This window comes from Nocardiopsis sp. ATB16-24 (genome assembly GCF_030271535.1).
GTDB lineage: Bacteria > Actinomycetota > Actinomycetes > Streptosporangiales > Streptosporangiaceae > Nocardiopsis.
On sequence record NZ_JASCXJ010000021.1, the window covers coordinates 55,163 to 99,273 of the forward strand.

At 67.3% G+C, this 44,111-nt stretch carries 41 protein-coding genes (1 of these 41 cut by a window edge); 21 read left to right on the forward strand and 20 right to left on the reverse strand.

Annotated elements, in window-relative coordinates:
• The 5 genes from PFX91_RS19660 to PFX91_RS19680 all read left to right on the forward strand — a co-directional run.
• A protein-coding gene (locus PFX91_RS19660; RefSeq protein WP_285734023.1) for a helix-turn-helix domain-containing protein crosses the window boundary here: on the forward strand, window positions 1-118 show its 3' portion. It extends 86 nt beyond the left edge of the window; the window shows 118 of its 204 coding nt (coding positions 87-204); the start codon falls outside the window, past its left edge; the stop codon is at window positions 116-118.
• Window positions 119-350: 232 nt separating this feature from the next.
• Entirely contained in the window at window positions 351-551 is a 201-nt protein-coding gene (locus PFX91_RS19665; protein WP_285734025.1) for a hypothetical protein, read from the forward strand.
• Window positions 548-2,404 carry an AICE element replication initiation protein gene (locus PFX91_RS19670; RefSeq protein ID WP_285734026.1) on the forward strand — a complete coding sequence of 619 codons (1,857 nt, stop codon included), beginning with the start codon at window positions 548-550 and terminating at the stop codon, window positions 2,402-2,404. Before PFX91_RS19665 ends, PFX91_RS19670 begins: the two co-directional genes overlap by 4 nt.
• A 624-nt stretch (window positions 2,405-3,028) precedes the next feature.
• Window positions 3,029-3,823, forward strand: coding sequence for a hypothetical protein (locus tag PFX91_RS19675; RefSeq protein WP_285734028.1), 795 nt, complete (start codon window positions 3,029-3,031; stop codon window positions 3,821-3,823).
• Entirely contained in the window at window positions 3,777-5,924 is a 2,148-nt protein-coding gene (locus PFX91_RS19680; RefSeq protein WP_285734029.1) for an SAM-dependent methyltransferase, read from the forward strand. The genes PFX91_RS19675 and PFX91_RS19680 overlap by 47 nt, the downstream gene beginning before the upstream one ends.
• Before the next feature lie 55 nt (window positions 5,925-5,979).
• Here PFX91_RS19680 and PFX91_RS19685 read toward each other — a convergent pair whose 3' ends face one another.
• Window positions 5,980-6,360, reverse strand: coding sequence for a hypothetical protein (locus PFX91_RS19685; RefSeq protein WP_285734031.1), 381 nt, complete (start codon window positions 6,358-6,360; stop codon window positions 5,980-5,982).
• Between the two features lie 531 nt (window positions 6,361-6,891).
• Here PFX91_RS19685 and PFX91_RS19690 point away from each other — a divergent pair.
• From PFX91_RS19690 to PFX91_RS19700, 3 genes are all read left to right on the forward strand, one after another.
• A complete protein-coding gene (locus PFX91_RS19690) occupies window positions 6,892-7,131 on the forward strand; it encodes a GntR family transcriptional regulator (protein WP_285734033.1) in 240 nt (79 codons plus the stop codon).
• 396 nt (window positions 7,132-7,527) lie between these two features.
• Window positions 7,528-8,415: a helix-turn-helix domain-containing protein gene (locus PFX91_RS19695; protein ID WP_285734096.1), complete on the forward strand. Its 888-nt coding sequence runs from the start codon at window positions 7,528-7,530 to the stop codon at window positions 8,413-8,415.
• Window positions 8,416-9,203: 788 nt separating this feature from the next.
• Window positions 9,204-9,971, forward strand: coding sequence for an alpha/beta fold hydrolase (locus PFX91_RS19700; protein ID WP_285734035.1), 768 nt, complete (start codon window positions 9,204-9,206; stop codon window positions 9,969-9,971).
• A 22-nt stretch (window positions 9,972-9,993) separates the two neighbouring features.
• Here the strand turns inward: PFX91_RS19700 and PFX91_RS19705 are convergent, their stop codons facing one another.
• On the reverse strand, window positions 9,994-10,401 hold the full coding sequence (locus PFX91_RS19705) for a VOC family protein (RefSeq protein WP_285734037.1): 408 nt from the start codon (window positions 10,399-10,401) through the stop codon (window positions 9,994-9,996).
• A gap of 675 nt (window positions 10,402-11,076) precedes the next feature.
• Here PFX91_RS19705 and PFX91_RS19710 point away from each other — a divergent pair.
• Window positions 11,077-11,355: a helix-turn-helix transcriptional regulator gene (locus PFX91_RS19710; RefSeq protein ID WP_502888339.1), complete on the forward strand. Its 279-nt coding sequence runs from the start codon at window positions 11,077-11,079 to the stop codon at window positions 11,353-11,355.
• Window positions 11,356-11,381: 26 nt separating this feature from the next.
• Entirely contained in the window at window positions 11,382-11,930 is a 549-nt protein-coding gene (locus PFX91_RS19715) for a hypothetical protein (RefSeq protein ID WP_285734039.1), read from the forward strand.
• Window positions 11,931-11,950: 20 nt separating this feature from the next.
• Here the strand turns inward: PFX91_RS19715 and PFX91_RS19720 are convergent, their stop codons facing one another.
• Window positions 11,951-12,613 (reverse strand): class II aldolase/adducin family protein, encoded by a 663-nt coding sequence (locus PFX91_RS19720; protein WP_285734041.1) that lies wholly within the window; start codon window positions 12,611-12,613, stop codon window positions 11,951-11,953.
• Window positions 12,614-12,953: 340 nt separating this feature from the next.
• On the opposite strand from PFX91_RS19720, the gene PFX91_RS19725 reads away from it, so the two are divergent.
• The 6 genes from PFX91_RS19725 to PFX91_RS19750 all read left to right on the forward strand — a co-directional run bounded on the left by PFX91_RS19725 (window position 12,954) and on the right by PFX91_RS19750 (window position 22,409).
• Window positions 12,954-14,480 carry an aldehyde dehydrogenase family protein gene (locus tag PFX91_RS19725; RefSeq protein ID WP_285734043.1) on the forward strand — a complete coding sequence of 509 codons (1,527 nt, stop codon included), beginning with the start codon at window positions 12,954-12,956 and terminating at the stop codon, window positions 14,478-14,480.
• Window positions 14,481-14,638: 158 nt separating this feature from the next.
• The gene (locus PFX91_RS19730; RefSeq protein ID WP_285734044.1) at window positions 14,639-16,213 is read left to right on the forward strand and encodes a GMC family oxidoreductase; all 1,575 of its coding nucleotides are present in this window, start codon (window positions 14,639-14,641) and stop codon (window positions 16,211-16,213) included.
• Complete coding sequence (locus PFX91_RS19735) at window positions 16,210-17,379, forward strand: quaternary amine ABC transporter ATP-binding protein (protein ID WP_285734046.1); 1,170 nt, start codon at window positions 16,210-16,212, stop codon at window positions 17,377-17,379. Before PFX91_RS19730 ends, PFX91_RS19735 begins: the two co-directional genes overlap by 4 nt.
• 1 nt (window position 17,380) lies before the next feature.
• Window positions 17,381-19,348, forward strand: a complete 1,968-nt coding sequence (locus tag PFX91_RS19740) for an ABC transporter permease (RefSeq protein WP_502888340.1) — start codon at window positions 17,381-17,383, stop codon at window positions 19,346-19,348.
• Window positions 19,349-19,376: 28 nt separating this feature from the next.
• Window positions 19,377-20,306: an ABC transporter substrate-binding protein gene (locus PFX91_RS19745; protein ID WP_285734101.1), complete on the forward strand. Its 930-nt coding sequence runs from the start codon at window positions 19,377-19,379 to the stop codon at window positions 20,304-20,306.
• Between the two features lie 192 nt (window positions 20,307-20,498).
• Window positions 20,499-22,409: an endonuclease/exonuclease/phosphatase family protein gene (locus PFX91_RS19750; RefSeq protein ID WP_285734048.1), complete on the forward strand. Its 1,911-nt coding sequence runs from the start codon at window positions 20,499-20,501 to the stop codon at window positions 22,407-22,409.
• On the opposite strand, the gene PFX91_RS19755 is transcribed toward PFX91_RS19750, so the two are convergent.
• The 6 genes from PFX91_RS19755 to purS all read right to left on the reverse strand — a co-directional run bounded on the left by PFX91_RS19755 (window position 22,388) and on the right by purS (window position 27,963).
• Window positions 22,388-22,627, reverse strand: coding sequence for a hypothetical protein (locus PFX91_RS19755; RefSeq protein ID WP_285734050.1), 240 nt, complete (start codon window positions 22,625-22,627; stop codon window positions 22,388-22,390). The two genes, PFX91_RS19750 and PFX91_RS19755, sit on opposite strands and share 22 nt — an antisense overlap.
• Before the next feature lie 268 nt (window positions 22,628-22,895).
• Window positions 22,896-25,190: a phosphoribosylformylglycinamidine synthase subunit PurL gene (gene purL / locus PFX91_RS19760; RefSeq protein WP_285734053.1), complete on the reverse strand. Its 2,295-nt coding sequence runs from the start codon at window positions 25,188-25,190 to the stop codon at window positions 22,896-22,898.
• 71 nt (window positions 25,191-25,261) lie between these two features.
• Entirely contained in the window at window positions 25,262-25,783 is a 522-nt protein-coding gene (locus PFX91_RS19765; RefSeq protein WP_285734054.1) for a hypothetical protein, read from the reverse strand.
• Between the two features lie 27 nt (window positions 25,784-25,810).
• A complete protein-coding gene (gene purQ, locus PFX91_RS19770; protein WP_285734056.1) occupies window positions 25,811-26,506 on the reverse strand; it encodes a phosphoribosylformylglycinamidine synthase subunit PurQ in 696 nt (231 codons plus the stop codon).
• A 410-nt stretch (window positions 26,507-26,916) separates the two neighbouring features.
• Entirely contained in the window at window positions 26,917-27,396 is a 480-nt protein-coding gene (locus PFX91_RS19775) for an ATP-binding protein (RefSeq protein ID WP_285734058.1), read from the reverse strand.
• 321 nt (window positions 27,397-27,717) lie between these two features.
• A complete protein-coding gene (gene purS / locus PFX91_RS19780) occupies window positions 27,718-27,963 on the reverse strand; it encodes a phosphoribosylformylglycinamidine synthase subunit PurS (RefSeq protein ID WP_285734060.1) in 246 nt (81 codons plus the stop codon).
• Window positions 27,964-28,245: 282 nt separating this feature from the next.
• On the opposite strand from purS, the gene PFX91_RS19785 reads away from it, so the two are divergent.
• From PFX91_RS19785 to PFX91_RS19805, 5 genes are all read left to right on the forward strand, one after another.
• A complete protein-coding gene (locus PFX91_RS19785) occupies window positions 28,246-28,854 on the forward strand; it encodes a sigma-70 family RNA polymerase sigma factor (protein WP_285734062.1) in 609 nt (202 codons plus the stop codon).
• 526 nt (window positions 28,855-29,380) lie between these two features.
• Window positions 29,381-30,499, forward strand: a complete 1,119-nt coding sequence (gene pdhA / locus PFX91_RS19790) for a pyruvate dehydrogenase (acetyl-transferring) E1 component subunit alpha (RefSeq protein ID WP_285734064.1) — start codon at window positions 29,381-29,383, stop codon at window positions 30,497-30,499.
• A 3-nt stretch (window positions 30,500-30,502) separates the two neighbouring features.
• Complete coding sequence (locus tag PFX91_RS19795; RefSeq protein WP_285734066.1) at window positions 30,503-31,483, forward strand: alpha-ketoacid dehydrogenase subunit beta; 981 nt, start codon at window positions 30,503-30,505, stop codon at window positions 31,481-31,483.
• Window positions 31,484-31,505: 22 nt separating this feature from the next.
• Window positions 31,506-32,894, forward strand: a complete 1,389-nt coding sequence (locus tag PFX91_RS19800; protein WP_285734067.1) for a dihydrolipoamide acetyltransferase family protein — start codon at window positions 31,506-31,508, stop codon at window positions 32,892-32,894.
• A gap of 311 nt (window positions 32,895-33,205) precedes the next feature.
• Window positions 33,206-34,849, forward strand: coding sequence for an OmpA family protein (locus PFX91_RS19805; protein ID WP_285734069.1), 1,644 nt, complete (start codon window positions 33,206-33,208; stop codon window positions 34,847-34,849).
• A 145-nt stretch (window positions 34,850-34,994) separates the two neighbouring features.
• Here the strand turns inward: PFX91_RS19805 and PFX91_RS19810 are convergent, their stop codons facing one another.
• The 11 genes from PFX91_RS19810 to PFX91_RS19860 form a co-directional block, all read right to left on the reverse strand.
• On the reverse strand, window positions 34,995-35,516 hold the full coding sequence (locus tag PFX91_RS19810; RefSeq protein ID WP_285734071.1) for a hypothetical protein: 522 nt from the start codon (window positions 35,514-35,516) through the stop codon (window positions 34,995-34,997).
• A 257-nt stretch (window positions 35,517-35,773) separates the two neighbouring features.
• A complete protein-coding gene (locus PFX91_RS19815) occupies window positions 35,774-36,280 on the reverse strand; it encodes a hypothetical protein (RefSeq protein WP_285734073.1) in 507 nt (168 codons plus the stop codon).
• Between the two features lie 65 nt (window positions 36,281-36,345).
• Complete coding sequence (locus tag PFX91_RS19820; protein ID WP_285734075.1) at window positions 36,346-36,498, reverse strand: hypothetical protein; 153 nt, start codon at window positions 36,496-36,498, stop codon at window positions 36,346-36,348.
• A gap of 30 nt (window positions 36,499-36,528) precedes the next feature.
• Window positions 36,529-37,458, reverse strand: coding sequence for an AEC family transporter (locus tag PFX91_RS19825; RefSeq protein WP_285734077.1), 930 nt, complete (start codon window positions 37,456-37,458; stop codon window positions 36,529-36,531).
• Window positions 37,459-37,593: 135 nt separating this feature from the next.
• Complete coding sequence (locus tag PFX91_RS19830; protein WP_285734078.1) at window positions 37,594-39,747, reverse strand: serine/threonine protein kinase; 2,154 nt, start codon at window positions 39,745-39,747, stop codon at window positions 37,594-37,596.
• Window positions 39,748-39,819: 72 nt separating this feature from the next.
• On the reverse strand, window positions 39,820-40,164 hold the full coding sequence (locus PFX91_RS19835; RefSeq protein WP_285734079.1) for a hypothetical protein: 345 nt from the start codon (window positions 40,162-40,164) through the stop codon (window positions 39,820-39,822).
• A 14-nt stretch (window positions 40,165-40,178) separates the two neighbouring features.
• Entirely contained in the window at window positions 40,179-40,472 is a 294-nt protein-coding gene (locus tag PFX91_RS19840) for a WXG100 family type VII secretion target (protein ID WP_285734081.1), read from the reverse strand.
• A 43-nt stretch (window positions 40,473-40,515) separates the two neighbouring features.
• Entirely contained in the window at window positions 40,516-40,851 is a 336-nt protein-coding gene (locus PFX91_RS19845) for a hypothetical protein (protein WP_285734083.1), read from the reverse strand.
• 266 nt (window positions 40,852-41,117) lie between these two features.
• Window positions 41,118-41,474 (reverse strand): hypothetical protein, encoded by a 357-nt coding sequence (locus tag PFX91_RS19850; protein ID WP_285734085.1) that lies wholly within the window; start codon window positions 41,472-41,474, stop codon window positions 41,118-41,120.
• 264 nt (window positions 41,475-41,738) lie between these two features.
• Complete coding sequence (locus PFX91_RS19855) at window positions 41,739-42,263, reverse strand: hypothetical protein (protein ID WP_285734087.1); 525 nt, start codon at window positions 42,261-42,263, stop codon at window positions 41,739-41,741.
• A 76-nt stretch (window positions 42,264-42,339) separates the two neighbouring features.
• Window positions 42,340-44,111: TPR repeat domain-containing protein (locus PFX91_RS19860; RefSeq protein WP_285734088.1), on the reverse strand; the 1,772-nt coding region annotated here is incomplete at its 5' end.

The window sequence follows — 44,111 nt, forward strand, 5'->3', positions numbered from 1 at the left end:
GCGCGCGATCGAGGCCGGTCACATCCCGGCGGTCAAGGTCAGCAACAAGACGCTGATCCCGGTCCGTGCTCTTCTCCAGCTCGCCGGGGTCGACGCCGACCAGGACGCCGACACCTGACCCTCACCATTCACACCATGAAAGGGGAACCGTGGCCAGTACCCGGCGCCCTGACGAGACGGAACCGAACACGACCGAGTCTTTCCCACCGATGACGGGAACCGTCGTCATCACGTGCCCCTTCCACCAGAGCGACCCCCGATACATCCTCCGCTGGTTCGACGGCGCAACCGCTCCCGCTGCACCGAAAGACCCGGAGAGAGGCGCACTGTCCGCGTCTGCACTCGACGGCATGCATGTCATCCTCGACATCGGTGACGCTCCCGGCTTTTTCGATCCTGGCTGGAACGCCCCCATCACGGCCCGGCTCATCTGCCGGGCCGCGTCGATCGAGGTGCGGGGCACCAACCCCGTCGGAGTGGCACGCGTTCGAGCCGACCTGGTCGGCCTTCTCCCAGACGCACGGGAGTATCTGGCGGTGCGGGAGTGGTGAACAGCGAACGCAGTGCGTTCTGTACTCGCTGCGGCAACATGGAGCGCGCACATGACCAGGGTGCGATGGGGCACACCTTCGAGGCCGAGAGGGTCGAGTCCCCGGAACCTGAAGGTGGCAAGGGCCGAGGACCGTCGCAGGCGGCGAAGCTGGTGGAGTTGGCGGAGCGGCACTACCGCGTGTTCACGGGAACGGACGGTCGTCCCTACGCCGTCGCACTCAACGGCCCCAACGTCGCGCTGCCGCTGCGTGGCCGCTCCGGAGTGCGTACTGCGCTCGCGCGACGCTACGCCGACGTGTACCGGGGGCAAGTGCCATCCCAAACGGCTCTGGCGGACGCTCTCACCGTGCTCGAAGGACACGCCAACGACACGGTGCCCGAGCCCGTGCACCTCCGCGTCGCGCGGTTCGGTGACGCCCTGGTCCTCGACCTGGGGACCGTAGGCGGTGACTGCGTGGTCGCCGGTCCCGAGGGATGGGAGCACCGGGCTGTGTCCCCGGTGCTCTTCCGAAGAACGGGACTCACCTCGCCCATGCCAGTGCCATCCCGGGAGGCTGACGGACTCGGAGAGCTCCGAGGTTTGGTCAACGCTGATGAGAACGCCTTCCGTCTGCTGGTAGGATGGCTGGTCGCCGCGCTCATCCCCGACATCCCGCATCCGGTGTTGGCCTTCAAGGGAGAGCAGGGCACAGGCAAGTCCACTGCGGCCACGATGGTGGTCGATCTGGTCGATCCATCCCCGGCGCCGCTGCGGTCCATGCCGCGCGACGTCAAACAGTGGGCGGTCACCGCGTCCGCGTCGTGGGTGGTCTGTCTGGACAACGTCTCGACCATCGCGCCGTGGCTCTCCGACACCCTGTGTAAGGCGGTCACCGGTGACGGGTTGGTCGACGGGGCACTGTACAGCGACGACGACGTGACGGTGATCAGCTTCCGACGGGTGCTCGCCATGACCAGTATCGACACGGGGACGCTCTCAGGTGACCTGTCCGAACGCCTGTTGACGGTGGAACTCCAGCCGATCACCCGGGACCGTCGACGCCCCGACGCCGACGTGGCCCGCGCCTACGAAGAGGTACGACCGATCGTCCTGGGCGCGCTGCTCGACCTACTGTGCGAGGTGTTGGCCGCGCTGCCGACACTGAGCTTGTCCGAGCTTCCTCGCATGGCCGACTTCGCCCGGGTGCTCGGAGCGGTCGACCAGGTGCGCGGGTGGTCGACCTTGGCCACGTACACCAACGCGGCCGACACGGTCGCTGCTGACCTGCTCGACGGGGAGCCGTTCGGACGCGCGGTGGTTGACTACGTGGAGAGGCACGGCCAGTGGCACGGCACGGTCGGCGACCTGCTGGCGGTGCTTCCGGTGCCGGAACCGCGTCTTGGGCGCTGGCCGAAGGGCAATCCGCAGGCGGGAAGCCAGCTCAAGCGCCTCGCCCCGGTCTTCCGCACGCTGGGGATCAGTTTCGACGATACCCAACGCGGCAGCGATCGCAAGCGCGCGCGGCTGTATGTACTGACGGCAGAGAACGGGGGCGGCCCGTTGTCCGCGCTGTCCGTTACTGATGATGACCTGTGGCGACAGCCGGACGAAGCCGGACCGCCGAGAGCCGCCCGTTTGGATGGCGGTACTGGACAGGCGGACGAACGCGACGTGGTGCTGTCCGCTGCGCGCGGCACCGTTGACCAGGATCGACGCACTATCGGAAATGGCGCGGACAGTGCGGACGGTGCTATGCATGGTGTCTCTGGCGAGATAGATACCAAACGACCCAAGACCCCTTGCCGCTCATGTGGTCGACCGCACTGGTCGTTGACCGGTTCGCCCGATTGCTACTCGTGCCGTGACCAGTGATGACCGGTGGTCGCCGTCTAAGGTCGACCGGTCGACCATCCCCCTCGCGCGCGCACGCGCGCGAGGGGGATGGTCGGTCGCCCTGGTGCTACGCGCATATGTGACCGTCTCTGCTTTACGAGTTGGTACGTGACGGTCGACGAAGACCAGGCGGTACCGGGCACTGGCTCCGGCAGCTTGTCTTCTCGCCCTGCCCCGGACCCGATACCAGTGGTCTTCAACGACCACCTTCCAGGGACGGCCAGAGACTCCATGAGCGTGACCAGGTGGTGGAGATATCAGTGAGCCAGGGGCAGGTCAGGACGGCACGGTTGACTTTGATCGCCACGGCCAGGGCATGCCGCGCTCCTTCAACGAAGCCCCACCCGCTATCACGCATCAACTCGTAAGACCGTTGGGTTGTTTGGGGTTCAGAGCTGTAGTCCGGGTCGACCTCGACATCATCAAGAGCAGCAAGGAAGTCAGGAGTTTCAGGATGTTTTCGCCACGAGTGGTGGAGTGGGCGCCTGCCGGTTTGGTGCGCAACCGGTGCCTGACCTGGAACTAAGGCGCTGAGTGAATCGCGCTGGGCATCACTGTGCGTACGGTAACCTGCCCTGAGTACGAGGCAAGTGAGGGTAGCGAGTGAGCACAGTCGAGCAGGTCTTCCGTGAGTGCGAGCGAGCTCGTGCTGAGGGTGTTCTTATCCAGAAGGTGAGCGAAAGTGATAAGGAGTTCCACTTCCAGAATTGGGTCCAAGATCGACTGGATGCATGCCAGCTAAACTACGACGATCACGGTCGTAATACCTATCCGGACTTCCGTCTCGTCAACTTTCCGGAAGGCTACGAGGTCAAAGGACTCGCTTGGCCTGGCCGGGATGCGAACTACGATTCCAACTCGCAGGTGCCGAGTGGTCAGCACAACGGTCGGGAGATCTACTACGTCTTCGGTCGATACCCGAAGGACGTTAAGGGCATGGACGCCTACCCGGTCACGGACCTCGTGGTCTGCCATGGGAGTTTCCTAAATGCTGACTCCGAATATGTGCACAAAAATAAGTCGTTTCGCGGATTCGGGTCGTATGGGGACATCCTCGTTCGGGACCGTAAAATGTATGTGGTTCCGACGCCGTTCTATTTGGCGAGTGGGACGGTTGGGCTCTCGACATTGATCGTGCCCGATGCGCTTGAGTTGAAGAGTCCTGACTTGGTTAAAGTCGGCGAGATTGAGCGCGTGGAAGTCGATAAGATCGTATCTTCTTATGAGTTCAACCTACAGAACAACGAGATGATTCGCCATTTTGTGCCCAATCCCAGGGCAGGACAGGTTCACCGTTTCCATGCTTATCGGACACGCGGACTTGGGGAGCAGAAAAAGGTCCGACTTAGCGATGAAGCGATCCGCTATGCAAATGGTGACGGGTTGGACAATGGGTGAGTCAGTGGTGAAGCCCGGTGCTGGAGCACGGGCAGCCATCCCAGCCATCACGGCTCTGGAGGCTGCCTTCCCTGCAGCCATACTGAGCGAGGTAGGAACGAAAGAGTCGTGGCGAAAAGAAGTTCACCGCCCTGCGACCAGCACGCATAAATGGTGGGCGAAGCGGCTTGGAACTGTCTTCCGAGGAATTATCACGTCTGCGACTACGGCAATTGGTGAGGACGCTGAATCTGCCTACTCGGCGCCTACTGATTTGTCCGGGCTGGTGATTCTTGACCCATTCTCAGGTTCTGGCGTGACCGGAGTAGAAGCCGCGAAGCTTGGTGCTAGACCCGTATGCTTTGATATCAACCCGGTAGCAACACTTGTTCAGCGGCAAGCGCTTCAGCAATGGGATATGCAAGCTCTCGCGACGGCCTTCGGTCAGGTGGAGCGCGAATGCCGCCGCGAGGTCGACCGTGTGCATAAGACAGAAGACGGTCGTACTGTCCTCTATTATTTCTGGGTGGCGACGGTTCCATGCCCGGATTGTGATGACACGATTCGACTCTTCAGTTCGACAGTGTTCTCCAAACATGCCTACCCTAAGCGGGTTCCGCAAGCCCAGATTGTCTGTCCTGTATGCCTGGACATCCAGGAAGAGCGATACGATTTTGACGTTGCACGGTGCACCAACGGCCATGCGATCACGCCCCAGGGTTCGGTGGTGCGCTCGATGGCGACCTGCCGAAATGGGCACACCAACAAGGTCATGGCGGCATTGAATGGTAGCCTTCCTGGCTATGAGATGTACGCCAAGATGGTCGTAGATGCTAGAGGTCGAAAGACTTACGAGCCCATCACGGACTGGGACCGTGCACTGTACGCGGAATGTGAAGAGCTCCTGGGTAAATTGCCACCCTCATCCGTGCTTCCTTCTGGTGAGCTGGCTTCGGGCAACAACACTAACCAGGCGATCAAGTGGAACTTTAAGCAGTGGAGAAACTTCTTCAACGCTCGCCAGTTGTACTCATTGTCCCTGATTGCGACTGCGGTCCGAGACCTTCCTGGTCGTGCCCCAGAGCGTGAAGCACTGTGCGCGCTCTTCTCTGGAACGCTGGAGTTCAATAACCTTTTCACCTCGTTCAAGGGTGAGGGCACCGGAGCCGTACGACACATGTTCTCCCATCACATATTGAAGCCGGAGCGTACACCTCTGGAAGCTCACCCGTGGGGTACCCCGTATTCATCTGGATCATTTTCAACACTGTTGAAGAGTCGCCTGCATCGCGCTCACGAATACAAGATGAATCCTGCGGACCTTGTGCCGGAAGACGGCGAAGTCCAACGTATTACTGGAATTTCGGCTCCTCTGGAGGCTCAGCTCTGTCAAGATTGGTCTTCATTCTCTAAGGTCGAAGGTCCGGCTGCCTATATTGCTACGCGCAACTCTGCCATTACGGATCTCCCGGATGGATCCGTCGATCTTGTTGTGACTGATCCGCCTTACATGGACAATGTTCACTACGCGGAACTAGCTGACTTTTTTCATTCCTGGTTGCGTGCGATGCATCCGTTCGATGGATATCCCTCTGACGACACAACAAGGCAGAGGGGTGAAGTGCAGAACGCGGATCCCGCAGAGTTCGGTAAAGCCATCGAGTCGGTGTGGTCTGAGTGCGGGCGCGTTCTGAAGCCGGGCGGCATGCTTGCCTTTACGTTTCATCAGGCACGTATCGCCGGATGGGTGCGTGTTGTTGAATCTCTTGAGCAGGCGGGCTTTTGCGTCACAGCGGTCCAACCCGTGAAGGGTGAGATGACGACCAGCGTCGTCAAGAGCGGTTCTCGTGAACCCTCGAACTTGGACAGCATCGTAGTCTGCCGACGAAAGGTGGATGGTGCAGAGAACCCGCACAACTCGCTAGAGGAGGCGCTGGCCACTGCGTCGAGGGAACTAGTCCTGTTGCAGAAGGCAGGGGTGGAGGTCGGCCCTGGGGACGTCCGTTCTGTGGTCCGGGGCTCACTCTTGGCTTACCTAGCTTCAGTTGGTGCAGACCTGGACGAGATGGTCGACGATGTTGACAGGCACGCAACAGCGGCCATTCAAGGTTTGTTCGGTTAAATGCCCCGGACACGGGAACGGCCCCGCCGAAGGGCGGGGCCGTCGCGATGGAGAGCTACGGCTTCCGTCGAGCGTCCCACGGTTCGGGCATCGGTGCCCCTTCGCGTAGGGCTGCGTCCAACGCCGACCAGGCCACTTCCGCCGCGTTGGCCGTGGCACGGAGCGTCGGCCGCGAGTTCGGGTCGCGAAGGGTCTCCGACAGCGCGTCGAACCACGCGGTCGTGTACCGCCGGCCGTTCGTCCCCCTGCCCCGAAGCCAACCGCGCGGAAGCTCGCCGCCGGTACGCATGAACCAGTGAAGGTCATCAAAGACGCGGTCCGCTTCTTGGAGCGCACGGCGGATCTCGTCATCAGTACCCCGGACCGCGAGCAGGACGGTGAGCCGCTGTGCGAGCTGGGTGGTGCTCGTCGCGTTGCCCTCAGCGGAAGCAGACACGGAGCCCTCCTTGGTGGGGTTGGATGTTGGCGAGCATGTCCCAGGTCGGCTCAGGGGTGAACCTGCGCATCACGCGGCCACCTTTCCTGTGATGACGGCAGTTCGGGCGGCTTCTTGAGACACGTGATAGCGACGGATGACGACGGTCGGAAGAAGAGCTGTGACAGGGGCTACCGGGGGAACGAGAGGCAGCAGCGGGCTGTATCCGGGGCCGGACGGACGGGCCGGGAGGGGGTTCGCGTACCGACGCACGCGTGTTGCGCGCGCTTCCTCGCGGACGTCGCGGCGCACAGCGAGCGGTGCCGCGTGGATGCCGCGCGAGGGGCGGAACAGCCGTACGAGAGTCGCCAGGGCAGCGATAACGTAGGTCATGGCAAGTGGTTCCTTCACTTGTCCGGGCCCGGAACGTGTGGAGCGTTGCCGGGCCGTCTCATGTTCAGTGGAAGTTCACACCATACACCTACCATGGCTACCACGCCATAGCATGCTGCACCTTGGCTGATCAAGCGTGGTATGCGTACCTTCGCGGGCATGGTTTATGAGTTCGAGGACGATAGGCCGCGATGGGAACAGGTCGCGGAGATCATGCGTGCCCGCATCGCGGACGGCACGTACCCGCCTGGGAGCCGCGTTCCCTCTGTCCTCCAGCTACAAGCCGAGTTCGGTATCAGTACGTCCACGGGGCAGAAGGTGCACCGCGCGCTACGCGCTGACGGGCTGATACGAACTCAGTCGGGGATGGGTTCGTACGTGCGACGCATGGACGGGTGACGGCGGAAGCCTCTTGCTCCGAACGGCCCTGCCAACACCTCCGCCATCGTGCGGGCGACGCTCCATTCCATGCCGCGCGGGTGAATCGGAGTGAGGTCTCTGCCTCCGCTCGCCGTAGCCGCTTCCTGGCACCAGCGGCCCCCACCAACAGCACGACGACCGTGTGGCCGTTCTTCGTGGCCACGACGCGGCCCGGTTCCGGCCCGGGGATCGCGGGAACGCCGTGCGCAGTCCGGAGGAAGCCCACGAGGTCTGACAGCGGCCGGGACGGTGTTCGGGTTCGGTCCATACGTCCAGCGTTTCGCGTCCGCATGTCTGGCGGAGTAGCCCAACTGTGGGCCCCGCTGTGGGCCCCTGGGTCACAATGACGACATGACCCCCGAACCGCTCCCTACAATGCTCCGCCGTCTGCGCACGGGACGCGGCTGGTCGCAAGCCCGACTAGCGGACGCGCTGTGTGTGGCCTCCGGGCGTTCGACCGTGACGCGGCACGACGTGTCCCGGTGGGAACGGGGGAAGCGTGTCCCGCGCGTGTGGCTCCCGTACCTCGCCGAGGTCCTGGACGTGCCCCGGGAAGAACTGGAACACGCCACGATCGCGGAGGTGGAGCCCGTACCGGTCACGGAGACTCTGGCGTCCCTGCTGCCTCCCGGGAGCGCTGTCGCGCCGTTGGCGGCCCGTACAGGCCGGAGGGTGGGCCGGACAACGGCCGTTGATCTCGCGGCCCGTGCGCATGGTCTACGGCTCGCTGACGACGTTCTAGCTGGAGGGGACCTCATCGGCCCCGTCTTCCGGGAGTTGGACGGAGCTGTTCGGATCCTCCGGGGATCCACGCACAGCGACGCGGTACGGCGGGAACTGCTCCGGGCCGTTGGTGAACTCGCCCAGATCGCCGGATGGGTCGCCGGCGACGCGGCGGACCCTCGCACGGAGCAGACCTACCGTCTTGGACTGGACGCGGCCCGCGAAGCCGGAGACAAGCCACTGGCGGCGCAACTCGCGGGATCGCTCGGCTACCACCTGGTGAACAACGGCCGCGTTGCCGATGGCGTCGCGCTGTCTGTCGCGGCCGTGGCGGAAGCGGGCCCGGACGCTCCGGGGAAGACGCGGGCACTGTTCCATGACCGGGCCGCGTGGGCGCAGACGCAAGCCGGGGACGCACAAGCCGCTATGCGGTCGTTGGGGGCCGCGCACGAGGCCATGGCGGACGACAGCGGGGACGCTCCGGAATGGGCTTACTGGGTGAACGAGGCGGAGTTGGAGGTGTTGGACGCCACCCGGTAGGGGCGCGGACGACGGCGAGGCGCCAGAGTCGTTCCCGACTCAGACGCCCCGCCGCCGATACTCCGCTTGATACCGCCGCCCGGGTATCGGAGTGTCCCGGGACGCTTCCGGATGTACCGGGGACGGTCCCCTACCTGCCTCCACCTGCGTCTGGTGGTATCCGGATGCTCCTGCTTCCGCTGCCGACACGGGATGCGGAAGCGACCCTCGCCACCTTTTTCGGGGTGCTTCCTCCACGGCGGGGTCTCCCCCGTGCTCTGCCGCCGGGATCGACCACCGGTTCTCCTCGGTCCATGGTCTTCCGGCCGTCCAGGGACTCGCGCGGGGTGTCGGTGTGGCCGCCGTGCCGCGCGGCCTTCGGGAGCAGGCGCAACGGGGCGTCACGGGGCCGGCCACGAAAGACCCTCGTGGTCCACGCTCCACGATGCGCCCTCCCGGAGGAACCCGATCCGGTTGCCTTCGACCCGTGTCAGGTGTTTGACCGGGCCCCCGAGGGGTCAGTTCGCTCATTGTGGTGCGTGCGACGGCCCGCTCCTCCTCCAGGCCCTTGGGAGGAAGCACGGGAAGTCCCGTTGTTCCGCCGGCGTCCCAGGAGGAAGGCGCGCTCGGCGTCCAGGGTCGTTCCGTCGTCGCCACCACGACCACCGCTTTCTCGGCGTTCTCGGCTCCGTGTCGAAGACTCCGGAAGGCATGGTGGTCGGTTTCCGTCCTCCGCCCGACGGGAAATCGACGCATCTTCGGGGGCCCGGAAAGGGCTCGGCCGATAGCCTGACGGCCGGGAGGTCTCAATGGCGACAACCGCACTCCAGTACCGGTTCGACGGACCAAGACACGCGCCCGTCGTGCTGCTCGTGCCGCCTTTCGGGACGAGGATGTCGGTCTGGGATCCACAGATGCCGGAGCTGACCCGCCACCGGCGGGTACTGCGTGTGGAACACCGTGGGCACGGCTCCTCCCCGGCTCCCGAGGGCCCCTACACCATCGAGGACCTCGCCCTGGACGTGCTCGGCCTCTTGGAGGCACAGGGTCTGACCAGGGTCTCCGCCGTCGGTGCGGGACTCTGTGGCTCGCTGTTGATGTGGATCACGGCCAATTCGCCGCGCACGCTGGACCGACTCGTGTTGCTCGCCGCGGGAGCCCGTACGCCCCGCACCCACGGCTGGCGCAAGATCGCCTCACGGGTACGTGAGACCGGTCTGGACTCGGTGGCCACCGAGGTGACGATGCCCTGGTTCACCCCGGCCATGGGCGAGGAACACCCGGAGGTGGTGGCCCGGTTCACCGAGGAGTTCGAGGAGTTGGACGCACGGGGGTTCGCCTCGATATGCGAGGCGGTCGCCCTGATGGACCAGCGTCACCTGGTCGCGGCGGTACGTGTGCCGACCCTGGTGGTGTCGGCCGCCCACGATCCGCTGTTGCCGCCGGGGCACGGGCGTAGGTTGGCCGATGGGATCGCCGACTCACGGTTCGAGGTGGTCTCCGGTGCCGCGCACCTCGTCGGTGTCGAGCGCGCGGACAAGGTGAACGAACTCCTGGTGGGGCACGTGGTCCGGTGAGGGTGGACGGGCTCGGAAGGACTCAGAGTCCGGACAGGGGGATCAGGGGGCGGTTGATCTCCAGCAGGTAGCCGTCGGGGTCACGGAAGTGGGCCGCGCGGATGCCCCACGCCGTCCAGTCACGTGGCTCCATCACCTGGCGGGCGCCGCTGGCGACGAGCCGTGCGGCGGTGACGTCCACGTCGTCGACCTCGAAGATCACCGCGAGTCGGTCCTGGTGGGGGAGTTCGGGGTCGGCCATGTCGGTCCCCAGGGCCTCGGCCATCACCTCGCGCTGGCTGATGGCCAGCCGTGTCGTGGACTCGACGTCGAACTCGGCGTAGCGGCTGTTCTCGTCCCCCCGCAGCAGGGGGAGCTTGAGCACCTGTGAGTAGAAGTGGAAGCAGGCCTCGTAGTCGTTGACGAGGAGCCTGATGTTGCTACAGCGCATGGGGCCTCCTGCCGGTCTGGATGGTCCTCGCCCATTGTCCCGCTCCGGGCGTGGGGTGGCGTGAGTATTCCTACCTGGTTGTCATCTGTCCGCCGGAACGTGCCCGAAACCCCCGCCTCCGTCGCGGCGACCCCGAACGCAACCGTCGGTACGGCCGGTGGCGGCCGTCCGTCCGCGCGTGCTCCCTGACCTGCGCTCCCCCTCGTCGGCGATCGCTCCGCTGTGCCCGTGGTGAAGATCCCTATTCATGTACACCCTATGCTCTTGAATGTAGTACATGTACTATCAATGGCAGTAGAGATCAGATGAGGAGGTTCGATGGATCCAAGAGCCACAGCGGTGTCCAGGGCACGAGCACAGGTGTCAGGTGCGGCGGGGGAGACCGTGATCGGCGCCCGCGGTCCGTGGACGGACCACGGCGCCACCGGAGTGCTGAGAGGGGCGGACATCACCGTCAGGAGAGGCGAGGTCGTCGCCCCTCCAGGACCCGGCGGTGCGGGTGGGACCACCACCGTCGGGTCCTGGAGGGCTTTCGCGGACGCTTCGCGGGTGGGGCGGAGGCCCTGGTCCTGCGGTCCGCCGTCGGATTCGCCGTCGCGCGGTGGGTGCCGTGGCGGACGGCCCCGAACGCGTCGGGTTCGAGGGTCCGGACCGCTTGAGAGAAGGCGATGAACCGTGTCCACTGAGAACGGTGGGACGACCGGTCGTCGTACGCGTGCGACGACCGGGGGCGCCGAGACCATCCACAACCGGATCGCGATGCTGCGGGCCGAGCGGAACGTGTCCCGTCGCCGGCTGGCCGAGGCCCTGGGCGTGCACTACCAGACGGTCGGCTACCTGGAGCGGGGCGAGTACAGCCCCAGTCTCCATCTGGCGCTGCGCATCGCGCGCTATTTCGAGGTTCCGGTGGAGGTCGTCTTCTCCATCGAACCCTTCCCCCGTATCGGCCAGTAGGCGTTCTCGACCCGAGGAAGGACACCATGTTCGTCAACGCACCCGACACGAGGAAGCAGGAGAGACTCCGCGCCCTCGTCGAAGATCCGCGCCGACGCCGGTTCTGGGCCGCGCGCTCCCGTCGCCGTCAGGCGGTGGTCGCGCTCGCGCTCGTCACCATCGTGGCCTCGGCCGCCTTCGCGGTCTCGATCGGGGTCGAGCCCCCGTACACGCCCCTTCTGATGGGCGTCTTCGTCGTCTTCCTGCTCGGGACCATGGTCCTCGGCACGCAGCTCAACGTGGCGGCGCGCTGGGTGGTCGGCTATGAGGGGGTGGACGAGTTCCAGAGGTCGGAGATGGATCGGGCCACGCTCCTGGGACACCATGTGACGGCGGCACTGCTGGCACTGCTGGTCGCGGTGACCTGTGGATTCGGTGGCTGGTCGGTGGGCGGGGGCCTGCCCACGGACGTCGCCTTCATGGTCCTGGTGCCGCTGGTGCTCGTCACGGCCATGTGTCACGCGGTCTTTCCCGCCTGCTACCTGGCCTGGACCCGCCCCGACGAGATCCTCCAGGAGGAGGACGAGAAGGAGTGAGCGGCCGGGGCCGGGACGGATCAGAAGATGTCCGGCCCGGCCCAGCCGTAGGCGTCGCGTTCGCGGACCCGGGCCAACTCGTCCTCGGACAATACACGGGGTTCGCCGAAGCGACGGGCGTTCAGATAGGTCGCGCTGAGCCAGTTCAGCAGGCGCAGGTTCTCCAGCGCGTGCGTCAGGTTCCGGCCCACGGCCAGACCTCCGTGGCCGCCGAGCAGCGCGGCGTCGCGGCCCTTGAGGGCCTTGACCGCGTGGTCGGCGATCTCGCCCGTGCCGTAGGTGGTGTACGGGGTGACGGCGATCGCCCCGCCCAGGGCGACGGCCCGATGGTGGATCGGGGGCAACTCGACCAGGACCGAGGCCGCCGCGACCGTGTCGGCGGTGAAGGCGTTCACCACGGCGGTGACGTCGCGACCGTGCTCGTCGGCCAGGCGGTGCACCGCCATGTGCAGGGTGGCCTCGGCGGCCGGATCGCGCCGCCCTTCGAGGACACGGTCGTCGAGCGACATCACGGGACAGTCGGCGGGCTGGATCTGGTCGAGGGCCACCCCGTGAGGGGTGACGACCACCAGGTCACCGTTGCGAACGCTGACCGTGCCGGCCTCGCCGGGAGCGATGCCCGCATGCGCGGCGAGGGCCCGGGCGGTCAGACAGACGTCCCGGCGTTCTTGTTCCAGCAGCATGGCTTCCTCGAGGATGTGCGCGGAAGGACACGGTCCCGGGGCGGGTCCGGCGCGCGGGGGTCCGGACAAGGGCACTGAGGTATGCCTCAGCTAAGAAGGCTCCTCCCAATGTACGTCAAACTCTCGTCCTCCGTCTGCCCTCCGCGGAGTGTCGATGTCGACCCCGATCGTCACGGAGAGTAGTCGTTGATGTCCGGGTGTGGTGTCGGGTGTGCCGAAGGAGTCCTTCTCGCCCACCAGGTTCTCCCGCGGTTCATGGGGAACCAAAGGAAAAGTGTGATTTGTGCGGCTTGGGAGGGTGGAGTCGTTTGTGAGTACCAACCTTGGGCACGTCGCAGGCGTGAGCGAACCCTACGTGACCCTGCCGTCCGTGCCGTACCTGGCCCCACCGGGGTCGGCCACCGCCGGCAGTCTGTACATCGACGGGCGGTGGAGGGAGGCCCGGAACGGTCGGGTGCGGGAGATCCTGAACCCGGCCGACGGCTCCGTCCTGACCATCGTCAGCGAGGGTGGAAGAGCGGACACCGAGGACGCCATCGCCGCCGCCAGGCGGGCCTTCGACTCCGGAGAGTGGCGCCGGGTCTCCGAGGACGAGCGCGGACGACTCCTCGATCGCATCGCCGACCTCCTCCAACGCGACCGCGAGGAGATCGCGGTCATGGAGTCCCTCGACACCGGCAAGACCATCGAAGAGGGCAGGATCGACGTCGACGACGTCACCGACGTCTTCCGCTACTACGCGGGCCTGGCGGGGAAGGACGCGGGGCGCCTGGTGTCCGCGCCCGAGGGCGTGCACAGCAAGGTGGTCTACGAGCCCGTGGGCGTCTGCGGCATGATCACGCCCTGGAACTACCCCTTGCTCCAGCTCTCCTGGAAGATGGCCCCCGCCCTCGCGGCGGGCAACACCATGGTGGTCAAACCCAGCGAGATCACCCCGGTCACCACCGCCAAACTGGTCGAGCTCACCACGGAGGCGGGCGTCCCGGCGGGCGTGGTCAACCTGGTGACGGGCAGCGGACCCGACGCGGGCGCGCCGCTGTCCGAGCACCCCGACGTGGACCTGATCTCCTTCACCGGCGGCCTGGCCACCGGACGGAGGATCATGGCGGCGGCCTCCGAGACGGTCAAGAAGATCGCCCTGGAGCTCGGCGGCAAGAACCCCAACATCATCTTCCCGGACGTGGACCTGGACACCGCGGTGGACTACGCGCTCGCCGCCGCCTTCTTCCACTCCGGCCAGGTGTGCTCGGCCGGTGCCCGCCTGATCGTGCACAACGACATCCACGACGCCTTCACCACCGAGCTCGCCCGCCGCGCCGAGGCCATCCGCGTGGGCCGTGGCCAGGACCAGGACGTGCGCTGCGGACCGCTGGTGTCCGCCGAGCACCGGGCCAAGGTCGAGGCCGCCGTCGCGCGGGGGGTGGAGGAGGGCGCCCGGATCATCGCCGGGGGAAGACGGCCCGACGACCCGGACCTGGCACAGGGCTACTTCTACAGGCCCACCGTGTTCGTCGACTGCGAGCGCTCCATGGACATCGTCCAGGACGAGGTGTTCGGACCCGTGGTGACGGTGGAGCGCTTCGAGACCGAGCGGCAGGCCATCGAGCTGGGCAACGACACCGACTACGGACTCTCCGGCGGTGTGTGGACCAACGACACGGCCCGGGGCGAGCGGGTGGCCGCGGCATTGCGCCACGGCACGATCTGGATCAACGACTTCGGCCCCTACTTCCCGGGTGCCGAGTGGGGCGGTTACGGACGCAGCGGCATCGGCCGCGAGCTGGGACCCGCCGGCCTGGACGAGTACCGCGAGGCCAAGCACGTCTACCGCAACCTGGCCCCCGAACCACAGCGCTGGTTCGGCTGACGACACCGCCCCGGGCCCTCTCACGGTCCGGGGCGAGACCTCCCCGACGGGCGGGGGCCTTCTCCACGACACCGGGCGCCCCGGGCGGTGGCCCGAGGAGACCGTCGACACGGCCCCGCACCGGTATCCCCCCGTGATGGACGACGAGAGGAACAGCGATGGCTCCCACCGAGACCGCCTATGACTACGTGATCGTCGGAGGCGGTACAGCCGGGTCGGTGATCGCCGACAGGCTCACCGAGGACCCCGACACCACCGTGTGCCTGATCGAGGGAGGTCCCGACGACCGCGACCTGGAGCACGTGCTGCGTCTGCGCGACTGGTTGAGCGTTCTGGAGGGCGAACTCGACTACGCCTACACCACCGTCGAACAGCCGCGTGGCAACTCCCACATCCTGCACTCCCGGGCCCGTGTACTCGGCGGTTGCTCCTCGCACAACACGCTGATCAGCTTCCGCCCCTTCGCCGAGGACCTCGACGACTGGGTCGCGGCGGGCGCCGAGGGCTGGGACAACGCCACCGTGCAGGGCTACGCCGACCGGATCAAGTGCAACGTCGTCCCGGTCGCGGAGAAGGACCGCAACACGATGGTCAAGGACTGGGTGTCCTCGGCCTCCCAGGCGGCGAGGGTACCGGTGGTGGAGGACTTCAACGCCCTGATCTCCCACGGCGGCGGCTTCTCCGAGGCAACGGGCTTCCTGTCCATCGCCTACGACCCCTACACCGGATACCGCTCCTCGGCGTCGGTGGCCTACCTGCACCCGATCATGGACGTGCGCGAGAACCTCACCGTCCTGGTGGAGACCTGGGTCGACCAGGTGATCCTCGACGGCGACCGCGCCACCGGGGTCGCCGCCAGGGCCAAGGACGGTACGCGCGTCACGGTCAACGCGCGCCGGGAGGTGATCCTGGCCGCGGGCGCGGTGGACACGCCCCGGCTGCTCATGCTCTCGGGGATCGGCGATGCCGAGGAGCTGCGCGAGGTGGGGATCGAGCCCCGCCACGACCTGCCCGGAGTGGGAGAGAACCTCCTCGACCATCCCGAGTCGATCATCATGTGGGAGACCACGAGGCCGGTCCCGACGAACACGGTGATGCATTCCGACGCGGCCCTGTTCGTCCGGCGTGACGACGGCGACCCCCGCCCGGACCTGATGTTCCACATCTACCAGGTCTCCTTCGACACCAACACGAGGCGCCTGGGCTACGAATCCCCGCCCGACGGACACGCGGTGTGCATGACACCGAACGTCCCCCGCGCACGCTCACGCGGCAGGCTCTACCTCACCAGCAGCGACCCGCGGGTCGAACCGGCCCTGGACTTCCGGTACTTCACCGACCCGGACGGCTATGACGAGAAGACCATCGTGGACGGTCTGAAGATCGCCCGGCGGGTCGCCGCCACCGAACCCTTCGCGTCGTGGATCAAGCGCGAGGTCGCCCCCGGCCCCGAAGTCCAAAGCGACGAGGAGCTGTCGGAGTACGGACGCAGGGCCGCCCACACCGTCTACCACCCGGCGGGGACCTGCCGCATGGGCGCCGTCGACGACGACACCGCGGTCGTCGACCCCCGGTTGCGTGTACGGGGCCTGCGGGGTCTGCGCGTGGCCGACGCGTCGGTGTTCCCGACCCTGCCCACCCCCAACCCCATGATCATGGTCCTGGCCCTCGGAGAGCGCGCCGCGGACCTCATCCGCGAGGACGCCCTGAACGAGAGGGAAGAGGTCCGATGAGCACACCGCTGAGCGGAACGGTCGATCCGAGCGGGAGCGCCACCGACGTCATGTTCTCCGTGCGCGGCCTGTGGAAGATCTTCGGCCGTGACTCCGACAAGGTCATCGGTACGGAGTTGGAGAAGGCGGACCGGGACCGGGTGCGGGAGGAGACGGGATGCACCGTGGCGGTGCGCGACGTGTCCTTCGACGTGCGCCCCGGTGAGGTCTTCGTGGTCATGGGCCTGTCCGGCTCCGGCAAGTCCACGCTGATCCGGTGCCTGACCCGTCTGGTCGAGCCGACCGCCGGGCGCGTCCTGCTCGACGGAGAGGACATCGGCGAGGCCACACCGCAGCGGCTGCGCGAGCTGCGTCGCCACAAGATGGCCATGGTCTTCCAGCACTTCGGTCTGCTGCCCAACCGGAAGATCATCGACAACGTGGCCTACGGGCTGGAGGTACGAGGGACGCCTCGACCCGAGCGCTACGAACGGGCGCGCGAGATGATCGAGATGGTGGGTCTGGGAGGGTACGAGGACTCCCGACCCGGCGAACTGTCCGGTGGTATGCAGCAGCGTGTCGGCCTGGCCCGCGCACTCGCCGTGGACCCGCAGGTGCTGCTGTTCGACGAGCCGTTCAGCGCACTGGATCCACTGATCCGCCGCGAGATGCAGAACGAGGTGATCCGTCTACAGCACGAGCTGGACAAGACCTCGGTGTTCATCACCCACGACCTCCAGGAGGCACTGAGGCTGGGCGACCGTATCGCCATCATGCGCGACGGCGAACTCGTACAGGTCGGTACGCCGGAGGAGGTGGTGGGGCGGCCGGCCGACGCCTACGTCGCCGACTTCACCGCCGACGTGGCCCGCACCACCGTGCTCACCGCCCGATGGCTGGTACGCGACGCGCGCCCGGGCGAACGCACGGACGGACCGATCACCGAGCCCGGCACCGTACTGGCGCAGGTCCTGCCGATGCTCGCGGCGAGCACCGCCCCCGTACGCGTGATGGAGGGTGACACCCTCCTGGGGTACGTGGGGCGCGACGACGTCCTGCGCGCCATCGCGGAGGACCAACTGGAGAGCCCGGCCACCGCCGCCGCCATCGAGGAGGAGGCGGTCGAGGAACTGGCCGAGGGGACCGGCGGACAGGGCGGTCCCTCCCTCGCGGGAGGCGGTGGGTGACATGACCGCGATGACCCAGCCCGCCACCGCTCCGGCGCCGAACAGGGGGGAGCCGGGCGGTGTCGGGGGCGGTGGGAGCCTGCTGCGCAACACGTGGGTCCAAGCGTCGCTGGTGATCGTGGTCCTCGTGGCCGGCTACTGGGCGAGCCGCGCCCTGGGCCATCCCGCCTGGGCGGGCGGGTTCCCGACCGCCGTCGGCGACCGGTTCATGAGCCTGCTCGACGAGATCTACGCGTGGATCGTCGTCAACCGCAACAACAGCCCGCTGTTCCTGTACTTCTTCAACTACATCTCGGTGGGACTGGGCTCGGCGGTCGTGCTGATCAACCGGTTCCTCGACTTCCTCACCTGGCCCGGCGTGACCCTCATCGGCGTGATCCTCGCCTGGCGGGCCGCCGGATGGCGGGTGGCGCTGTTGGTGCTCGTCACCTTCGGTGTCTTCGCGCTGAGCGGTCTGTGGAACGAGTCCATGACCACGCTGGCGCTGGTCTTCGCGTCGGTGGCCATCGCGCTGCTGTTCGGCATCCCGCTGGGCATCCTGGCCGGACGCAGCGAGCGCTTCTACCGGGGGGTGCGCCCGGTGCTGGACTTCATGCAGATCATGCCGGCCTTCGCCTACCTGCTGCCGTTCGTGCTGTTGTTCGGTATCGGCAACCCGGCCGCGGCCATCGTGACGGCCGTGTACGCGTTCCCGCCCGCCGTGCGCATCACCGCACTGGCCATCCGGCAGGTGCCCAAGGGCGCGCTGGAGGCCACGGCCTCGCTGGGCTCCACACCGTGGCAGATCCTCACCAAGGTGCAGTTGCCACTGGCCAAGCGCACCATCCTGCTCGGTGTCAACCAGACCATCATGCTCGCGGTGTCCATGGTCGTGATCGCCTCGGTCATCGGTGCCGGCGGCCTGGGCGACGCGATCTATCAGGCACTGTCCAAGGTCAACGTCGGCGAGGCGTTCCAGGCGGGTCTGGCGATCGTCATGCTGGCGATCGCGATGGACCGTGTGACCGGAGCCGTGGGCAAGGGGGGCCGCGAGTCGCGTGTTCCCGAGAACCGACGGCTGCCGCTACGGGGCGCCCTGCTCGCCCTGGTGGTGGCGGTGGTCGCGGTGGCCCGCATGTTGGGCGTGGGGGGATGGCCGCGTGACCTGGCGGTCGACATCAGCGATCCCGTGAACGCCCTGTACGACGCGATCCAGGACACGATCGGTCCGGCCACCGCGGCCCTGGCCACATGGCTGCTGGAGAACGTGCTCGGTCCGCTCGCGGACCTGTTGATGAACTCCCCTTGGTGGCTGGTGGTGCTCGCCGGCGCGGCGCTGGGATGGATCTTCGCCGGAGCGCGTGCGGCGGTCGTCTCCGGCGCCTCCCTGGTCGGAGTGGGCCTGCTGGGAGTGTGGAACGACGCGATGGACACGCTGTCACAGGTGCTCGTCGCCTCCGTGATCACCATCGCGCTGGGTGTGCTGATCGGTGTGCTGATGTCGCGCAACGATGTGCTCGCGGCCGTCCTCAGACCGATCCTGGACGCCATGCAGACCCTGCCGCCCTTCGTGTACCTGATCCCGGCGGTGGCGCTGTTCACCATCGGCCGGGTTCCGGCCCTGGTCGCGGCGGTGGTCTTCGCCCTGCCACCGGTGATCCGGCTGGTCGACGACGGTATCCGAGGCGTCCCCGCCCCGACGCTGGAGGCGGCGCGCTCCCAGGGCTCCACACGCCGGCAGTTGCTCACCAAGGTGGAGCTGCCGTTGGCGCGCGGCTCGCTGCTCCTGGCCGTCAACCAGGGGATCATCCTGGTGCTGTCCATGGTGGTCATCGGAGCACTGGTCGGGGCCGGAGCGTTGGGCAACGACGTGGTGGTCGGCCTGGCACAGAACCAGCTCGGCCTCGGACTGGCCTCGGGACTGGCGATCGTGTGCCTGGGCCTGTTCCTGGACCGTGTGACGCAGGGAAGGAGGCCGTCCCGTGCCTAGGAGGAAGGATTTCCTGCTCAGGGCCCTGATGGTGGGACTGGCCATGGTCATGGTGAGCTCGTGCGCGGTGCGCACCGACCAGATCGCGCGCGACCCCGACACCGTCCGGATGGCCGTCAACGGCTGGGTGGGCTACGAGGCCAGCGCCGCGGTACTGACCTACCTCCTCCGGGAGGAGATGGGCTACCAGGTCCAGCTGATCCGCACCGACGAACAGCCCTCATGGCAGGCGTTGGACCAGGGGGTGCTCGACGTGATCATCGAGAACTGGGGTCATGAGGACCTGATGGAGATCTACGGCCCCGAGGGCAACGGGACCGTGGTCGACGGCGGCCCGACCGGCAACGAGGGGGTGATCGGCTGGTACGTGCCCGCCTACGTGGCCGAGGAGTACCCCGAGATCACCTCTGTGGACGGGCTGCGGGAGCACACCGACCTCTTCCGGACCGCCGAGACCGGCGAGCAGGGGGAGTTCCTGGGTGGTTCGCCGGGGTTCGCCACGCAGGACCAGGGGATGATCAACGCCTTCGACCTGGATCTACAGCTCGTCTTCGCGGGTTCGGAGGCCGCGCAGATCACCGAGGTCCGGCGGCGGTACGCCGAGGAGGAGCCCGTGCTCTTCTACTTCAACGAGCCGCACTGGCTCCAACAGGAGCTGGACCTGGTCAGGGTCGACTTCCCCGACCACGAACCGGGGTGCGCCGACGACCCGAACCACATCCCCTGCGACTACCCGCCCTACGAGCTGAACAAGATCTTCCGGACCGGGTTCGTGGAGGAGGACAGCCCCGCCTATCGGTTCCTGGCCGCGTGGACGTGGACCAACGAGGACCAGAACCAGGTGGCCAAGATGATCGCCGACGAGGGGATGGACCCGGACGACGCCGCGGAGGTGTGGGTGCGGGAGAACCCGGACGAGTGGAGGGAGTGGATTCCCGAGGGCGCCATGGAGCGTTGACACTCCAGAGTGGAGGTGTCCGCTCGCTCCGGAGCGGTTCCGCTGACCCGTCCGTCCTCGCGGTACCGAGGGGACGGATCGTGACCGTCCTCGTGTCCTGTCTCAGGACTCCGGTGGACCTCCCTTGTCCGCTCGACCGGGAAAGGTGAGAATCCTTCGTGTATCTCGCCTGCCCCCACAGAGCGGAGCGCCATGCACCAGGGGCGTCTGGTCACCACGCTCGGAACGGTCCTGCTCCTGGACGTGCTCCGGGCCTTCCTGCCCTCCCTGATCACCCTCTTCGGCCAGGCCGGCTCCACCGGTCCCGCACTGATGGGCGCCTTCGCCCTCGTCTGGTTCCTGGTACCGCTCCCGTTGGTGTTCCTGGTCCGCCGGCCCCTGGCAGCGTCCCTGGTCGCGGCCGCCCTGCTTGCGGTCGGTCGGGTGGCGCTCCAGGCCACCGAGGGCGGCGGGCCCCAGCTGTACCTGTCCTCGATCCTGGTGGGAGCGGGCGCCGTATGGCTGGTGTGCACCGTGATGACCACGGCCACCGACGGCCGGATGAGCGCGCACGGGGTGATGACCGGGATGGTCGCCGGTGTGGCCGTCTTCGCTGTGCTGCACACGGCCCTGGGCACGGTCGACCTCCTCTGGCGGGACGGCGCGTTCGCCTGGGTCGGCGCCGCGGTGCCCGCCTTGCTCCTCCCCCTCCTGGTGGCCCGGATCCGACGGGCCCCGGCGGCGTCCCCGAGACCGGTCCGTCCCCTCGCCTGGCTCGCCGTGGGGCCGCTGTTCTTCCTGTCCGGCCTCTACACCGCCAACCCGGCGGTGGCCGAGACCATCGGCGGGTCGCACCTGGCGGCCTCGGCCCTCGCCGCGGTCGCGGTGCTGTCCGTCGCCGTCGCCGCCCATCCCGCACGGCTCACCCGCCATCCCCTCCCGCCGTTGACGGTGCTGCTCGTCGCCCTGGTCACCCTGGGGTTCACCGAACTCCTGCCCGGCGACGTCCCGGGGGTGCCGCCCACCTGGACCCTGGCGGCGTTACCGCTGGGACAACTCGCGCTGGCGGCCTGCGTCGGGTGGGCCGCCACGCACACCGTCGTCACGGCCTCCACTCGCAGGACCGGTGCCCTCGCCACGTGGGGCCTCGTGAGCTTCGTCGGGATGCTCTTCGCCTTCTACGCCGCCTACGACCTGCACGTCTCCAACACCTACGTACCGTTCGCGGCGTTGCTCCTGCTCGCCGTCGCGGTCCTTCCCCGGCCGGGTTCCTCCGCCCCGCCGGTCCCCCGACACGTCCTTCCGGTGACGGTGGCGGCGACCGCTCTCACCCTGGTCGTCACGGCCCTCCTCCCGCTGCCGCGTCCGGTCGTCCCCACCCCCGCGCCCAGTGCCGACGTTCTGCGGGTGGTCGCCTACAACGTGCGCATGGGGTTCGGCATGGACGGCCGCCTGTCCATCGCCGAACAGGCCGAGGTCCTGCGCGGACTCGACGCCGAGGTCATCGCCCTGAGCGAGGTGGACCGCGGCTGGGCGCTCAACGGGAGCCACGACGGGCTCTCCATGCTCGCCGGACACCTGGGGATGACCGCGTACTGGGGTCCCGCCGACGGTCCGTTCTGGGGCGACGCCCTGCTCACCGACCTGCCCGTCAGCCGGGTGCGCGGCCACGCCCTCCCCGACAGCGGACCCACGGGAGCCCAGGCGCTGGAGGTCACCCTCGACTGGTCGGGAACCGAGGTCACCGTGTTCTCCACCCACCTACAGCCCCGGGGCCACGACGCGAACGACCCCAGCGCCCGGGCCCAGTGGGACGCGCTGATGGAGGTCGTCGAGGCCGCCCACGAACGCGGAGGCCCCGTGGTGGTCGCCGGAGACCTCAACCTCGAACCCGAGGAGCTTCCCCGAGGGGAGCTCCTCCACGACGCCTTCGCCGACGTCCGGCCGTTTCCCACCATGGTCGCCGCGACCCGGTCCGACCAGCAGATCGACCACATCCTGACGACCGGGGAACTGACCGCGAGCGACCCCGCCAACCCGGACGTGCCGTACTCCGACCACCGTCCCGTCGCGGTCACCCTCACGCTCTCCGGTCCACCGGTTCAGCGCCCTCGGCGCTCGTAGCGCAGACGCCGGCTCACCCAGTAGACGTTGACGCAGGCGGCGATGAAACCGGCGCCCAGTGCCACCGTCAACCAGGTCTGGTCGGTCAACAGGTAGGCGCAGACGGCGCCGACCAGAAGCACCAAGGCGCCGAACACCGCGAGCACCATCCGGAACCCCAGAGCACTCGCAGGCCGTTCATGGCTGCCCAAAGGTCCCTTCAACCTGCCGCGTCGCATGATGTCCGCTCCCTTCGTGCCGTGCGTCCCCCGTTCCACCGGTACTCCGCGTCCGTACCGCCACGGGGCCCACCTCCATCCTCTACCCACCTGCCACCGACGAACCGGGAACGGTGGTGGGGGTCGACACACGGTCGACCCCGCGCGAGGGTGCGCTCGACGTGGAGGGGGAGCGACGGACGTGCCGCCCGAGCCGGACGGCACGCACACCCGGGGAGAACGGCGGTGGGGGCGCCCCGGGAGGCGCCCCCACCATGGTGATGCCCGACTACACGGCGTTCATCAGGGCGGGCAGGGCCGCCTCGTAGGACTCGCGCAGTTCGGTGAGCGGGATGTCCAGCGCCCCACCGCCGTGGGTGATCGACAGGGAGTCGCCGCCCACCAGGCCGATCTGCTCCACCGGAACGCCGTGCTCGCCGGCCAGGGACACGAAGGACTCCTCCTCACCGGGCTTGACCGCCACGATGGCGCGGGCACCGGACTCGCTGAACAGGGCGGTGAACACGTCCCCGTCCAGGGTCACCCGCACACCCCGGTCCCCGCGCATCGCCGACTCGGCCAGCGCCACGGCCAGGCCTCCGTCGGACAGGTCGTGTGCGGCGTCGGCCAGGCCGCGTTCGGCGGAGGCGATCAGGACCTCCGCCAGGGCGGCCTCGGCGGCGAGGTCGGCCCGCGGGGGGAGTCCGCCCAGGTGGCCGTGGACGGTGTCGGCCCACGCCGAGCCGCCGAACTCCGGCCGGGTGCGTCCCAGCAGGAAGACCCGGGCGCCGTCGGTGGCGAAACCGCTCTTCAGGCGGGTGCGCACGTCGTCGATGACGCCGAGCACGCCGATCACCGGAGTCGGATTGATCGCCACGTCACCGGTCTGGTTGTAGAAGCTCACGTTGCCGCCGGTGACCGGGGTGCCCAGTTCTCGGCAGGCGTCGGCCAGACCTCGTGTGGCCTCGGCGAACTGCCACATCACCCCCGGGTCCTCCGGCGAGCCGAAGTTGAGGCAGTTGGTCACCGCCAGCGGACGCGCACCCGTCGCGGCGACGTTGCGGTAGGCCTCCGCGTACGCCAACCGGGTGCCCGTGTAGGGGTCCAGTCGGGTGAAGCGCCCGTTGCCGTCGGTGGACAGGGCCACGCCCCGGTGGGAGTCGTCGGAGATACGGATCATCCCGGCGTCGTGCGGCGCGGACACCACCGTGTTGCCGCGTACGTAGCTGTCGTACTGTCGGGTGATCCACGAGGGGTCGCCCACGCCCGGGGCGCCCAGCACGCGCAGGAGCTGCTCGCGCAGCTCGGTGTCGTCGGCGGGACGGGCGAGCCTTCCGGCGTCGTCGGCCTGGAGCGCGTCCTGCGAGGCGGGGCGCGTGTACGGGCGCTGGTAGACGGGCCCCTCGTCGGCGGCGGTGCGCGGGGGGATGTCCACCACGGTCTGACCGTGCCAGGTCATCACCAGACGGCCTCCGCGCTCGGCCTCCTCGGGGGTCACCGAGGTGACCTCGCCGATCTCGGCGGCCAGGATCTGCCACTTGTCGCAGATGGACAGGAACTCGTCCAGTTTCGAGGGCTCGACGATCGCCATCATGCGTTCCTGGGACTCGCTCATGAGGATCTCCTCGGGAGTGAGTCGGGGGTCGCGCAGGGGTACACGGTCCAGCTGGACGCGCATGCCGCCGGTTCCGCCCGCCGCCAGCTCGGTCGTGGCACAGGAGACGCCCGCGGCCCCCAGGTCCTGGATGCCCACGACCAGGTCCTTTTCGAACAGTTCCAGGCTGCACTCGATGAGGAGCTTCTCCATGAACGGGTCGCCGACCTGCACACTGGGACGCTTGGTGTGCGACTCGTCGTCGAAGGTGGCGCTGGCCAGTACCGAGGCGCCGCCGATCCCGTCGGGTCCGGTGGTGGAACCGAACAGGACGACCTTGTTGCCCGGGCCGGACGCCTGCGCCAGCTTGATGTCCTCGTGCCGCATCACACCCACGCACAACGCGTTGACCAGCGGGTTTCCGATGTAGCCGGCGTCGAAGCCGATCTCGCCGCCGATGTTGGGCAGGCCCAGGCAGTTGCCGTAGAAGGAGATGCCCGACACCACGCCGGGAAGCACCCGCTTGGTGTCGTCGGCGTCGGCGGGGCCGAACCGCAGAGCGTCCATCACGGCGATGGGGCGGGCGCCCATGGTGAGGATGTCGCGGACGATGCCGCCCACACCGGTGGCCGCGCCCTGGTGCGGTTCCACGTAGGAGGGATGGTTGTGCGACTCGATCTTGAACGTGACCGCGCGGCCCTCGCCGACGTCCACCACACCCGCGTTCTCGCCCATGCCGACGAGCAACGCGTCGCTCTCGGGGGCCTTCTCCCCGAACTGGCGCAGGTGCACCTTGGAGGACTTGTACGAGCAGTGCTCGCTCCACATGACCGAGTAGATGGCCAGTTCGGAGGAGGTGGGGCGGCGTCCGAGGATCTCGCGGACACGCTCGTACTCGTCCTTGGGCATGCCCAGTTCGGCATACGGCTGCGGTGTGTCGGGGCTGTCGTGAGCCACGGCGACGGTGTCGAGACCAGGTACTTCAGACATGCGTGGTTCCGTTCGGGATGTGCGGATGTGGCCGAGCCGTGGCGTCCGCCGACCGGCGCGGAAGGTCGTGCTCAGGAGGTGGCGTCCCCGCCCGCTTCGCCGAGCATCAGCATGGCGGGGGACTCGGGGTCGTCGTGCGAGGAGGTGTCGGCCACCATGTAGTCACCGTTGCTGAGGAAGGACTGTCCGGCGGGGGCGCCCTGGGGACGCTGTTCCTCCCAGCCCCGCTCGGCGAGGTGCTCGACCACCGTCTCGACGGACTCCCGGGAGTCCTCGGGCAGTTCGCCGTCGGCGGTCATGACCATCACCAGCCGGACGCACTCGGTCCCCTCGCAGTACACGTCGGCCTCGGGGTCGGAGGCGTAGGACAGTCCGGCGGGGGCCTGCCCGAGCACCTCCACGTCGGGCGGCGCGTCCGGGGGCGGAGCGGCGCCCCGACCTCCGTCCCGCGGGTTCTGCTCCTGTGGCGGCGCGGCGATCGGTGCGGTTCCAATGGCGTTGAACAGGCCGACGGCCGCGGACACCACCAGACCGACGATGGCCAGCCCGACGAGGACGAACATCGTCTTCTTGGAGCGCAACAACGCCATCATCGGCCTACCCCCTGTTCGCTGTACGGCTCAGGCGTTCGCCGGAGAACCGGCGGCCAGATGGGCGAGGATCGAGGAGAAGAAGCCCAGACCGTCGGTGGACGGTCCGGTGAGCGCCTCCACCGCGTGCTCGGGGTGCGGCATGAGCCCCACGACGTTGCCGTGCTCGTTGGTGACACCGGCGATGCCGCGGCGCGAGCCGTTCGGGTCGCCTCCGGTGTAACGGACCACGACCCGGCCGGTGGCCTCCAGCTCGTCCAGGGTGCGTTCGTCGGCGACGTAGCTTCCCTCACCGCTCTTGAGCACGACCAGGATCTCCTGGCCCTCGGTGTAGGAGTTGGTCCACGCGGTCGCGCCGTTCTCCACGCGCAGGGTCTGTTCGCGGTTGACGAAGCGCAGGGAGGAGTTGCGGGTCAGGGCGCCGGGGAGCAGGTGGCTCTCGCACAGGATCTGGAAGCCGTTGCAGATGCCCAGGACCGGCAGGGCGCCCGAGCGGGCGGCCGGCACCAGCTCCGACATCAACGGAGCGAATCTGGCGATGGCGCCGCAGCGCAGGTAGTCGCCGTAGGAGAAGCCGCCGGGCAGGACGACGGCGTCCACGCCCCTGAGATCGGCGTCGGCGTGCCAGAGGGAGACGGGTTCGGCTCCCGCCAGCGCGACCGCGCGCGCGGCGTCCTTGTCGTCTAGTGATCCTGGGAAGGTGACGACGCCCACACGGGCTGTCATGGGCACACTCCGAGAGGTATGGGTACGGTCCCTCCCCGCGTGCGCGGGGAGCGTTGGCGGGGAGATCCCGGTCCCGTCGCCGGGGACGGTGCGTCCGCACTTTGCAGCGTACCCGCTCACCTGTGCTCGGGTACGACACAGTCCTCGCCCGAGAGGGGTGGAGTTGGAGGATCGTCCGAGTCGGGCGTCCCCCGTCCGGTCGTGGCGGTGTGGGATCCGACAGGTGCTCCGGGCCGCGTGGCCTTCTCGGGCGGGGCGCGGGGGCCGTTCGGAGGCGGGCGCGTGGGGGCCGTTCGTCCTGTGTGGTATCCGTCACGGGGAATGCTCGGGGTGTGGCTCGGGGGTCTTGCGTGCCCCTCGGGGAGGGCCCTCCGCCCTCCGCGCGGACGGTGCGCGGATGCGGGTGGCCGTTAAAGAAGGGCGTAACGCTGGACCGGTATGCCTCCGGTCGGCTTCTTCGGCGAGGGTCCGTCGCATGAGGTGAGCCTCTTGCGCAACAGGACCGTCGTTCTTGGTTCTCCCTCGAAGGCGACCTCGTCCATGAGATAGCGCATCAACAGAATGCCCCTGCCCGATTCTGCTTCCAGACCCGGGAGGGGCATGCGTTCGGCGGCGAACCTCTCGGCCAGCGCCGCGGGATCATGCACCTTTCCCGTATGGGATACGCGCAATTGGCACCAACTCCCGCCCATCTCGGCCTCGACCATGTAGCCGGACGCCGGCTCACCATGATCGATGACGTTGTCACAGGCCTCGGAGACGGCCAGGAGGATGTCGTCGACACAGCCCCGGCACACCCCTGCCCGAACGAGGAGGGTGCCGAGGACGTCGCGTGCGACGGCGACCGTGTACGCCTGCCTGGGGAGGGAGAGCGAGAAAACGGCGTCCATTCGTCCACCTCTCGTGCTCCGTCGTCGTGTTTCAACCCGGCATGTGGGAGAACCTTCCCCAGAGGCGGAGGAAGTAAAACGAACACCCGTGTCCATCAGGGGACACGGGTGACTTTTCTGGTACTTCTGGCACTTCAGGCACTAGGTGAACGAATTCATCGGATTTTCACCGGTCATTCCGAGCACCCGGCCTCTCTGGGGACGGAGGGGACGCGGGGGTGCGCGAACTCACACGGACGCTCTCGGGGTTCGGTCCCTCACCCCCGGAGAACCGGCGGGCGCCTCGATCCCTTCCGTCGACGTGATCGGCGGGGCCGGAGGTCACTTCTCCACGCGGACCTCGTAGTCCTCGATCACGGTGTTGGCGAGCAGGGTCTCGGCCAGGCGACGGACGTCGGCCAGCGTGCTCTCGTCCACCTCTCCCTCGACCTCGACCTCGAAGCGCTTGCCCTGACGGACCTGGCCGATCCCCTCGAAACCCAGCCGGGAGCAGGCACCGGCGATGGCCTGGCCCTGGGGGTCCAGGATCTCGGGCTTGAGCATGACGTCAACCACGACGCGGGCCACAGGGTCCTCCACAAGGAAACAGGGTGTGCCGCACGTGCCTGCGGCGGGCGGGCCGCTTCTCCTCGCATCGGAAGGAAGGGCGCGACGCAAGCGTACGGCACTCGGGAGTGGGTAGGCGTCCTGACCAGGAAGCGCGCCGTGCCTTTACCGCACTCTGACCAGTGCTGGTGAACGAGGAGGAGCTCCCGTGACACGTATCACTCGGATTGATGTCATCATTGGGAGCTCGCGGTTGCGTCTACCAGAGTGGAAGTGATCGTCCGGTTGTCCCGAGGGGGAATCTTGACGACTGTCGAAATGGATCAGACCTCCACGACCGGTGAGACCCGCGACGAAGAGCAGAAGCTGGACTTTGCCACCGCGGTGACGCCGTTCGCCGACCAGCTCTATCCTACGGCCCTGCGGATGACGCGAAACCCCGCCGACGCGGAGGATCTCGTTCAGGAGACCTTCACCAAGGCGTTCGCCAATTTCCACCAGTTCCGTACGGGCACGAACCTGCGTGCCTGGCTTTACCGCATCCTGACCAACACCTTCATCAACAGCTACCGCAAGAAGCAGCGCGAACCGCGCCAGGAGACCACCGACGAGATCAAGGACTGGCAGCTCGCCGCGGCCGAGACGCACACCTCCTCCGGTATGCGGTCCGCCGAGAACGAGGTCCTCGACCGCCTCCCCGACTCCGACATCAAGCAGGCGCTCGCGCGGCTGCCCGAGGAGTTCCAGGAGGTCATCTACCTCGTCGACATCGAGGGCTACGCCTACAAGGAGGTGGCCGAGCGCATGGGGACCCCGCTGGGAACGGTGATGTCCCGCCTGCACCGCGCCCGTCGCCAGCTCCGGGAGATGCTCACCGACTACGCGCGTGATCTGGGGATGCGGGTTCCCTAGGCCCCCGCCCGGGTGAGCGGTCTCCCGCCCGCCCTCTCCGCCCTCAGGGGTCGTGCCACGCGCAGCCCCTCTTCGGGAGACCCCGCACGAGGCGAGGTTCCCGGCCTCCATGGCTTCCTCCGTCGCCTCATCCCCCACCCGTCTCATCCGATGACTGGAGGACTGTGCCGCACGACGAGTGCGCCTCCTCCGGCCCCCCGGACGTGAACCAGGCCTTCACGGCACGCCCGAGCGGTCCCGGCCACCAGGACCGCTCGGGCGTCGTCATGCCCTCCGTCCCGTGGTGTCGAGACGCCACCAGGGCCTTGTCAATGTTAGGAAGCCCTGGTAATCCCCCCGTCCGACGGCCCAGGATGATGGGCTGAAGCTGAAAAGTGACGCTGAGGGCTTGCGCTCTCCATGGTGAAGTCTGTCACGATATGGGGAGGGCTGTCCGCCTCTCCCACCACCCCGGGAGGGCGGGCCGTGATTTGGCCGATCAGCGTTCACCCACGCGAATGCGGCCCTGAGAATCCCGAGGAGCGACGTGTCGGACACCACCGCGCACGAGGAACCGGAGCTCATCCAGCTCCTGACACCGGAAGGGGAACTGACCGGACACCCCGACTATCCCTTGGACATCAGCGCGGAGGAAGTCCGCGCGCTCTACCGCGACCTGGTCCTGGTACGCCGGGTCGACAGCGAGGCCGTATCCCTCCAGCGTCAGGGCGAGTTGGGGCTGTGGGCCTCACTGCTCGGGCAGGAGGCCGCGCAGATCGGCTCCGGCCGTGCGCTGCGGGACAACGACATGGCCTTCCCCTCCTACCGTGAGCACGGCGTCGCCTGGTGCCGAGGCATCGCCCCCAAGGAACTGCTCGGCATGTTCCGCGGCGTCACCAACGGTGGCTGGGACCCCCACGCGCTGGGCTTCCACCTGTACACGATCGTGATCGGCAGCCAGGCACTGCACGCCACCGGCTACGCCATGGGCGTCCAGCGTGACGGCGCCGTCGGCGGTGAGAACGGCACCGCCGTCATCTCCTACTTCGGAGACGGGGCCACCAGCCAGGGCGACACCAACGAGGCGTTCAACTTCGCCGCGGTCAACAACGCCCCGGTGGTCTTCTTCTGCCAGAACAACCAGTGGGCCATCTCCGAGCCCCTGGAGCGTCAGGCCCGCGTGCCGATCTACCGCCGCGCCGCCGGATTCGGCTTCCCCGGCCTGCGCGTGGACGGCAACGACGTCCTGGCCTGCCTGGCGGTCACCCGGGCCGCGCTGGACAACGCCCGCGAGGGCAACGGCCCCACGCTCATCGAGGCGTTCACCTACCGGATGGGCGCCCACACCACCAACGACGACCCCACCCGTTACCGTGAGGCCGCCGAGTTGGACGAGTGGAAGGCCAAGGACCCGATCCTCAGGGTGCGCCGTTACCTGGAGAAGAACGGCCTGGCCGACGAGGAGTTCTTCGCCTCCGTCGACGCCGAGGCCGACAAGCTGGGCGAACAGGTGCGCACCGAGTGCCGCTCCCTGCCCGACCCCGAGCCGCTCGACATCTTCCACGAGGTCTACGCCGAGCCCAACACCCACATCGACCAGCAGCGAGCCGAGTTCGCCGACTACCTGTCCTCCTTCGAGGGCGTGGGCGCGGAAGGAGGCCGCTAGGCCATGGGAACCAACCTCACCATCGGTAAGGCCATCAACGCCGGTCTGCGCGCCGCGATGGAACACGACCCCAAGGTCCTGGTCATGGGCGAGGACGTCGGTAAGCTCGGCGGAGTCTTCCGGGTCACCGACGGCCTGTACAAGGACTTCGGAGCCGACCGTGTCATAGACACCCCGCTCGCCGAGTCCGGCATCGTCGGCACCGCGATCGGTATGGCCCTGCGCGGCTACCGACCCGTGGTCGAGATCCAGTTCGACGGGTTCTTCTTCCCGGCGACGAACCAGACCTTCACCCAGTTGGCCAAGATGCGCCGCCGTTCGGCGGGCAAGCTCAGCGTGCCCGTGGTCATGCGCATCCCCTACGGCGGCGGTATCGGCGCCGTGGAGCACCACAGTGAGTCCCCCGAGGCGTACTTCCTGCACACCGCGGGTCTGCGCGTGGTGACGGTCGCCAACCCCGAGGACGCCTACTGGATGATCCAGCAGGCCATCCGCAGCGAGGACCCGGTCGTCTTCCTGGAGCCCAAGCGGCGCTACTACGAGAAGGCCGAGGTCGACACCGAGGCCCCCATCGCCGAGGCCACCCCCATGGGCGTCGCCCGTGTGGCGCGCCCCGGAACGGACGTGACCCTGCTGGCGTACGGACCCATGGTCAAGACCGCCCTCCAGGCGGCCGAGGCCGACACCGACCACTCCATCGAGGTCATCGACCTGCGTTCGCTCTCCCCGGTGGACTACACGACCGTGTTCGAGTCGGTGCGAAAGACCGGCCGGCTGGTCGTGACCCACGAGGCCACCCTCACAGGAGGTCCCGGCGCGGAGATCGCCGCCCGGGTGACCGAGGAGTGCTTCTACCACCTGGAATCACCGGTGATCCGTGTTGCCGCCTTCGACACGCCGTATCCGCAGTCGCGTCTTGAGGAGCACTATCTTCCGGACCTTGATCGCGTTCTGGACGGTGTCGACCGGGCGTTCGCGTACTAGGGGAGCGGGGAAACCGAAGAGCATGACGATTTCCAAGAACGAGCCGGCCGTCGGCGGCGTGCAGTCGTTCAAGCTGCCCGACGTGGGAGAGGGCCTGGTCGAGGCCGAACTCCTCACCTGGTACGTCAAACCGGGTGACGAGGTCGAGGTCAACCAGATGATCTGCGAGATCGAGACGGCCAAGGCCGTCGTCGAACTGCCGAGCCCGTACGCGGGCAAGGTGCACGAACTGCTGGTCGAAGAGGGCCAGACGGTGGACGTGGGAACGGTGATCATCACCGTGGACGACGGCACCGGCGGCACGGCGAGCGCCTCCTCCACGGGCGCGGCCGAGGAGACCGAGGAGCGGGAGAAGCCGCTGGTCGGCTACGGGGAGAAGGCGGGTTCCACCCAACGCCGTCCGCGTCGCCGTCCCGCCCCCTCGGCTCCGGTGTCGCCGCCCGTGCCCAGACCGGCCGAACCCGCGCCGGCGAACACACCGGCGGTGGGGGAGACCGTTCCGGGTCCCGCCCCCTCGTCCGGACGCCCGCTGGCCAAGCCTCCGGTGCGCAAACTCGCCAAGGACCTGGGCGTGGACCTGGGATCGGTCACCCCGACGGGGGAGGGCGGCGTCATCACGCGTGAGGACGTCCGTGCCGCGGCCGAGGCGGCCCAGGCACCCGCCGCCCCCGAGAAGGCGGCCCCCCAGGTCACCGTGGACCGCGCCGCGCGGGAGCGGCGCGTACCCGTCAAGGGCGTGCGCAAGCACACGGCCGCGGCGATGGTCGGCAGCGCGTTCACCGCGCCGCACGTGACCGAGTTCCTCCAGGTGGACGTCACCGGGACCATGAGGGCCGTCGCCCGTCTGCGGGAGCGGCCCGACTTCGCCGACGTGCGGGTCTCCCCGCTCCTGCTGGTCGCCAAGGCGCTGCTCATGGCGATCCGGCGTCACCCGGAGATCAACGCCTCCTGGGACGAGGACAACCAGGAGATCGTGATCAAGGATTACGTGAACCTGGGGATCGCGGCGGCCACCGAGCGCGGCCTGGTGGTGCCCAACATCAAGGACGCCGACGCCAAGACACTGCCGGAGTTGGCGGCGGACCTGAAGAAGCTGACCGAGACCGCCCGGGCGGGCAAGACCAGCCCGGCCGACATGTCCGGCGGCACCATCACCATCACCAACGTCGGCGTGTTCGGCGTGGACGCGGGAACCCCGATCATCAACCCGGGCGAGGCCGCGATCCTCGCCTTCGGGCAGATCCGGGACATGCCGTGGGTGCACGAGGGCGAACTCGCCGTCCGCAAGGTGACGACCCTGTCGTTGTCCTTCGACCACCGCCTGGTCGACGGTGAACTGGGATCCAAGGTGCTGCGTGACATCGGCACGGCACTGGAGGACCCCGAGCTGACCGCCCTGGCCTGGGGCTAGGGGTCACGATCGCAGGGGGCCGGTGCGAGTTCTTCGCGCCGGCCCCTTCCCACGAGAAGAGTCCGTCTCCCCCAAGGGGAAAGGGGACGGACCCCGCGCTCTCAGTGTTCCCCCTCACACGTGCTGCGACACGTGGTACTCCGTCGCCCGGACCTCCTTGTACCGAAACGGGAGCGGCCTCCCACCGGGCGGATCACGGTCGTGACCGTGCCCGCCCGAGGACGCACCGTCACCGACACCGAAGCCGAGAACCAAAGAAGTGTGTCCGGGGTCTCAAGGGGTGTCGGAGCGAGAGGCGAGGAGAATCCCCCATGGTCGCATGTCAGCACTCCACGGTGTCGCGGGCGCTCGTCGCGTCCGCGGTCGCTTCGGTGATCGCGTTGTCGGGTTGCGGCATCGTCCGCGACATCACGGGCACCCGCGAGGAGTACCCGCTCGCGGAGGAGGTCGCCGAGGAGACGACCCACGAGGAGGGCGACCCTCGGGAGGAACCGGCGGAGGTCGACTTCCCCTACACCCGTGAGGGGCAGATCTTCCAGGACACCGGGCAGGACGCCACGCTGCGCTTCTCCGTCACCGGACTGGAACGCACCGACGAGTACACCGTCCTCTACTACGAGAACACCTACGTCGACCACTTCGAGGGCATCGTCACGAACCTGTCCATGCCCAACACACTGGTGGACCCCGTCAGCGGCCAGGCCTTCTGGGAGTACACGGACGAGGAGGGCTACTACTACGGCTCCGTCGCACCGACCCCGGACGGTTACCCGGTGGAGGTCGGCGCCACCAACCGGTACCGACGCTACTTCCCCCGGTTGCCCGACGAGATCAAGCAGGTGACGTTCGTCGGCAGCGGACTCGGCGCCATGACGGGCATCCCGGTCGTGGACGTGGAGGAGGAACAGCCCGATCCGGTGGACCCCAACGGCGCGGAGATGATCGACCACGGTCCCGAACCCGGCGAGATCGTCGAGTTCGAGAACCTTCGTCCCGAACCCGGTGCGCAGGAGTGGGTCGGTGAGATGGAGAGCTTCGTCGACTCCGACGTGGCCTCCACCACCCGTGACGGGGACACCGAGACGGTCGCGCTCAAGGCGGACGTGATGTTCGACTTCGACTCGGCCGAACTCACCGACGAGGCCGAGGAGGTCGTCCGCCAGGCGGCCCGGTCCCTGGAGAACAACATCGATCCGGACGACCCGGAGATCACCGTCATCGGACACACCGACGGCCGTGGAGACGACGACTACAACCAGGACCTGTCCGAGGAGCGGGCGGAGACCGTGCGCGAGGTCCTGGAGGAGGAACTCGGCGAGGGGTACGGGTTCACCGTCGAGGGACGGGGCGCCTCCGAACTGATCGCGCGGGAGGGCGGTTCCGACGACGAGGAGGCCCGTGCGCGCAACCGACGTGTGGAGTTCGCCTACCGGGTGGACCGGTCCGACGAGGGGCTGACCAGCGGACGCGGTGAGGACCTGCTGGGCTCCAGCGAACGGCACGTCTTCCCGCCGGCGAAGTTCGTCGCCGACGACACGGCCGAGGTCGTGGCGACCGCGACCGACGGCGACGTGCGGCTCGACGTGCACCCGCTGCGCCGTGACGGGGCGTACGTGATCAGCACGGTCACGCTGACCAACACCGGGGACGAGCCCGTGCTGCCCGACATGGGCGGAGAGGACGCGGTCAACCCCGGCGGCCCGACCGAGTTCAGCCAGGGCGCGTTGGGCGGTTTCCAACTGCTGGAGCCGGACACCGACCTGGTCCGCTACGTGACCCTGATGAACTTCGGTGGCGAGACCTACTCGGGCTTCGCCGACGAGGTCCACGAGATGCAGCCCGGCAACACCTACCAGCTGGTCGCGGTGTTCGCCGCCCCGCCCGTGGAGGTGAGGGAGCTGACGCTGAGAGCAGGGCCGTTCGGCGAGATCGAGGACGTGCCCTTCGGAAAGTGACCCGCCGCCGTTCGCCGAGAGGCCCGTTCCCAGCCGGGGGCGGGCCTTTCCCGTGTCCCTCTCCGGCGACGGCCCGCAGGCGGAGAGGCGACCGGCGTGGACACCCCACACCGGCCGCCTCCACGGGAGGGCCCCGACCGGACGGTCAGGGTCGGCCGTCTCCGCAGTCGACGTAGTCGATGATGCTGGCGGTGTACTCCTCGTGGTTGTCGAGGGTCTCCCAGAACTCCTCCATGTAATCGTCGACGAACTCCTCACCGGTGACGGTTTCCCCGCACCAGGTGACTTCGTTGAAGTCGACGGCGTTGGCCAGGGCGCCGTCGAGTTCGCCGAGGTGGAGAACCTCCTCGTCCCGCCATTCGTCCTTGTCCAGTTCGACGACGTACCCGTCCTCGGTCTCCTGGAGGATCCGGGTGTCGAAGAGTATCTCCTGACTGCCGGTGCTGTTCTCCAGGACCTCCTCCTGGTCGTTCTCGACGAGCATGCGGTCGAGGGTGCGCACCCTGATCTCGCGCTCCACCCAGAAGAGGGAGACGTGGACTTCGGTCTCCTCCTCCGTGCCCTCCTCCCCGGTCCCGGGGTCGGAGGTCGAGCATGCGGTCAGTGCCGTGCACAGGGACAGGACGGCCGCCAGGAGGAGAGGCGTCCGGGGCTTGTGGCGAATCAACGGGGTTGCTCCGAGGTCGGCCGGGGACGGACACGGTTCGATGCTCCGCCGACTCGTCATTGCCGGAACCATCGTTCCGATCATGGAAGCCCTCGATGTCTCTGCTGGGATGTTCTCTCGCTTCATCGGATGCGCTCGTGCCGGGGTGGCGCCGTTCGCCCATGTGTCACCGGGGTCCGGCCGTTCCGAGCCGTGACCGGGGGGAACGGAAAGGCCGGGGCCGACACGCGTCCGTCGCGTCGACCCCGACCGGACGGTCAGGGTCGGCCGTCTCCGCAGTCGACGTAGTCGGCGATGCTGGCGGTGTACTCCTCGTGGTTGTCGAGGGTCTCCCAGAACTCCTCCATGTAATCGTCGACGAACTCCTCACCGGTGACGGTTTCCCCGCACCAGGTGACTTCGTTGAGGTACATGGCGTCGCCCAGCGCCCCGTCGACCCGGGTGAGGTTGACCTCCTCGGGGCGCCACTCGTCCTTGTCGAGTTCGACGACGTACCCGTCCCCGTCCTCACGGATGATCCGTGAGTCGAGCAGCCGGTCCTTCTTCTCACCGATGCTCTCGACGACCGTCTCCGGATCGCCCTCGGCGAACATCCGGTCCAACGTGAGCACCCTGGCCTCGCGCTCCACCCAGAAGAGAGAGATGTGCTCGGAGGACGATTCCGCTTCGGTTTCGGGCTCGGGCGTGGAGCAGGCGGACAGGGCCAGGCAGGAGGACAGAGCGAGCGCCGGGAAGACGCGGACACGGCCATCGCGAAGGGTCAACGTATCTCTCCAGCTCGTCTCGGCTGCTGTTCGCGGCCGACCGCTCATCGGCTCTCTTCCTCCGCTCACTTGCTGTTCTCGAAGAACGCGTTCGTGTCCTGGTACGAACTGCTCCACTGGCCGAAGAAGTCGCCCACACGCTTGTGGCCTGGCTGTGTGCGTCCGTCGCTGGTGGTGATGTCCACGTCGTCCATGATGTTGCTGATGGCGCCGTCCATCCGGTCGAGGTCCCTGTCCTCTGTTCGTGGTCATCCGAGCAGGAGGGTAGCGGTGAACAGCACCGGGATGGTGAGCAGGGTGGTCAGCAGTACCACCTCGCGGACCATCACCTCCCCGGTGCGGTACCGGGTGGCGTAGGTGAACACGTTCTGGGCGGTGGGAAGCGCCGCCAGCACCACCATCGAGAAGAGGTCGAAGGAGCCCAGCTCGAAGACCAGGGCGCCCAGGAGCCACGCCACGAGGGGCTGGAGGACGGACTTGAGGGCCACCGCCACCAGGACCGGCACACGTTCGGGTCCGCGGCCGGGAAGGGAGCTGCCGTGCAGGGAGATCCCGAAGGCCAACAACATGGCCGGTACGGCCATACCGCCGATGAGGTGGAAGGGTTCCATGAGGGCCTCGGGCGGTGTCCGGCCCGAGGCGGAGACCGCCACACCCGCGAGGGACGCGATCACCACGGGATTGCGGACCGGGGTGCCCAGGGCTCGGCGTAACACGGGCCCGGGGCCGCGCACGCCGCCGTCGCGCAGGTCCAGGACGGTGAGTCCGACGGGGGCCATGACCAGGAGCTGCGTCAACAGGATGGGCGCCACCAGGGAGGCGTCGCCGAGCACGTAGACGGAGATCGGGATGCCGAGGTTGCCCGCGTTGACGTAGGAGGAGGAGAGCGCGCCGATCGTGGTCCGTCCCGCGTCCATGCGCCGCACCAGCCCGAAGAGGGTGAAGGCGAGCGCCACGGCGGCCACACTGAGGACGCTGACCAGGACCGGTCCGGACACCAGCACGGAGAGGTCGACGTCGGAGAGGATGCCGAACAGCAGGGCGGGACCGGCCACGTAGAAGGCGAGCCTGGTGAGCACGTCCTTGGCATCGGGGCCGAGGAGCGGGATCCGTCCCAGCATGTAGCCGATGACGACGACGCTGGTGATGACCCCGAAACCGACGAAGACCCCGGACAAGGGGCGCCCCCACTGTGCACGCGTGAAATGACCGTGGAAACGCTATCCGAGCTCGTGCCGGGGCGGTACGTCACAGATCACGTCACCGGGTGACGTCGCAGGGCGCCACGACAGCGGAACCGTGTCCGAGCGTTCTCAGTCGTCGGCCGCAGCGCTCGGTTCGGGAGAGGGGTCCGGCTCCTCCTCGTCCTCTTCCTCCTCTTCGGCGGCCTCCTCCTCGGCCTGGCGTTCGGCCTCGGCCCGGGCGGCGGCTCGGGCCGTGCACACCTCTTCGGAGGGAGCGGCCGAGCCGTCCACGGCGATGACCGTGAAGCAGTACTCCCTGACGGTGTCGCCGGTGATGATCTGTGCGGACACCACACCGGGGCCGGTCCGGGCCACGGTGAGCGGTGTGTGGCCGCTGGGCCCGCCGAGCACGAAGAACGACGCGGTACCGCCGCTGTTGTCGGTCCACGCCAACTCGACCGCGCCGAGGTTGTCCGTCAGCAGGACGCCCGATGGTGCGGAGACCGCGGGCGGCGCCGAGGGTTCGACGACCGGACCGATCTCCTCGTCCTCCTCGGTGACCTCCTCCCCGGCGGCGGGTTCCGGTTCGGCCTGTTCCTCGGCCGCCGCCGGTGCCGGGGCCTGCGAGCCCGTCGCGGCGAACACGCTGGAGACACCGGTGAGCAGCAGGATGCCGCACACGGTCACGGCGATGTGGAGATGGCGGCGCCACCGTGCCTGCCCGGGGTGGGTAGGCGGGGTCGGGTCGAAGGACTCCTCCTCGTCCGGTCCCGTGCTCTCGTCCACGGGGAGGAAGGAGGACTCGGCCGTACCGGTCCAGCCCTCCAACCGGGACCAGGCGCGCAGGGGGGAGATCTCCTCGCCGCGCAGCTTGGCCATCATGATCTCGGCGGTCCCGCCCGCGTCGGTGGCGGGGAGCCTGCTGCCCTCCAACCCCGTGTGCCGCCGCGCCGGCTCGGGGGACTCCGTGGGCGGGGCGGGACGTGGCGGGCGCAGGGCCCGGGATCGCGGTGGGGCGGGCTGAGCCTGCTGGTCGGGGGGCAGAGGTCGGCTCGGTGGGGACTGTGGTCCGGTCGACGGGGACGGGGGGCCGTCGGTCGGCGTGACCGGGGCCGCCGGAGCGTGCGACGTCTGGGGGCCCGAAGTCGGAGACCACGCCACGGGTGGCTGTGGGTCCGGACGTGGAGAGGGGTGCGGACCGATCCCCGGGGAGACCTGGGGGCCCGAGGGTACGGAGGGAGGCGCCTGGGGCCCCATGGGGGGAGTGGACGCGTCCTGGTGGTGCTCCGCCCTGGCGTAGGGCGGCGGTGGGACCTGTGGCCCCGAGGGGGGCCGGGTGTAGGTGTCCGGCGCCTGCGGGGGCGGTGGTGCGGCCTCGGGCCCGGACATCGGGGCCTGAGGGCCCGACATGGGCGCCTGGGCTCCGCTGAGGGGAGTCTGGCCTCCGGTCGAGCCGGGCAGGGCCGTCGCGGGCTTGGAGGTGCGGGCCTGTTCGAAGGCCGAGGCGAAGGCAGCGGCGGTCGGGAAACGCTCCTCCGGCAGTTTGGACAACGCGCGGGTGAGCACGCCGCGCAGCTTGCGGGAGATGTCGGAACGGGGGACGGGCCTGGGCTCCTGCGTCATTACCCGTTCGGCGTAGGCCCGGGGGTCGAAGGGGCCGCCGTCCGTCGCGGCGAAGGGGGTGTGACCCACCAGCATCGTCCAGACGGTGGACGCCAGCTGGTAGACGTCGGAGGCGGGCGTACGCGGCTCGCCCCGCAGCGCTTCGGGCGCGGAGTGCAGGAACGACTCGGAGTTCGGATCGGGCGGGGGCAGGGCCTCACCGGAGCGGTGGACGGAACCGAAACCGGTGAGCACCGGGGTACGGCCCGCCCGGAGGATGTTGCCGGGGCAGACGTCGTTGTGCACCAACCCGCGGCCGTGCATCGAACCCAGTGCCGCCGCCACGCTTCGTGCGATGGCTGCGGACTCCGGGACCGGAGCGGGGCCCTTGCGGGCGAGCAGGTCGCCGAAGGAGCCGTCCGGATAGAACGGCAGCACCACGAACAGGTCCCCGTCGGTGGTGGTCCCCGCGTCCAGAAGGGGGACCACACCGGACACCCCGCTGAGCTCGCGCAACTGGTCCAGTTCGGCGCGGCCCAGGTGCGGGGGCAGGACCTTGAGGACGACGTCGGCGCCGCTCGTGGAGCGGATGGCCCGGATGATCCGGGCACGGCGCCCCTGGCGGAGCAGGGCCGGGGACTCGTACCCGGGCGCCCATGCGGTGTCTTCGGAGCCGGACACGGGTGAGCGACCCCCTGGTCGTGTTCGTGCTGGAGGGTCCTCCGTCCGAGGACGAAGGGGTGGATCCATGCGCTAGCGGTGTTCTGCGGAGACCTCGGCGAGCGGGCCCTGGCTCACCGGCTGGCGGCCCCACCCGCGCTCCTCGTTGACCTCCTGCTGCTTGCCGAAGGCCCCGATGAGGGCGATGACCCCGCAGATCAGCGCGGTGAGGATGAGTCCGCCGATCACCGCCGGCCACACCTGCTGGCGGCGGCGCCAGTACCGGCTCGATCCGTACAGCAGGGCCGAGCGCAGCTGGCGGTGCCGCAGGGCGTCCGCCTGGAGGACGTACTTCTCCTCGTCGGGCGTGTAGTGGAACGCCTCGGGAAGCTGCGGATCCGGGTCCGCCTGGGTGGGAGGAGCGGGTGGGGACGACATCGCCGCTCAGCCTACTAGAACAGTCCGTCGAGGTAGCGGGTCAGCCTGTCGTAGTTGTCCGCGGTGTCGCTGGTGGCGGCGATCACCTTGGCGAAGGCGTTGTTGACCTCGGAGAAGTGGGTGTCGAACTCGGTGGCCTTGGCCTGGAACTGGGCGCTTCCGGAGCCCTCCCACTGGCTGACGGTGGTCTCGGACTGCTCGTTGATCTGGCTCATGATCGCCGCGAAGCGACCGAGGTGGGCCTGCTGGTCCTCGGCCAGACCCTGTAGGCCTGAGACGTTGCCGTAAACGTCGAACTGGGCACCCATGGGGAACGCCTTTCTTCGGAAGAGAGGAGGTAGGGGGGACTGCTCAGGCGTTGACCGGGCGCGACATGGCGCCGAGGTCGTTGTTGGCCTGGGAGAACTGGTCGCTGGATTCGGCGTCGGTCCGGCTGAACTCCTGCTGGCCCTCGTTCAGCTTGATGCCGTTCTGACTGCACCAGGTCATCAGCTCCTCGAAGCGCAGGGCGAGCTCCTCCTGGGCCTTGTTGAAGTCGGCGAGGGCCTGCCCCTGCAAGGAGTCGCCGGTGTTGCTCAGGTCCTGGAGGAGCTGGTTCACCTGGGAGCGGATGTTGTCGGACTCCTGTCCGAGCTGCTCACCGCCCATGGAGAGACTGTTGACGTTTTCAAGACCGACGTGTGACATCGGGTTCCTTCCGGGAGGTCGTCGGAGATGGGGGTTCCCCTGCGGAGGCCGTGTTCAGCCGGAGGTCTCCTGCTGCCCAGGGTGGGAGGGGAGATTACGGACGATAGTAAGGACCGCCTCTTTGGGTCAACGGAGCGGTGCTTTTCGTGACACCGGGGGAGGAGTGAGAATTCTCCCTGCCCGACGGACGAACCGGGACGGTCGCCAGAGCATCGAATGTGCGACGAAAAACGACCGCCTCGTGAGAGGGCGGCGAGGCTCCGGAGTCAGTCGGATTCGCCGGTGCCGCAGTCCACGTAGTCGGTGATGCTGGCGTAGTAGTCCTCGGCGGTGTCGAAGGCGCCGTCGAACCTGGCGACGTACGCCTCGACGAACTCCTGGCCGTTCCTCGCAGGGTCGCACCACGTGACCTCGTTGTAGTCCATGGCGTCGTAGAGCGCGGAGTCGAGCTTCCCGGTGGTGCCGGGCTGCACAGCCCACGAGTCCTTGTCCAGCTCCACTCTGTACCCGTCACCGTCCTCCACGAGGACACGGAATCGAATGAGATCCTCGCTGCTGTCGCCAGTGTCGGCCACGACCTCCTCGGAGTCGCCCTCCTCCAGCATGCGGGCGAGGGTGCGCACGCTCGCCTCCCGGGTGACCCAGGAGGAACGGAAGTGGGGTCCTTCTTCTCCGGTCGTGCTTTCGGCCTCCGGCTGCAGACCGTCCTCGGAAACGGTGGCTGAGCACGAACTCAGCACTAGGACGGCCGACAGTGTGCTGGCCAACAGCGCGGTGTGTGGCGGAAGAGTCGGAGAGGCGGGCCGACACCCGCGCCGTGGTGCCATTAGACCAGGAAGCGGTGAGAGGAGCCTTCGTTTCACTCGCATGGCGTGCTCGCCGGTTCTCTACAGCCGACCGGTTCCGCAGTCCACGTAGTCGGCGATGCTCTCCTCGTACTCCTCGACGGTGTCGAAGGCCTGCTGAAATTCTCTAGTGTAAGAGTCAATGAAATCTTCGCCGTTCATATTCTCCTCGCACCAGGTGACCTCATTCGGGTAAAAAGAATTATAGAGCGCTTGGTCAAGCTGATTAAGACTCGGAGCGGTTTTCAGTCGCCATTCTCTCTCGTTTGTTTCAACGTAATATCCTTCCGTTTTCGGGCGGATGATCCTGGCATCTGTTAACATTTTCATCGAATCTTCTTCGATATTTTTTATGACTTCTTCTTCTCCGTTCTCAGTAAACATTCTTTCTAGGGTCGCTACCATCAGTTGTCGCTCCACCCAGATGAAGCTGACATAGGAAGAGGATGGTTTGTCGGTCGGTTCTCGGGGGGTGCCCTCTCCGGGGTCCTCTATTGAGCAGGAAGTCAAGAGGAGGGCAGGGGTAAGTGTCAGAATGGCGGCGATGATTTTATTGGAACTGGACAAATTTACCCTCGGGTGTTTCTTTTTTGGGTTTGGTTTTCAATCTTTCTGAGAGAATTCTTGATCTTCGTCGTTTCCCTTAATTGCGGGATTCTCTCTGCCTTTCGAAGAAATTGTTAGTATCGTTGTATGCTCCTGTGAAAGTTCCCGTGAAGTCTTCTACCCTTTCGCTTCCGGATTTCGTGCGTTCGTCGCTAGTTATTATTTCGATGTCGTACATGATGTCACCGAGGGCGTCATCCATGGTGTTCAGTCCATCCCCAGACCGAACACTGCTATTCCAGTTTCCTATGTTCTTTTCTATGGTCAATTCTATGGAGGAGTCCAGGATGAAGTTCTCATCAATGTCATCTGCAGTAAGTACTTCACCTCCTCGTTCGATGGTAAGAACACCTCCTTCCATTAGGGTCCTGAATTCATCAGGGCGAACGACGTTATTGAGCTCCTCTGGGTATTTTTGGGATACGTAGTCCAAGGCCTCAAGTCGAAAATTCTGCTCTATGTATTCTGTGCTTGTATAGGTGGGGTGTCGGGGGGAGACGTCGAATTCTCCGTTGACGATCGCGTCTACGATGCTGTCTGATGCCAGGCCCATCCCCTTGGAAATAGCCTTGCCGATAATCGGTATTTTATCTGCCAGGTTTCCAGCCTCGTCAACCAAAAATCCAGTGACTTGCTTGTTTCGATCTACAGTTTCCTTCAGGTCGGCTGAACGGTCTTCGGAATCCCTTTTAAGGGCTTCCTCCAAAAGCCCTTGAATGGTGCCAGCGCCACGAGCTGTACTCTTTTCTTGTCCGCTTTCCAAGAAGGCCGCGGCTTCGATCTGTTGGTAGATGTCAACAGATTCGACCACATCTGCGGCAGATTCGTCGTTGCCCATGAGGTACTGCATGAATATCGCTCGTTCTTCTGGGCCGATATCAACGATTCTGCTGTCGGGATCGTAATTACCTATTCCTTCTATGGGTGCGCCGGATTCCTCCCACACGCTCCCTTCGGCGAAGCTGTGTATGTGCGCGTTGAAGATGTCGGCGAAGCTGTTGGCCAGCTCGGTGTTGAAGTGGGTGAAGGATGCGTCCTTGTAATCGTTTTCTCCTTCGGTGACGTGGACCCCGGTGTTGATCAAGGACTCGTACATCTCGGGATCGGTCACCGTCTCCATGAAGCCGGCGAAGGCGCGTCCGGCTCGGCTGGATTCCTGGTAGTCGTCACTGTCGAGATCCTCGGCCAGCCAGTCGGTGAGCTGGCGGGCAGTGGCGCCTTCGTCATGCCACTCGTAGGTGAAAAGCCCTTCGACCGCATTGGTCCGCTCGTGTTCGGCGTACTCGATACCCAGTTCGGGGTCGAGGTGGGTGCCGGTGAGCATGAAGTAGTTGGTGTCCTTGTTACGGGTGCCCACATCGACCAGTGGGGCGATCTCCTCAGAAGTCAGCCAGCCGTCGTCGCCCTCACTGCCCCAGTAGTGCAGGTAAGCGCCCGAAGACAGGGACAGGTTGGTGGAGAGCGCGTAGCCGCCCTGGAGTTCGGGGTCGGTGTGCTTGAGTAGATCAGAGAGTGCGCGGGCGTCTTCCTGGTAGACCACCAAGTGGTAGGGCATCTCCTCCCCGCCTGGTTCTTGGAGGAACGGCCCTTCGGCTGCCTTGCGCACGCTCGCGGGCAGATCCTCGTATCCGCCACCTAGGCTCGGGTCCGATAGTGCTAGCAGGCCGTCACCTAGCACACCGAGCGCGTACTCGCGTTCTTCGTCGGTCAGGTGCTCGCCCTCCATCTGGGCCGGCACACCGAGTACGCCCGGTCCCGGGGTGTTCTCCGACTCCAGGCGCTCGTAGAACGCGTCGAGGAAGGCCATCT

Coding starts and splice junctions, on each gene's coding strand:
- PFX91_RS19665 (WP_285734025.1), top strand. CDS start 351: ATGCATGTCATCCTCGACATCGGTGACGCTCCCGGCTTTTTCGATCCT.
- PFX91_RS19680 (WP_285734029.1), top strand. CDS start 3,777: ATGAAGCGATCCGCTATGCAAATGGTGACGGGTTGGACAATGGGTGAG.
- PFX91_RS19690 (WP_285734033.1), top strand. CDS start 6,892: ATGGTTTATGAGTTCGAGGACGATAGGCCGCGATGGGAACAGGTCGCG.
- PFX91_RS19695 (WP_285734096.1), top strand. CDS start 7,528: ATGCTCCGCCGTCTGCGCACGGGACGCGGCTGGTCGCAAGCCCGACTA.
- PFX91_RS19700 (WP_285734035.1), top strand. CDS start 9,204: ATGGCGACAACCGCACTCCAGTACCGGTTCGACGGACCAAGACACGCG.
- PFX91_RS19705 (WP_285734037.1), bottom strand. CDS start 10,401: ATGCGCTGTAGCAACATCAGGCTCCTCGTCAACGACTACGAGGCCTGC.
- PFX91_RS19715 (WP_285734039.1), top strand. CDS start 11,382: ATGTTCGTCAACGCACCCGACACGAGGAAGCAGGAGAGACTCCGCGCC.
- PFX91_RS19720 (WP_285734041.1), bottom strand. CDS start 12,613: ATGCTGCTGGAACAAGAACGCCGGGACGTCTGTCTGACCGCCCGGGCC.
- PFX91_RS19730 (WP_285734044.1), top strand. CDS start 14,639: ATGGCTCCCACCGAGACCGCCTATGACTACGTGATCGTCGGAGGCGGT.
- PFX91_RS19735 (WP_285734046.1), top strand. CDS start 16,210: ATGAGCACACCGCTGAGCGGAACGGTCGATCCGAGCGGGAGCGCCACC.
- PFX91_RS19740 (WP_502888340.1), top strand. CDS start 17,381: ATGACCGCGATGACCCAGCCCGCCACCGCTCCGGCGCCGAACAGGGGG.
- PFX91_RS19745 (WP_285734101.1), top strand. CDS start 19,377: ATGGTGGGACTGGCCATGGTCATGGTGAGCTCGTGCGCGGTGCGCACC.
- PFX91_RS19750 (WP_285734048.1), top strand. CDS start 20,499: ATGCACCAGGGGCGTCTGGTCACCACGCTCGGAACGGTCCTGCTCCTG.
- PFX91_RS19755 (WP_285734050.1), bottom strand. CDS start 22,627: ATGCGACGCGGCAGGTTGAAGGGACCTTTGGGCAGCCATGAACGGCCT.
- purL (WP_285734053.1), bottom strand. CDS start 25,190: ATGTCTGAAGTACCTGGTCTCGACACCGTCGCCGTGGCTCACGACAGC.
- PFX91_RS19765 (WP_285734054.1), bottom strand. CDS start 25,783: ATGATGGCGTTGTTGCGCTCCAAGAAGACGATGTTCGTCCTCGTCGGG.
- purQ (WP_285734056.1), bottom strand. CDS start 26,506: ATGACAGCCCGTGTGGGCGTCGTCACCTTCCCAGGATCACTAGACGAC.
- PFX91_RS19775 (WP_285734058.1), bottom strand. CDS start 27,396: ATGGACGCCGTTTTCTCGCTCTCCCTCCCCAGGCAGGCGTACACGGTC.
- PFX91_RS19795 (WP_285734066.1), top strand. CDS start 30,503: ATGGGAACCAACCTCACCATCGGTAAGGCCATCAACGCCGGTCTGCGC.
- PFX91_RS19800 (WP_285734067.1), top strand. CDS start 31,506: ATGACGATTTCCAAGAACGAGCCGGCCGTCGGCGGCGTGCAGTCGTTC.
- PFX91_RS19805 (WP_285734069.1), top strand. CDS start 33,206: ATGGTCGCATGTCAGCACTCCACGGTGTCGCGGGCGCTCGTCGCGTCC.
- PFX91_RS19820 (WP_285734075.1), bottom strand. CDS start 36,498: ATGGACGGCGCCATCAGCAACATCATGGACGACGTGGACATCACCACC.
- PFX91_RS19835 (WP_285734079.1), bottom strand. CDS start 40,164: ATGTCGTCCCCACCCGCTCCTCCCACCCAGGCGGACCCGGATCCGCAG.
- PFX91_RS19840 (WP_285734081.1), bottom strand. CDS start 40,472: ATGGGTGCCCAGTTCGACGTTTACGGCAACGTCTCAGGCCTACAGGGT.
- PFX91_RS19845 (WP_285734083.1), bottom strand. CDS start 40,851: ATGTCACACGTCGGTCTTGAAAACGTCAACAGTCTCTCCATGGGCGGT.